Below are 50107 nucleotides of genomic sequence, written 5' to 3' on the forward strand. Positions count from 1 at the left end.
GTCATCCACACATGGTTGATCAAGGCTGTCCTCGGCATTCGCGATCCACGACCACATCGCCCGTGCTCGGCTGGTGATCAGCCCGGCCGGTCGTCCTCGCCGTCACGCGTCGCTAGGGGGCCCGGTCATCGGGATGCTCCGCGTGCCGGCTAGCCGCCTCACTGTCGGACGACCGGCCGGACCTGACACGGCCCTCGAACCCCCCAGGTCCGTGTCCTGGGTCACACTCTTCACCCGGGCTGTCAACGTCCGATCAACGCCGGATCAAAGCGGCCGGTCAGAGCAGGAAGTACCCCTCGGCTATCAGGGGGCGGACGGCGTCGGTGTCGGGCATCTCGCCCTGGCCGACCAGCTCGGCGATCACGTTGAGCAGCGGGCCGAGCGCCAGCTCGCCGTCGCACACGCCGGCCAGCGCGGCCTCCACCGTGCCGACCTCCCTGCTGCGCCGCAGGCCCTGCGTCTGGCGCAGCACGATGCGGATGGGGTCCTCGGCGCCGGGCAGGCCGACGCGCTCGTCGAGCAGGCCCTCGGCGGTGCGCAGCCGCGCCGCGTCGAGGCCGGAGGCCCGGTGGGCGGCGGCGATGGAGTCGAGGACCCCGTCGACGTAGTCGCCGACCGGAAGCGCCACCCGGTGGTCGAGGTGCTCGACGCGGACGACCGGGTCGAGGGTGCCGGAGGCGCGCAGGGTGATCCAGCCGAAGCCGATGCCCTCGACCTTGTGCTCGTCGAACCAGGCCAGCCAGCGGTCGTACAGCTCGGTGTAGCGGGCGGTGCCCTGCTGGGCGGCGTCCTTGAGCCACAGCTCGACGTACTCGGCCGGGTCCTGGACGTCGCGCTGCACCACCCAGCCGTCGCAGCCGGTCTCGCGCAGCCAGCCGCCCACCCGGTCGTGCCAGTCCTCGCCCTCGACGTGCAGCCAGTTGGCCAGGAAGTGGGCCTGGCCGCCGGGGTTGAGGTGATCGGGCGTACGGCGGACGAGGTCACGGCAGAAGGCGTCGCCGGCCTCGCCCGACTCGCGGTAGGTCAGCTTCCCCGCGCTGCCGGGGGCGATGACGAACGGCGGGTTGCTCACGACCAGGTCGAACCGCTCGCCGGCGACCGGCTCGTACATCGAGCCCGCCCGCGTCTCCACGCCCTCGATCCCCGACAGCGCCCAGCTCAGCCGGGCCAGCTCCAGGGCGCGCGGGTTGAGGTCGGTGGCGACGACGCGCTCGGCCCGGTCGTGCAGGTGCAGCACCTGGACGCCGCAGCCGGTGCCGAGGTCGAGCGCGCTGCCCACGGGGCGGCGGGTGACCAGCTGCGCCAGGTTGGCCGAGGCCCCGCCGGCCCCCACGACGTGGTCGGGCCGCAGCGGCGGGTCGCCGGGGCGCACCTTGCGGTCGGAGACCAGGTAGCCGCCGGTCTCCCAGGGCTGCAGGTGGACCGTCGCCCTGACCTCGCCGGCGCCGGCGTCCTCGACCAGGCCCGAGTCCAGGACCTCCGGCGCGAGGGCGGCGGCCGGGACGGGCACGCCGAGCCACCACAGCCTGATCAGCGAGCCCAGGGAGTCGCCGTCGGCGGTCGCCCGCAGGGCGGGGACCAGCTCCTCGCGGGCCAGGGCCGAGGCGGCCATGCTGCCGAGCCGCTCGCGTACGCCGTCGATCGTGTAGTCGGTCTCCAGGAGGTGATGGCGCAGTCGTTCCACCGGTCCATCTTTTCACCGCCGGCGCTCGCACATGATCTGATACCGACAGTGCCCATACTGTTACTTAAATCCCCAAGTGAACTGCAAGCGGGGGATAAGCGAGACACGGTATCTCTAGGTGTGCACGGTACGTCACCCTTGGAGTGGACCCATGCTGATTCCCTGCTTGGCCTGTGAGTCCCGCTTCGGGCCCGACGAGTACTTCAACGCCTGCTCCGACTACAACCGCGGCCTCGACCTGGTGTCCTGGACGTGCCCGCGCTGCGGCAACCGGGACGACCTGCGGGTGCTGCCCGGGGAGCTGGGCTTCGGCTACCCGCACGGGGGGCGTTTCGCCGTGCACGACCGGGTGCGCGTGCCCGGGTTGCGCCGGCATCGGGGTGATCTGCGGCTGGACATCTCCTTGGACCGCTCCAGTTGGCGCGTTCCCTCCAGGCTGCGCCAGCTCGCCTGACAGGCAGCCCGCCTGGCAGGCCCGCCGCTGCCGCCCGCCTCGCGGCTCAGGCCGGCTCGGCGAGCGGGGCGGCCGGCACGGCGCCGTCGTCGCCGCGCAGCACCCGCTCGATGCCGGTCACCAGCGCCTCGGCCAGCTCCTCGCGGGACTCGCCGGTGGCCTCGCCGAGCCGCGGCGTCAGCACCACGTTCGGCAGCCGGATCAGCGGATGGGACGGATCCAGCCACTCCCCCTCGAAGTGATCGAGCCCCGCGCCGCCCACCTGTCCCAGGCGCAACGCCTCCACCAGGGCCGTCAGGTCATGGAGCGCGCCACGCGAGGTGTTGAGATAGATCGCGCCGGGCCGCATCGCGCCGAACTCGGCGTAGCCGAACAGGCCGCGGGTCTCGGCGGTGAGCGGCACGTGCAGCGAGACCACGTCCGACTCGCCGAGCAGCGCGGCCAGGGTGTGGGTGGCCTCGGGCACCCGCGGGTCGCAGGCGATCACCCGCATGCCGAGGCCCTGGCAGCGCCAGCGCATGGCGCTGCCGGTGCGGCCGAGCCCGACGATGCCGAGCGTGCGGCCGGTGAGCCGGCGCCCGCGGTGGCGCTGGGCGGGCGGCACCCTGCCGTGGTAGGGGCGGCCGTTGCGCACCTCCCTGTCGGCGGTGACGATGTGCCTGCTGACCGCGAACATCAGCGCCAGCGTCAGCTCGGCCACCGCGTCCGGGTCGCGGCCGTGGGCGTGCAGGACGGGAACGCCGCGTTCGGCGGCCAGCGCCAGGTCGACGCTCGTGGGCTGGCCCATGACGGCCACGACGTCGAGGTCGAGGTCGAGGACCGAGGCGCGGACCTGGTCCCCGTCGGTGACGAGCACGGTGGCACCGGTCGCGACCACCAGGTCGGCCAGTTGCTCGTCGTTGAATCCGAGGCTCGGGCGTGCGGGAACCTCGGTGAGATCGGTCACCGCTGCCAGGCGGGCGAGCACGCTCTCCGGCAGGGCCGGCAGCACCAGAGCCCGAGGTCGCTTCACATTACGGACAATAACACCACAGACCGTACTCAGTTCATCGCTCCCCGCGCTGGCATCAGGAGCCTTCAGGCAACGCCCTTGTCGCTTCAGGGGGCTGGCGCCCGGGCGCCCGATCCGCTCGCGGGCCTCACTCGGCCGGCTGGCGGAGGCTGTGCCAGGCGGCCTGGCCGAGCCCCTTGATCTCGTCCTCGGTCGGCGTGTGGGCCCCCGCGAACCACAACCGGCACATCTCCTGCGCGGGCCCCAGCCACAACACGTAGCACATGGTGGGGTGGACCGGCTGGAGCAGGCCGTTCTTCATGTGCGGGCGCCACCAGTCGGAGACCTGGCGGAAGAACGCCCGCCGGGCCTCGGCCACCTCGGCGCCGCCCGGCTCGTGCTTGCGCGGCGGCCGCTCGCTGATCAGCAGCCTGGCCCGCTCCGGGTGCTCCCCCGCCCACCGCATGTGGAAGGCCACCACGGCCTCGATGCCGGCGCGCGCGTCCTGGTGGGGCGTCAGCTCGGCGAGGAAGGCCGCCTGGTAGGCGTCGAGGATCTCGGCGTACAGGACGCCGAAGACGTGTTCCTTGCTGGCGAAGTGGTGGTAGAAACTGCCGACGCTGACGCCGCTCTCCTCGCGGAGGCTGGCCAGCGTCGTGGCCGACACGCCGTCCTGGCTGAAACGGCGGAGGGCGCCCTCGATGATGCGGGTTCGGCCGTCGCGCCCGTTCTTGACACTCTTCACACTGTCAATGGTGTGGCAACAGAACCTTGTTCCGCAAATAGGTCGGCGTTATTGATCATAGCGGTCACTTCAACAGATCCGCGACAGACCCGCATCTCGGCGTCCGGCCACATCCTCCTGACGAGCCGCAGCACCCGCCGGTTCTCGCCCATGACGTCCATGCCGACGGTCCGCGCGCCCCGGACGGCGGCCCTGAGCAGCAGCACTCCGATCAGCCGCCGGCCCAGGCCGCGACCCTGCCACCGGTCGGTCACGACCACGGCGATCTCGACGTCCGTGCCGTCGCCCCGGTAGCTCATGGCGTGCCCGACGATCTCGCCGTCCGCCGTCGTGGCGACCAGCGCGTCACGCTGCTCGTCCACCACGAGCAGGGCCCTGACCAGGCTCGCCGCCGGGGTGGTGTAGCCGGTGAAGAAGCGCAGGGTCCGCGTGTGCAGGGTCAGCCCGCACAGGAAGTGCCGGACCCGCTCCTCGTCGGCGGGACGCGCGGGCCGGATCTGGGTTCCTTGCATGGACTCAGCATGCTCGCGGCACCTGAGTCTGTCAATCGAACTCAGGTATAATGCAAAGATGAACCTTCCCTTCCGGGTGGACAACTGCTCGATCGAGCGCACCCTGGACATCGTCGGGGAGAAGTGGACGTTCCTGGTGCTGCGCGAGGCGTTCAGCGGCGTACGGCGCTTCGCCGACATGCAGGCCGTCACCGGCGCCCCCCGCCAGGTGCTCAGCGCCCGCCTGGCCCGGCTGGTCGAGGAGGGGCTGCTGCGCAAGGAGCCCTACCGCGAGCCCGGCCAGCGGCAGCGCGACGAATACCGCCTCACCGACAAGGGCCGCGACCTCTATCCGCTGCTGGTCGCGCTCATGCACTGGGGCGACAAATACCTCGCGGACGAGGAGGGCCCGCCCGTACTGCTCACCCACCGCGACTGCGGCGCCCCCATCGAGCTGCGCTTCCGCTGCACGGAGGGCCACGAGGTGGCCGGCCCGCGCGAGGTGACCCCCCTGCCGGGCGGCGGCGCGCGGGCCAGGAGCGCCTGACCTGGCGAGGCGCGTGCGGGGGCACCGGTCCCGGTGCCTACCCTGGAGAGCGTGTACCGGTTCCTGCTGACGCCCCGATGGCTGGCGCTCCACCTGGTGGTGCTGCTCGTCATCCCCGCCTTCGTCTTCCTCGGGCGCTGGCAGTACGGGCGGTTCGAGGAGCGCTCGGCCAACAGCGAGCGGGTCACCGCCAACATCGAGGCCGCGCCGGTGCCGCTGGAGCGGCTGGCCGCGCCCGGCACGCGGGTCCGCGCCGACGACCGGTTCCGCCGGGTCACCGTGTCCGGCAGCTACGACCAGGCGCACGCCGTCGTCGTCCGGCGCCGGCCGCAGGAGGGCCGCCCCGGCTTCTACGTCCTGACCCCGCTCGTCACGGGAAGCGGCACGGCCGTGCTGGTCAACCGGGGCTGGGTCCCGGCCGGCGCGACCGCCGACACCCCGCCCGACGTCCCCGCGCCGCCCGCCGGGCAGGTAACTGTCACCGGACGGCTACGGCCCAACGAGACCGAGGAGTCCGCCGGCATCCGCGAGGTCTCCGGCCTGCCGCCCGGCCAGGTGCTGCTGATCAACGCCGACACGCTGGGCGGGCGGATGCCGTACCGGCTGGTGGGCGGGTACGTCGAGCTGATCTCCCAGCAGCCGGCCACCACCCCGGCGCCCGCGCCGGTCCCCGAGCCCGACGTCGGCGCCGGCGGCGGGCTCAACCTGGCCTACGCCTTCCAGTGGTGGCTGTTCATCGGCATCGCGATCGGCGGCTGGGTCCTGCTCGTCCGGCGCGAGGCGGCCGAGGGCCGGGCCGGGGAACGGCCCGGCGCGCCCGCCGGGGCCGAGGAGGCCCGCACCCCCGCGACGTAAGGTGATGGCGTGCTGCGCCACATCGAGTTCGCCAACCTCTGCAACTTCCGTGACGTGGGCGGGTACGCCACCACGGACGGCCGCGCCGTGCGGTGGCGGCGCGTCTACCGTGCCGACTCGCTCGGCCTGCTCGACGGCGACGACCTGCCCGCCTTCCGCGCGCTGCGCGTGCGTACCATCATCGACCTGCGCCACCCGTTCGAGATCGAGAGGTGGGGGCGGGTCCCGGAGAGCGAGGGGCAGCTCTACCACAACCTGCCGATCGAGGGCCGCCGCTGGAACGTGTCCGCCTTCAGCGAGGAGCTGGGCGTGGCCCGCTACCTCGCCGACCGCTACCTGGAGGTCAGCGAGGACGGCGTCGCCAACCTCAGGACCGCCCTGGAGACCATCGCCGACCCGCGCAACGCCCCGGTGGTGATCCACTGCGCGGCGGGCAAGGACCGCACCGGCGTGCTGATCGCGCTGGTGCTGTCGCTGGCGGGGGTGAGCGAGGACGACGTCGTGGCCGACTACGCCCTCACCGGCCTGGCCACCGAGCGCTTCATCGGCGACTGGCTGAAGCGCCATCCCGACGCGGACATGTGGCCGGGGTTCGGCCTGGCCCCGGCCGAGGCCATGCGCCTGTTCCTGACCGAGCTGGCGGCCCGGCACGGCTCGGTGGAGCGCTACGTCACGCGGGCCGTCGGCCTGCCCCCCGCCGCGATCGACGACCTGCGCCGTCACCTGCTGACCGACTGACCGGCCGACTGACCGGCCGAGGAGTCATGACTGAGGAGGGGCACGCGGGGTAGTAGCGCGCCGCGGGGCTCGCGTGAGCGGCACCCTCATCGCGGGCGAGCCCCGAATGCCCGGGATCGCCCGTCATCCCCCTCCCGGCGATCCCGGGTTCGCGCCGCGCGCGACGCCCCGTCGGATATCCAACGGATACGTCGCAGCTTGTTCGACGTTATCCGGCCGTCGTACGGTTACCTGCGTGACTACGCCGCTGCTCCCCGACCCCGAACCCCGGCGGCGCGACTACGTGATCATCTCAGCCGACGATCACCTGATCGAGCCCCCCGACCTCTTCGACGACAGGCTGCCGGAGAAGTACGCCGACGTCGCGCCCAAGGTCGTGGAGACGGAGGCGGGTCACCAGGTGTGGCGCTACGGCGGCGCCACCTACCCGTGCGCCGGCATCGACGTGGGGGCGGGCCTGCCGCGCGAGCAGTGGACGCTCGACCCGGTCCGCTTCGAGCACATGCGCCCCGGCTGCCACGACATCGAGGCCCGCGTCCAGGACATGGACGCGGCCGGCATCTGGGCCGCGCTGTGCTTCCCCGGCATGCTGGCCCAGCAGGCGGGCATGCCGTTCGCCCGCACCCGCGACCAGGAGCTGGGCCTGGCCCTGGTCCGGGCGTGGAACGACTGGCACATCGACGTGTGGGCGGGCACCTACCCCGAGCGCGTCATCGGCCTGCAGCTCCCCTGGCTGCCCGATCCCGACGTGGCCGCCAAGGAGATCCGGGCCAACGCCGCGCGCGGCTTCAAGGCCGTGGTCTTCCCCGAGTTCCCCAACCGGATGCGGCTGCCGTCCATCCACAGCGGCCACTGGGACCCGTTCTTCGCCGCCTGCGAGGAGACCGGCACCGTCGTGTGCCTGCACACCAGCGACTCCTCCTGGTCGCCCGTGCCCTCCCCCGACACCCCCATCGAGGCGATCACCACGCTGATGCCGGCCACGGCCATGTTCGCCTGCGCCGACTGGCTGTGGTCGGGGCTGCCGCTGCGCTTCCCCTCGCTGCGCATCCTCATCGTCGAGGGCGGCGTGGGCTGGCTGCCCATGCTGGCCGAGCGCGCCGACTACGCCCTCGACCACCCGGTGGCCGGCGAGGCGGCCTGGGACGGCGGGCTGAAGCCGAGCGAGGTGCTGCGCCGCAACTTCTTCTTCGGCACGCTCGACGACCACGCGCTGTCGGGCGTGCGGCTCGCGGTCGGCCTCGACCACGTGTTGCAGGAGAGCGGCTACCCGCACTCCGACTCGACCTGGCCCGACACCCAGAAGGCCGTGGCCCGCAACCTCGGCCCGCTGCCGCCCGCCGACATCGCCCGGGTGGCCTACGGCAACGCGGCCCGCCTGTTCGGGCACCCGCTGCCGTCGCGGGCCTGGCTGCGCATGGAGGAGATCTAGACGCCGTCCATGCGGCCCTGGATGACGCGGCGCTCGTGCTCGACGTAGCGGCCGCTCTCGCCGAGCAGCGAGGCGGCCAGCCAGAGGAGCACGCCGAAGTCGTCGGCCACGCCGATCAGGGTGAGGAAGTCGGGGACGAGGTCGATCGGGGAGACGATGTAGAGCACGCCGAGGGCGATGAGGCCGAGCCGGCCCTTGCCCATGCCCGCGTACTCGCCGCGCATCACCGCGCGGACCATCCGCGGGACGGCGCGTACCCTGGTCATCACACCCGGCGACCCAGGCTTGGTCACCTCGCGGTACGTGCGCCACGCCGCCGCTGCCCGTGCTGCCTTAGCCATCATGGAAAACCCCCTACCCCCGGTTTTTCACGATATAACGCGTCGCGGGGGTGAGAGGTTCCTGGCGATCAGCCCAGCGCGCCGTGCTCGAAGGGCCGCGCCCGCTCGACCTGGGCCGCCACCCGCACCAGCAGATCCTCCCGGCCGTAGGCCGCGACGAGCTGCACGCCGACCGGCAGCCCGGCGGCCGTGCGGTGCAGCGGCAGGGAGACGGCGGGCTGGCCGGTGGCGTTGACCGGCGAGGTGAAGGCCACCGCGTGCCCCGTCCGGTCGAGGGCGAGGCCGAGGTCGTCGGGCGGGATCCAGCCGAGCGGGAACGGCGCCACGCCCAGCGACGGCATCAGCAGCAGGTCGTGCCCCGCGCTCCACCAGGCGGCCATGCGGCGGCGGAAGGCGTCGATCCACTGCGCGGAGCGGAGGTGCTGGGCCGCGGTGCGCGTGCGCGCGGCGCTCACCATGACGGCGTTGCGCGGCTCCAGCTCGTCCAGCTCGACCGGCTTGCCGCGGCTCTCGCCCAGCTCGTCCACCAGGGCGGCCAGGTGCTCGGCCACGATCGCGCCGAAGTGGCCGGGGAAGGCGGGGTCGGCGAGCGCGCCGGGTCCGCCGGGCGACACCTCGTGGCCCAGCGACTCCAGCAGCTCCGCCGCGGCCGTGACGGCCCGCGCGAGCTCCGGGTCCGCCGGCACGTCACCCCTCGGATGGGCGGTGAGGAAGCCGACGCGTAACCGGCCCGGCTCCCGGCCGGTCTCGGCGGCCAGCGGGCCGGGCAGCGGGGGCGCGTCGTAGGGGTCGCCCGGGTGGTGCCCGGCGACCACGTCGAGCGCGGCGGCGGTGTCGCGGACGGTCCTGGTGACGAACCCCGCGCACGAGAAGCCGCTCCAGCCCTCTCCCAGGGCCGGGCCGAGGCTCACCCTGCCCCGCGACGGTTTGAGCCCCACGAGGCCGCACAGGGACGCAGGGACGCGGATGGAGCCGCCCCCGTCGCTCGCGGTGGCCAGCGCCACCATGCCCGCGGCCACGGCCGCCGCCGAGCCGCCGCTGGAGCCGCCCGCCGAGTACGCCGGGTCGTAGGGGTTGCGGGTCGGCCCGAACGCGGCCGGCTCGGTGGTGATCGTGCTGCCGAACTCGGGGGTGTTCGTCCGCCCGAGGATGACGAACCCGGCCTCGCGCAGCCGCCGCACGCCATAGCCGTCCTCGCGCACCGGGCCGCCCTCGCGCACCGCCGAGCCCGCCGCGTACGGCTCGCCCGCCTGCCGCCAGCCCAGGTCCTTGAGCAGGATCGGCACCCCGGCGAAAGGCGCCTGCCGCGGCAGGCCGTCCAGCTCGGCCAGCGCCCGCTCGAAGCGGGGGAAGACCACCGCGTTGAGCTCGCCGTCGCGGGCCTCTATGGCGGCGATCGCGGCCTCGGCCAGCTCGCGCGGCGAGACCTCGCCGTCGCGGACCGCCCGCGCCTGGCCGACCGCGTCCAGCCTCAGTAAGTCATGCACGGGCCGCCGCCTCCTCGGCCCTGGGCGACAGGTCGCGTACGGCCTGCTCGATGGGGACCTCGCCGCCCGGGATGGGGGCGAGGACGGGGGTGGTCAGGCCGTTGTCCACGTACTGGCGGATCCTGGCCCGGCAGGTCGCCGCGTCGCCGTGCACGATCAGGTCGTCGACCACCTCGTCGGGGATGGCCTTGAGCGCCGCCTGGCGGTCGCCGGCCGCCCACGCCTCGTGCATCGGGCGCAGCACCTCGCTGCGGCCCAGCCAGTCGTGGAAGGCGGCGTAAACGGGGACGGTCAGGTAGCCGGCGAGCATCCTGCGGGCCAGCTCGCGCACCTTGTCGGTGTCCTCGCTGACGCACACGAACAGGCGGGCGATCAGCTCGGTGTCCTGGCCGATCTCGGCCCGCACCCTGCGGACGTCCTCGGGCGAGAGCCAGTTGGTGATCGCGCCGTCGGCCTCCTCGGCGGCCAGGCGCAGCATGCGGGGGCGCAGCGCGGCCAGCACGACGCGCGGCGGGGTCTTCGGGGCGCGCTCCAGCCTGAATCCCTTGATCTCGAACGTCTCGTACGTCTCGGTGACCTTCTCCCCGGCCAGCGCCTTCTTGAGGAAGCGCAGGGTGTCGCGGGTGCGGGCGTAGGGCTTGGTGAACGAGCCGGCGTTCCAGCGCTCGACGATCGCCGGCGAGGAGGCGCCGATGCCCAGCACGAACCGGCCGGGCGCGAGGTCGGCGAGCGTGGCCGCGGACATGGCCAGCAGCCCGGGGCCGCGCGTGGAGACGGGCACGATGGCGCTGCCCAGCCTGACCTCGGGGGCCCACTCGGCGGCGAGGGCCAGCGGCGTGAACCCGTCCACCCCGTTGACCTCGGCCGACCAGGCGTCGGTGTAGCCGAGCGCGGGCAGCTCGGCGATCAGCTCCCGGGACCTCGCGAGCGAGCGGTCGTAGAAGGGGATGGTCATGCCCCAGTTCTGCGTCATCGGCCAGCCTCCAGAACTTTGTTCGCTGGGACGACCATACCAACCGGGCGGTATGTAGCCCTAGGCCCGTAGCTCGTGCACGGCCGCGATGAAGTCGCGCGTGATCCCCCGCAGCCCCGGCAGGTGCGACAGCCCGACCAGCCGGTCCACCAGCGGCACCGTCACCTCGATCAGCCGGTACGTACGCGCGCACCCCGGCGAGGTGTCGTGCACCCAGAACAGCACCATCCCCATGGACAGCAGCCACAGCAGCTCCGGCAGCTCCTCGCGCAGCTCGGCGTTCATCCGGTCGGCCGACCCCTCGACGACCTCCCGGTAGAGCGCGATGGACGCCTCGCGGGCGGGCGAGGACTGCTTGCTGAAGGGGCTCAGCGGATTGGTGGGCTCGGCCGCGTGCTTGAAGAACTTCACGGCGAACTCGTGGTACGGCTCGGAAACGCGGACCCATTCGCGCAGCACCCCGCTCAGCCTGGCCGCGAACGACGTCTCGCCGGCCAGGAACTCCCTGCAGGCCGCCTCGTGCTCGGCCTGGGCGCGGTCGTAATACGCCTGGATCAACGCCTCCTTGCTGTCGAAGTAGTAGTAGGCGTTGCCCACGGACACCCCGGCCTCGGCGGCGATGGCGCGCATCGTGGTCCTGTCGAAGCCGCGCTCCCTGAACAGTCGCAAGGCCGTCTCGACGATGACCTCTCGGGTGCTCTCCGCTCCTCGGTTTCGGGCTTCGGACACGTTCGTCACTTTACGTCGTGAAACACGGTTCAGTCATGAAGGCGCACGGTGATCACCGCCACAGGGCAAAGTTGCCTCTGCGATGCGAGTTATCTCCGGTGAATGGTGGGATTGTCGTTTGTGGCGGAAGGGCTATTTCCGCGAAAAAGGCATCGACATGTGGATACGTGGAACAGTGCGGCTCAGCGTGGTCGCGCTCCTCGGCATTGAGATCACCATAATCGCGCTGGCCCCAGCCGCCACAGCCACTTCCCGCCCCGATGGGAAGCCGGTCACGAGCGGCGGGATCGGGGCCGGACCCCGCCACGGGACGCCCCAGCGGGAGCACGCCGCCTTCCTGGTGGCGCCGGCGGAGGCGGAGGCGTCCCGCGCGCGCCGCCCGGCCCTGGACGGTCTCATGCTTCTCCAGGAGCCACTGGAGGCGCTGAGCGGCCTGCTGCCGTACGGGGGCCTCACAGGACCTGCGAGCCCGGTGAGCCTCGTCCAGGACGCCTCGGGGACGCCGGAGCGCCCCCGCGCGGAGAGCGACGACACCGTCGTCCACTCGGGCAACCGCGCCGTGATCGGCGGCCGCCCGCTGAGGGCCGGCACCGTGCTCGACGGCCGCCCGCTGAGGGGCGGCGCCACACTCGACGGCCGCCCGCTCAAGGGCGGCACCGCGCTCGACGGCCGCCCGCTCAAGGGCGGCACCGCGCTCGACGGCCGCCCGCTCAAGGGCGGCACCGTGCTCGACGGCCACGCACTGAGGAGCCGCGCCGCCGTCCAGGCGCTGCGCAGCCCCATCCGCACCGGTGTGGTGCGGATGCCCAGGTTCCGCCCGCCGATCGTGCACAGCCGCGCCCGCGTGCTCGGCGTCCACGCCCGGGTGGACCTCACCCGCGTGCTGCCCCGCCAGGCGGCCATGCGCGTGTCCCACGTCACCGCGGACGGCTGGCTGCGGAACGCGGGCCTGCGGACCAGATCGACCGGCCACTGCACCAGCAAGCGCCAGCACCACTGCACCTCGCTGGACAAGGTGCGCACCGGCACGGTCGCCAGGATCATCCAGCTCAAGCGGGACAGCCACTGCCCCATCATGGTCACCGGCGGCACCGAGGAGGGCCACGCGCCGGGCCGCTACAGCCACGGCAACGGCTACAAGCTGGACATCAGCCACAACACCTGCATCGACCGCTACATCACCCGCAACCACCGGAAGGCGGGCGTCCGCGGCGACGGGTCACGCCTCTACCGGTCGGCCTCCGGCACCACGTTCGCCGACGAGGTCGACCACTGGGACATCCTGTTCCGGTGACGGGCGCCTGAGGACGCGCGAGAACGCCGGAGCGGGCGCCGCACCCGTGCGACGCCCGCTCAGGACCGACGGCCGTCCTACAGCTCGGCGGCGACCAGTTCGGCGATCTCCGCCGCGTTGAGCGCAGCGCCCTTGCGCAGGTTGTCGCCGCACACGAACAGGTCGAGCGTGTTGGGGAAGTCGATCGCCTGGCGGATCCGGCCGACGTACGTCGGGTCGGTGCCCACCACGTCGAGCGGCGTCGGGTAGACGCCCTTCGCCGGGTCGTCCATGAGCACCACCGTCGGCGCCGCCTCCAGGACGCGGTGCGCGTCGGCGACCGTGATCTCGCGCTCGAAGCGCGCGTGCACGGCCAGCGAGTGCGTGGTGATCACCGGCACCCGGACGCAGGTCGCCGAGACCTTCAGGTCGGGGATGCCGAGGATCTTGCGGGACTCGTTGCGGAGCTTGAGCTCCTCGGAGGCCCAGCCGTCGTCCTTGAGCGAGCCGGCCCACGGCACCACGTTGAACGCGATCGGCGCCGGGAACGGTGACTCCTCGGGCAGCTTGTCGGCCAGGACCTTGCGCACGTCGCCGGCCGTCTGGCCGATCGCGCGGTCACCGGCCAGCGCCTCGACCTCGTCGTACAGGCGGGCCGTGCCGGCCACCCCCGCGCCGGAGACCGCCTGGTAGGAGGCGACGACCAGCTCGGTGAGGGTGTACTCGGCGTGCAGCGCGCCCATGGCCGCCATCATCGACAGCGTCGTGCAGTTGGGCGTGGAGATGATGTTGCGCGGCCGGTTGCGGGCGTCGGCCGGGTTGACCTCGGGCACCACCAGCGGCACGTCGGGGTCCATCCGGAACGTGCCGGACTTGTCGATGGCGATCGCGCCCCGCTCGGCCGCGACCGGCACCCACACGGCCGCCACGTCGTCGGGGACGTCGAAGATGGCGATGTCGATGCCGTCGAACACCTCGGGCGCGAGTGCCTGCACGACGACGTCCTCGCCGCGCACCCGCAGCGTCCGGCCGGCCGAGCGCGGGGAGGCGACGAGGCGGATCTCGCCCCAGATGTCCGCGCGGGTCGACACGATGTCACGCATGACGGTGCCCACGGCGCCGGTCGCGCCGATCAGGGCCAGGTTGGGCCTGCTCATCGTCCACTACCTCCATACACCACGGCTTCGACCTGGTCGGCGTCGAGATCGAAGGCGCGGTGGGCGGCCGCCACGGCCGCGTCCACGCCGTCCTGCCCGACCACCACTGAGATGCGGATCTCGGACGTCGAGATCATCTCGATGTTGACCCCCGCGTCGGCGAGGGCCGCGAAGAACGTCGCCGTGACGCCGGGGTGCGAGCGCATGCCCGCGCCGATCAGCGACACCTTCCCGATCTGGTCGTCGAAGAGCAGCGACTCGTAACCGATGCGGGCCTGGATCTTCTTCAGCGCCGCCAGGGCCGTCTGCGCGTCGGCCGTGGGCAGCGTGAAGGAGATGTCCGTGCGGCCGGTGGCCGCGGCCGAGACGTTCTGCACGATCATGTCGATGTTGATCTCGGCGTCGGCCAGCGTTTTGAAGATCGAGGCAGCCTCGCCGACCTTGTCGGGCACCCCGACAACAGTGATCTTGGCCTCGCTCCGGTCGTGCGCGACGCCGGAGATGATCGGCTGCTCCATCTCGGTTCCTTCGGTGTAAGGGTCGGAGACGACCCACGTGCCTTCCTTCGTGCTGAACGAGCTGCGGACGTGGATCGGCAGGTCGAAGCGGCGCGCGTACTCGACGCACCGCAGGTGCAGGATCTTCGCGCCGCAGGCGGCCATCTCCATCATCTCGTCGTAGGAGATCCTGGGGATCTTGCGCGCCGGGGGCACGATGCGCGGGTCGGCGGTGAAGACGCCGTCCACGTCGGTGTAGATCTCGCAGACGTCGGCCTCCAGGGCCGCCGCGAGCGCCACCGCCGTCGTGTCGGAGCCGCCCCGGCCCAGCGTGGTGATGTCCTTGGTGTCCTGCGACACGCCCTGGAAGCCGGCCACGATCGCGATGTTGCCCTGGGCGACCGCCTCCTGGATGCGGCCCGGCGTCACGTCGATGATGCGCGCCTTGCCGTGGGTGGAGTCGGTGATCACCCCGGCCTGCGAGCCGGTGAACGAGCGGGCCTGGTGGCCGAGGTTGGCGATCGCCATCGCCAGCAGGGCCATCGAGATGCGCTCGCCCGAGGTCAGCAGCATGTCGAGCTCGCGGCCCGGAGGCAGCGGCGACACCTGCTCGGCCAGGTCGAGCAGCTCGTCGGTCGTGTCGCCCATCGCGGAGACGATCACGACCACGTCGTTGCCGGCTTTTTTCGTCGCGACGATCCGCTGCGCGACCCGCTTGATGCAGGACGCGTCGGCGACGGACGAACCACCGTACTTTTGCACAACGAGCGCCACGAGAGTCTCCCGGTCTGGACTGTGAGCTGCCAGTCTACTTGGGTCGTCTCATGCGCCTGCTGGGCCATACCACTATGTGGGACCACGCAGGCCCCCACCGTGCGCGGCCCTCACACCACGGTGGCCTCCCCGGCGACGTCGAGGGTGGTCTCCTCGGCGACGTCGAGCCGCGAGTGCGCGGCCAGCGCCTGCAACGCCCGCATCGCGGCGCCCGCGTGGTTGCCCCAGGTGTTGAAGTACGAGTACTGCCACCACCACAGCGCCTCGCCCGGCCGGCCCGCGCGGTAGTGCCGCAGGCCGTGGATGAGGTCGGCGGCGACGGCGGTCAGGTCGTCGGACAGCCGGTAGGGGGTGACGGCCGTGTCCTTGTAGGGGTCGAACACCTCGGCGTAGTCGTCGACCGGGCCCAGCCGCTCGGCCAGCGCCGTGCGGACGCCGTCGATGTCGGGGTCCTCGCTCATCGGCGGCTCGTAGTTGCCGTCGAGGATGACGTCCCTGTTGGCGCCCAGCTTGGCGCCCGCGAGGCACACCTGGGCCACCTCGACCAGCAGCAGCGACCAGATGGCGTCGCCGCCCTCGCCGCCGGCGACCCTGGTCAGGCCGTCCACGTAGTCCTGCGCGTGCCTGGAGATCTCTTCGGCGAGCGCGCTCCACTCGTCAGACATCCAGCAGCCTCCGTCCTTCGAACGCCCGGCCCAGCGTCACCTCGTCGGCGTACTCCAGATCACCGCCGACGGGCAGGCCGCTGGCCAGCCGTGTCACTTTGATGCCCATCGGCTTGACCAGACGGGCGAGGTAGGTAGCCGTCGCCTCACCCTCGAGGTTGGGGTCGGTGGCGAGGATGAGCTCGGTGACCCGGCCGTCGGCCAGGCGGGTCATGAGCTCGCGGATGCGCAGGTCGTCGGGGCCGATGCCGTCGATCGGGCTGATCGCGCCGCCGAGCACGTGGTAGGTGCCGCGGAACTCGCGCGTCTTCTCGATCGCCACGACGTCCTTCGGCTCCTCGACCACGCAGATCACGTGCGTGTCCCGCCGCGCGTCGCGGCAGATGCGGCACTCCTCCTCGGAGGCCACGTTGCCGCACACCCGGCAGAAGCGGGTTTTCTCCTTGACCTCCAGCAGCGCGTGCGCCAGCCGCTTGACGTCGGCCGGATCGGCCGCCAGCAGGTGGAACGCGATCCGCTGCGCGCTCTTGGGACCGACCCCGGGCAGCATGCCCAGCTCGTCGATCAGGTTTTGGACGACCCCCTCGTACATGCCTAGAACCCTGGCAACTGTCCGAGGCCGCCGCCACCCAGCCCCTGAGCCAGCGGGCCGAGCTTCTCCTGCTGCAGGTCGGCCGCGGCGCGCACCGCGGCGCGGACCGCCGCGATCACCAAGTCGGCGATCGTGTCGGCGGTCTCCTGCGGATCGCCGGCGTCGATCACGCCGGGATCGATCTTCAGCTCCAGCAGCTCGCCCGAGCCGTTGACGACGGCCGTCACCAGGCCGCCGCCCGATGAGCCCTCGATCTGCGCGTCGTTGAGCTCCTGCTGGGCGCTCACGAGCTGCTGCTGCATGAGCTGGGCCTGCTCCAGCAGCTGCTGCAGGTTGACATCCCCTGGGTTCACCGTCGTGCGCTCCTCGTGGCTCCGCGTGCTTGACTGCCACGAGCCTACGGTGTTTGGGCGGCGACATGCACTGGGGGGACGCCCCATGTTTCGTCACCGGCCGTCCTCCGGCCTCGCGTGAGGCGCACAGGACCCGTGCGTCCCGCCCTCGCTGCCCTGTGGAACCGATGTCATACCTGCCGTGGGTGTGAATGGTGAGGCTCTGGCCGGGTCTCGGCCCCCCTCCAGTGTCCGAGACCCGGCCAACACGCCGGCGGAGCGGCCGCACCACGCCGACGTGTTGGACCAGAACACTAGGTGAACCAACGTTGCACACACGTTGCGCTCATTCAAACACCCTGCGCAATCCCCCGAACAGGTTGCGCAGATCGGCCGCAAGGCGGATGCTCTAGGTGACTACTTGGAGTGACCGATGAGTTACGCCCCTCACGACGCGTACTCCCGTCTGCTACGCGGAGCACACGAAGCCGCGGCCACCGGCCGGGTCTGGCCCGCCCACCCCCGCGGCGTCATCCGGGCCTCCTGGCAGCGCTCGCTGGACGCCGGGTTCGACCCCGAGGCGAGGAGCGCGCCCCTCGTCTACGACCTGTCCCGCCTCGACGACGTCCGCAGCGCCCACCCGCTGCACCCGCTGCTGCCCCTGCTCGCCGGCACCCTCTCCGGCCTGGCCGACCACCTCATGATCATCACGGACGGCCGGGGCCGGGTGCTGTGGCGCGAGGGCGGCAACACGATCCTGCGCCGCGCCGACCAGGTCGGCCTGGCCGACGGGCACGAATGGGACGAGCGTGTGGTCGGCACCAACGGCATCGGCACCGCCCTCGCCACCGGGCGTCCCGTGCACGTCTACTCGGAGGAGCACCTCATGCGGGTGCTGCACGTCTGGTCGTGCAGCGCGGCCCCCATCACCGACCCCGACACCGGGCGGGTCGTCGGATGCGTCGACGTCAGCGACACCGCCCGCACCCTCCATCCGGCCACCCTCGCCCTCGTCGGCGCGGCGGCCAAGCTCGCCGAGAGCCGGCTCGCGCTGCACATGCACGAGCGCGACGAGCGGCTGCGGCGGCGCTACGAGGCGCTGCGCGCGCGGCCCGGCGTCCTGCTCTCCCCCACCGGCCGGGTCATCAGCGGCGACCCCGGCGGGCGCCTCGGCGAGCGCGTCCCCCTCGGCGACCCCACCGCCCCGCACCACGACGTCACCACCGCCGAGCCCCTGGCCGAGCGGCGCGTGGTCCTGGGCGACGGCACCGTGGCCGTGCTGGAGCCCTTCTCCGAGGGCTATCTGCTCCGCGCCCTCCCGGCCGCCGCGCCGCCCGCCCTCACCCTGTCGTTCCTCGGCGAGGGCCTCCCGTCGATCTCCCTCGGCGACCACGAGCGCCCCGTGTCGCTGCGCCACGCCGAGATCCTGGCCCTGCTCGCGCTGCACCCGCACGGGCTGACGGCCGAGCAGCTCTCGTTCCACGTCTACGGCGACGACGGCAACCCCGTCACGATCCGGGCCGAGATCCACCGGCTGCGCGGCCAGCTCGGCAAGGCCATCTGCGCCAAGCCGTACCGGCTGGCCTGCCCGGTCGAGGCCGACTTCCTCGCCGTGCGCCGCTGCCTGGCCGCCAAGGACGCGGCGGCGCTGGCCGGCGCCTACAAGGGCCCGCTGCTGCCCCGCTCGGAGTCACCGGAGATCCGCCGCGAACGCGACGAGCTGGAAGCCCAGGTACGCGCCTGCCTGCTGCGCCACGGCTCCCCCGAGCACCTGTGGTCGTACGCGCAGACCTTCAGCGGCCGCGACGACTACGAGATCCTGGAACGCCTGGCCGCCCTCCACCCGACCGACACCCGCGCCGCCGCCGCCCGCACCCGCCTCCTCCTCTGACCTGCCCGGCTGACCCACCCGGCCGTCGGCGGCCCCGCGCGCCCTCGTGCGGCCGCGCGCGGTCTCGCGGGTCTCGGGTCAGGTGTGGTCGATCTCGTCGATGACGCGCGCGCCCAGCTCGCGTTCCAGCAGGGCCATGCCGGTGACCGCGTCCACGTCGGCGTCCGCGTCGTTGAGCGGATCGACCTCATCGTTCTCCGGCCCCTTGACGCGCCCGGGAACGGCGTCCGGCCAGGCGGCGGCACCGCCGCTCCGGGGGGATGGCGACCGGGGACCGGCCTGCGCGGCTGCCCGCGCCGCCGAACGGGCCGCGGCCAGACCCGCGCCGGGAAGGGAGCCGACGGCCACGGCCCTCGTCGGGTCGGGGGACGGCGGCAGGCCCGGCCCAGGGTCGTCGGGGGCGTCGGGCCAGGACTCGTCGGTGGTCGGGCGCGCCGCCGGCACCGACGGCGCCAGGGACGCCGTGGGGGCCGCCGGAGGCTGCCCAGGGTCCTGGGCCCCCTGTCCTTGGTCGTCGTGGGAGCCGCCGTGCGAGGACGTACGCCCCTGGGGCCCCGGCACGCCGCTCTGCCGCACCCCGGGGGCCGGGCTCTGGGTGCCCTGGACCGCGGCGGGAGCGGCGTACGACGGGGGCTGCGCGGCGGGCCGCCCCCGCCCGGACGGCGGCGGTGGCGGCGCGTTGCCGACGACGGCCTCCACCCGCCAGGTCCCGCCGAGCACGTCGCCCAGCGCGGCGGCCACGACGGCGTCCTTGCCGCCGCCCGTGAAGTTCTTCATCGCGCCGACCTGGCTGAACCCGAGCGTGACGATGTTGCCTTCCACGCCCACCACCTGGGCGTTGGTGCTCACGTTCGCCCAGACCACGATGCTGCGCTGCTTGAGCGCCGCCAGCACGGCTGGCCACTGCTGCTGCATGGCCGCGGCACCGGCCCCCGACTGCATCCCGCCGCCTGCGGGAGCCGCCGGAGCGGACGCGGGCACGGACGTGGGCGCGGACGTGGGCATGGACGCGGACGTAGGCGTGGGAGCGGGCGCGCCGGGCCTGGCCGGCTCGGGCCAGTCGTCCGCACCGGCGGACACGGCCGCGGCGACCTGCGCCCCGGAGCCGGAACCGGAACCGGAGCCGGTGGACGCGACGTCCTGTCCCTGTCCCTGTCCCTCGGCCCCGCCGCCGTCCGACGGCACCGCGGCGACGACGCTCTCCGACGCCTGCCCCTGCGCCCCGGCGTCACCCACAGAACCCGCGCCACCGACGGAACCCGGGCCACCGACGGGACCGGCACCACCGACAGGGCCGGCCCCACCCACGGAACCAGCGGCACCCACGGGACCGGCGGCACCCACGGGACCCGCGGCACCGGCAACGGCGGAGCCGGTGGCGAGGCGCGCGGAGGCGTCGCCCGGCCGCGGGATCACGACCCCACCGGCGACCCCGCCCCCGCCCGCACCGGCACTCGCCACAGCGGCACCCGGCACACCAGCACCCGGAGCACCGGCACCCGGCACACCGGCGCCCGGGGCGGCCGCGCGGGCGGCCATCGCGGCGACGGTGCCGCTGCGCTCCAGGCGCTCGACCCGGGCGAGCAGCGCCGCCTCGCCCTGCGCCGCCCCGGGCAGCAGCACCCGGGCGCACATCAGCTCCAGCAGCAGCCGCGGCGAGGTCGCCCCGCGCATCTCGGTCAGCCCGGCGTTGAACACCTCGGCCGCCCGCGTCAGCTCGGCGGGCCCCATCGACGTGGCCTGCTGCACCAGCCGCTCCAGCTCGTCGGCGGGCCGGTCGAGCAGGCCGCTGGTGGCCGCCTCGGGGACGTTCGCCAGGATCACCAGGTCGCGGAAGCGTTCGAGCAGGTCGGAGGCGAAGCGGCGCGGATCGTGGCCGCCCTCGACGACCCGGTTGACGGCCTGGAACACCCTGCCCCCGTCGCGCGCGGCGAAGGCGTTGACCATCTCGTCGAGCAGGTCGCCGTCGGTGTAGCCGAGCAGCGAGACGGCCTTGGCGTACGTGATGCCGTCCTCCTCGGCCCCGGCGAGGAGCTGGTCGAGGATGGACAGCGAGTCACGCGCGGAGCCGGCCCCGGCGCGCACGACCAGGGGCAGCGCGGCCGGTTCGAACGGGACGTTCTCGGAGGTGAGGATCTCCTCCATCAGCCCGCGGAGCGTCGTGGGCGGCATCAGCCGGAACGGGTAGTGGTGCGTACGCGACTTGATCGTGCCGATGACCTTCTCGGGCTCGGTCGTCGCGAAGATGAACTTCAGGTGCGGCGGCGGCTCCTCGACGAGCTTCAGCAGCGCGTTGAACCCTTCGCGGGTCACCATGTGCGCCTCGTCGATGATGTAGATCTTGTAGCGCGCCGAGACGGGGGCGAAGAACGCCCGCTCGCGAAGGTCGCGCGCGTCGTCCACACCGCCGTGGGACGCGGCGTCGATCTCGATGACGTCGAGGTGTCCTGGGCCGGTGGGCGCGAGGGCCACGCAGGACTCGCAGACGCCGCACGGGTCGGGGGTGGGGCCCTGCTCGCAGTTGAGCGAGCGCGCCAGGATGCGGGCGCTGGAGGTCTTGCCGCATCCGCGGGGGCCGCTGAAGAGGTAGGCGTGGTTGATGCGGTTCATCCGCAGCGCCTGCCGCAGCGGGTCGGTGACGTGTTCCTGACCCTTGACCTCGGCGAAGGTCCCGGGCCGGTACTTGCGGTAAAGCGCAAGGCTCATGCGACCTCCAACCCGCGAGGGGGCTCTCAACGAAGAGACCCCCCGCACACCCGCCAGAGCCCGTTTATCCTTGCTGCCTTCCGGCCCTGGGGAGGTTCACAGGATGACGCCGCGCGAGGGGTCCGAGAACAGTCTAGCGGGACCCAGCAGTGCTCGCTCCACGTCCGCCGCCCCGGCGAGCCGGAAAGTTCACGGGAAAAAGATGGTCTGGACACCGCCGGAAGTCCGGTAAGCTCGTCGGCGGAGGATTCGCCTAGTGGCCGAGGGCGCACGCTTGGAAAGCGTGTATAGGGCAACCTATCGGGGGTTCAAATCCCCCATCCTCCGCGCCTGGTTGAGGCAGTAAAAGCGAAGGGGCCGACCCTACCCAGTCGGCCCCTTCGTCGTGTCCGGGCCCGGCCGGCCCCCTCGGCTACGATGACGGGCCGTGGGTACGGACTGGGCGCCTGCCGCCGTACGCGGCGCCGCGCGGAGGGATCCCGGCGAGCTCGTACGGCTGACGCGTGCCCACGCGCGCCTGGCCCGCGCCCTCGGCCTCACGCTGGACACGGACCCTCCAGAAGAGACGGACCCTCCCGAAGAGACGCGCCCTCCCGAAGAGACGGGCCTGCCGGAGGAGACGGATCACGACGCCGTCCTCGCGCGGTGGCGGGACCTCGACGAGCGGCTGCGCTCGCTGCTGGTCATCGACCTGGACAACCCCCACCGGGCGGCGCCCCGGCAGCGGGAGCACCACGAGGCGGTGACACGGCACGGCGTGCTGCTGGACCAGGCCGCCCGCGCGTTCAGCCGTACGGTGCCGGGCGCCTTCACACGCAACCCGCCTCCGTCACCGGCCTCGGAGGAACCCCCGCGGGACACGTGGGTGGAGGAGTTCCTCGACTGGCTGGACCCGGTCGTACGCGCCGGTCAGGGCCTGTACCTCTGGACCTGAGGCCGCCCGCCCCTCCCCGCGGTTCCTAGGGAGGAGGGAAACGTTCCGGGTGGAAGTCCGCGAGCAGCTCGTCCCTCGTCCCGTTCACGATCTCCGAGGCGAGCAGCCGGCCGATCACCGCTCCGAGCGTGATGCCGCTGTGCGAGACGGCCTCGTAGTAGCCCGGCACGGACGGCACCGCCCCCACCGAGGGGAACCCGTCGGCCGGGACGGGCCGGTACGCCACCCGCGTCCGTACGACGTGCGAGGCGCCGAGCGCGGGGACGGCCCGCCGCGCCGAGGCGTGCAGCAGCCGGGCCAGCTCGGCCGGCTCCTCGCCGGTGTCGATGAGCGCGTCGATCTCGCGGCTGTGGAGGACCACCGAGGCGTCCCCGTCAGGACGGATCTCGACGTGCGGCGCGTGCATGGCCCGGTGGACCGGGGCCACCGGGGCGCAGCCGATCCGGGCGATGAAGCCGGGTTCCCTGCGCATCGGCAGGTGCCGGTCGACGAGCGCGGCGACGTGGGCGGCGTCGGGGCCCGCCGCGTTCACCACGGCGTCGGCGTCGAGCCGGCTCCCGTCGGACAGGGTGACCGTCCGGACGCTCCCGTCGGCACCGGTGCCGATGTCGCGGACCGCGGTGCCGAACCGGTGCCGGGCGCCGGTCGCGACCGCCTGGCCGACCAGGCGGGCGACGAGGTGGCGGCCGTGCACCCATGCCTCGTCGGGGTAGAACACGACCGGCGCGTCGCCGGGCACGGCGAGGGCGGGTTCGAGGCGGCGGCGCGCCTCGGCCCCCGTGTACGTCTCGACCCGGTAGCCCCAGTCGGCCAGCAGCCCGGCGGTCTCCAGGAGGCTCGCCTCCGCCGCGGGATCGCCCGCCCAGCGCAGGTGGCCGCTGGGATACCACCACGAGTCCGGCCCGATGGTCGCGGCCAGCTCCCGGTGGGCCGCCATGCCCGCGACGTTCAGCTCGAAGTAGGACCTGCGCGCGGTCTTGTTGCTGGCGTTGACCCACGAGAAGGACCAGTCGGTGACGCCTTCGCCCGGCCGGCCGGCGTCGACGAGGACCACCTCGACGCCGTGCCGGGTCAGGTGCCAGCCCACGCCGGCCCCGAGGATGCCCACTCCGACGACCACGACACGTCCTGGCCGCCTCACGGATCCGATCATCGCGAACGCCCCTTCCCGGAGCACGGACGAGCTGCCGTTCTCAGTATGCGAGCGTTCTCAGTATGCGAGCGGGCGGGCGCCGTTCACTGATCTGCGCCATATGATGCTGCGGATCACGTATGGGCCCTTTCTCTTCCTTAGTGGCCATCTGCAACGTCTGCGCTCGCGCGGAGGAGCGCCCGCGCCTGGCCGACCGGACCTCGTACCTCCACGGAGACCCCTGTTCATGGACCTCGCCACGCGTCGGCGCCGGCAGGCGCTGTTCCTGTTCTTCCTCCTGCCGGGCATCTCGCTGTCCTCGTGGGTGACCCGGACCCCGGACATCCGCGACCAGCTCGGGGCGTCCACCGCCCAGATGGGCGTGATCCTGTTCGGCCTGTCGCTCGGCTCCATGATCGGGGTACTGAGCTCCGGGCGGTTCGTCTCGCGCTTCGGCACCAGGCCCGTCATGGGCGTCGGTACCGGGCTGATCGTCACCAGCCTGGCCGTCATGAGCGCCGGCGCCCTCCTGTCGTCCGTGCCGCTGGTCATGGCGGGGCTGTTCACGTTCGGCGTGGGCATGGGCGGCGGCGAGGTGGCCATCAACGTCGACGCCGCCGACGTCGAGCGCCTCAGCGGCAGGACGACCATGCCCATCCTGCACGGCTGCTTCAGCCTGGGCACCGTCCTCGGCGCGTGCGCGGGCATCGCCGCCACCGCCGCCCGCCTCCCGGTGCACTGGCACCTGGCCGCGGTCACCGCGATCGCCGCCGCGCTCCTCCTGTACGCCATCCGCGCCATCCCGGCGAGCACCGGCGTCCACGCCCCCGCCCCGGCCGGAGCCGGTCACCGGCGGCCGAGGTTGTGGAAGGAGACCCAGCTCCTCCTGATCGGCGCCATCGTCCTGGCGATGGCCCTGGCGGAGGGCGCCGCCAACGACTGGCTGCCGCTGCTCATGGTGGACGGCCACGGCGTGGACGCCACCGCCGGGTCCCTCGTCTACACCGGCTTCGCCGCCGCCATGACCCTCGGCCGCTTCGGCGGCGCCTACTTCCTCGACCGCTTCGGCCGCACCGCGGTCATGCGCGCCAGCGCCCTCTCGGGGGCGGCCGGCCTGCTCATCGTGATCTTCTCGGACAACGTCGTGCTGGCCGGAGCGGCCGTCCTGCTCTGGGGGCTCGGCGCCTCGCTGGGCTTCCCCGTCGCGCTGTCGGCGGCGGGCGAGACCGGGCCGGACGAGACCGCGCGCGTCAGCATGGTGGCCACCATCGGCTACGTCGCCTTCCTGGTCGGCCCGCCCGGCCTCGGCTTCCTCGGCGACCATTGGGGGCTGCGCGCGGCCATGCTCGTGGTCCTCGCCTTCGTCGTCTGCGCCGTCTTCCTGGCCCCGGCCGTCGAGACCCGCCGCTCCGCCGCCCTCCGCGGCGAGGACGCGGAGGGCTCCCAGGCTTCCTGAGCGGCGCGGGTCAGGCGCTGATGAGGGCCTTGGAGCGGTCGGTGGCCATGCGGAGGGCGAAGACGCCGAGGACACCGCCGGTCACGTAACGCTGGATCCGCAGCCAGAGCGGGCGGGCGGCCAGGAACGCCGCCAGCGCGCTCGCCGAGATCGCGATCAGGCCGTTGACCGTGGTGGCCACGACGATCTGCACCGACCCGAGGGCCAGGCTCTGCAGCAGCACGTGTCCCATCGACGGGTCGATGAACTGCGGCAGCAGCGACAGGTACAGGATCGCGATCTTGGGATTGAGCAGGCAGGTGAGCAGGCCCATCCCGAAGAGCCTGGCGGGGCGCTCGGCCGGCAGCTCGCGGGGCTGGAAGGCCGACGTGCCGCCCGGCTTGACGGCGTTCCAGGCGAGCCAGAGCAGGTAGGCGGCGCCGGCCAGCTTGAGCACGGTGTAGGCGGCCGGCACGTACGCGAAGACGGCCGTCAGCCCGAGGCAGGTCGCGGTCAGGTAGACGGTGAAGCCCAGGAAGACCCCGGTGAGGGAGATCAGGCCGGCGCGGCGGCCCTGGGCGATCGAGCGGGATATCAGGTAGATCATGTTCGGGCCCGGGGTGAGGACCATGCCCAGGGACACCAGCGCGATTCCGATCAAGGCACCCGTCATGGCGGCAGAGTAACCGACATGTCCTGACAAAGAGTGTGGCACCCCTCCGTCATCACCCCGCGTATCCGGCCCGCTACAGGGGAGGAACGGCGAGGGGGGAACACATGCAGTTCGACGACGACGCGCGGCTCGACCCGTCCCAGATCGAGGACGTGCGGGCGAGCGGCCCCGCACGAGGGGGCGGCGGCCCGCTGCCCGGCGGCGGGCTGCCAGGGGGCTGCCTGCTGCCGGTCTCCGGCCGGGCCGGCGGCTGCGGCGGCTGCCTGCTGCTGGTCCTCGTCGCGGCGGGGGCGCTGCTGTTCGGTGTCGTGCCGACGCCGTTCAGCGGGGACGAGGGCGGGCGGCAGGGCGGCGGGAGACAGGGCGGCGAGAGACAGGGCGGCGAGAGGCAGGGCGGCGGGCGGGCACCGAGCGCCCCGCCGCCGTCCAGCCCGTCCGGGAGCCTGGCCGAGCGGTGCAGGACCGGAGCCGACGCCGACCGGTCCGAGGACTGCCGGATCGTGGGCACGGTCAACAGCATCCAGACCTACTGGCGCGCGGAGTTCGAGCGGAGCGGGCGCGCGGCGTACACCCCGGCCAGGACCGTGTTGTTCTCGCGGGCCGTACGCACCGGCTGCGGCACCGCCGACTCGGCCGTCGGCCCCTTCTACTGTCCCGCCGACCGCAAGGTCTACCTCGACCTGAGCTTCTTCGGCACGCTGCGGCGCGACTTCGGGGCCGAGGGCGGGCCGTTCGCGCAGGCGTACGTGATCGCCCACGAGTACGGCCACCACGCGCAGAACCTCCTCGGCACCACCGGCCGCGTCGGCCGCGACCACCGCCCCGGCGCGCGCAGCCCGTCCGTCCGCCTGGAGTTGCAGGCCGACTGCTACGCCGGCGTCTGGGCGCACAACGCCGTCAGGACCGGCTTCTACGACAAGCCCTTCACGGACGCCGACATCGCCCAGGCGCTCAGCGCCGCCGCCGCGGTCGGCGACGACAGCATCCAGCGCCGCTCCCAGGGACGCGTGACCCCCGACGCGTTCACGCACGGCACCTCCGCCCAGCGCACGAAATGGTTCGGCACCGGTTACGACAGCGGCGAGCCCGAGCGCTGCGACACTTTTTCCGGTGGCATCTAACGCGTTCTCCTGGGAAGTGTGTCCTGCGGGCACCCCCCGGAAGGAACGTCAGCTATGGACTTCAAGGACCAGGTGGACCTCGACGCCTCACAGGTGGAGGACGTGGGCGGGAGCCGCGGTGGCGGCTTCGGCGGCGGCGGCTTCCCGGGCGGGATGGTCCTCGGCGGCGGCGGCATCGTCGGTCTGATCGTGATGGTGCTGGTGTTCGTGCTCAACAACGTGGGCGGCGGAGGCGGCGGCGACCCGCAACCCACCCAGCGCCAGCCGGCCGCCGACCTCACCGAGCAGTGCAGGACGGGCAAGGACGCCGACCAGATCGAGCGGTGCCGGGTGGTCGGCATCGTGAACAGCATCCAGAAATACTGGAAGGGCGAGCTGGCGGGCGACTACACCACGTCCAAGACCATCTTGTTCACCGGCAGCGTCAACACCGGTTGCGGCAACGCCGACTCGGCCGTCGGCCCCTTCTACTGCCCCAACGACAAGCGCGTCTACCTCGACCTCGGCTTCTTCGACCAGCTCCAAAGCCAGTTCGGCGCCCAGGGCGGGCCGTTCGCGCAGGCGTACGTGATCGCCCACGAGTACGGCCACCACGTCCAGGACCTGCTCGGCCAGCTCGACAACGGCGGCAGCTCGGTCCCGGTCGAGCTGCAGGCCGACTGCTACGCCGGCGTCTGGGCGCACAACGCGGTCAGCACCGGCTTCTACGAGAAGCCCATCTCCGACGCCGACATCGCCCAGGCGCTCGACGCGGCGGCCGCGGTCGGCGACGACCGGATCCAGCAGCGCACGCAGGGCAGGGTCGATCCGGAAACGTTCACGCACGGCGCCTCCGAGCAGCGGGTGGCGGCCTTCCAGCGCGGTTACAAAAACGGCGCGCGTAGCGACTGCGCCCAGTCCGAGCTGGGCCGATGACGCCCGGCAACGCGAGGAATCCGATTCAGTCCTAAAATCAACAGGGTGATCTTCAAGCTAGTCGGCGACGGGCGCCCATATCCCGACCACGGCCTGACCAACCGCGAATGGGCGCAGATCCCGCCACGGCAGGTCCGGCTCGACTCGTTGATCACGACGAAGGCCATGCTGGACCTGCACTCGCTGCTCGCCGCCGACTCCACCTTCTACGGCGACCTCTTCCCGCACGTGGTCCAGTGGCGGGGCGAGCTTTACCTGGAGGACGGCCTGCACCGCGCGTTGCGCGCGGCCCTGCACCAGCGCTCGATCCTGCACGCCAGGGTTCTCGAACTACCTCACTGAGAAAAGAAATCCGGAGAGCCGCGAAACAACGCGGCTCTCTTTTCTTATGTCAACCATGAGGGAGCCTCGGGCGTCAGAGCAGAGCCTTTCAACATCATTTCGGGGGAGAACGCCGTGTCCTATTCGCCGCCACCGCCGCCGTACTGGCAGGGGTACGGCTACGGCTACGGTCCCGGTCACGGTCCGGAGCCGCCCGTGCCGCCGCCGCCCGACAGGGGCAATCTCGGGATGATCCTGCTGCTGGTCCTGGGGTTGCCGTTGCTGCTGCTCAGCGGCGCCGGGTCCGTCTACTTCGTGCTCACCGCCGACGAGGCGAGCGTGGCCGCGCGGCGGGCGGCGGCCGCGGAGGCCGACCAGGGCCCGCCGGACGTGCTGTTCGACCCGGGCGCCACCCCGTCACAACAGCCCTCCCCCTCCGCAGAGCCGAGCCGGCCGGATCAACCAGGCCAGCCGGATCAATCAGGCCAGACAGGGCAGGGCCAGACAGGGCAGGGCCAGACAGGGCAAGGGCAGACGGGACAGGGCCAGGCGGGGCAGGCGGTCGCCAGGCTCGGGCAGGCGGTCACGCTCACGGGCACCGACCCCGGCCTCAGGATCGCCGCGACCGCCGAGCGGCTCGTCTCCCCCGCCACCCCGGCGAACGACCTCCTCAAGCCGGCGGCGGGTATGCGCTTCGTGGCGGTCCAGCTGTCCCTGGCCAACCAGGGGCAGTCCCCCTACAACGACGCCCCCGCCGCCGGAGCCCTGCTGATCGACGCCGAGGGCCGGCAGTACCAGGCGAACCCGGGCGCGCAGGTGCGCGAGGCCCAGCCCTTCGGCGGCGGCGGGACGGTCACGATCGACGCGGGCGGCAGCGGGAAGGGCGCGGTCGTCTTCGAGATCCCGGAGACGGCCACGCCGGCGACGTTCCGGTTCGCGCTGAACGCCGGCCTCGCCGGCCTCGCCGGCCAGAAGGGCGAGTGGCAGCTCACCTGACGCCGCCGGGCAAGCGAAAGGGCCCCCGATCCTCGGAGGCCCTTTCGGCGTGACGCGGTGGTGGTGGGATTTGAACCCACGGATGAGTTGCCCCATCACACGCTTTCGAGGCGTGCGCCCTCGGCCACTAGGCGACACCACCGCGAACGAGCTTACCGGATCCGGCGAGTGGCAAAGAACCGCTTGAGGACGCCGGCGCACTCCTCGGCCAGGATCCCCATGACGACCTCGGGCCGGTGGTTGAGCCTGCGGTCGCGGACGACGTCCCAGAGCGAGCCGGCGGCCCCGCCCTTCTCGTCCACGGCCCCGTACACGATCCGCTCGACCCGGGCCAGCACGGCGGCTCCCGCGCACATCGTGCACGGCTCCAGCGTCACCACGAGCGTGCACCCGCCCAGCCGCCACTCCCCGCGCGCCGCGGCGGCCCGCCGCAGCGCCAGGACCTCGGCGTGCGCGGTGGGGTCGGCGGTGGACTCGCGGTCGTTGCCGGCCGCGGACAGGACCTCGCCGCGCTCGTCGAGCACGACCGCGCCCACGGGGATCTCGCCCCTGGCGGCCGCGGCGGCGGCCTCGGCCAGGGCCAGGCGCATGGCCTCCTCGTGGTTCACCGAACGCCCCGATCCAGCGAGTGCGGGTGCGGACGCGGGTCAGCGCAGCCGGTCGAGCTCGTCGGCGAACGACAGCCGCTCGGCGATCACCGACAGGATGTCGGCCGGCAGCAGGCCCTCCTCCATGCTGAGCTCCAGCAGCTCCTCGGAGCTCACGCCGAGGTCGCTGAGCAGTTCGAGGTCACCGGCCGGGCGCACGCCGAGCCCGTTGCCCTCCTTGTCGGGGGCCACCCCGGCGAACTCGGCGAACAGCTCGCCGAGCTGGTCGGACAGGACGGAGTGCACGTCGGAGAGGAACACCCGCGGCTCGTCGTCGCCCCGGTAGCGCACGAGGGCGAACCACTCGTCCTCGACCTCGACGCACAGCAGGGCCAGCTCGTCGCCGGCCAGCCCCAGGGCCTCCGTGACGGCGTCACCGAGGTCGTCGACGATCTCGGCGCCGCCCAGATCGACCTCGGCGCCGCTCCAACCGTCAGAGGTCCGCACAAAAGCCGCAGAGAAGGTGTTGGCCGCCATGTCCGCGCTCCAGGGGTCAGCCGAAGACCGATTCGATGGCACGCTCGAACGGCTCGGAGAAGCCGAGCCGCGCGGCGATGCTGGACAGCACGTCTTCGGGCAGCAGGTCGATGTCGCCGGAGAGGATGCCCAGCTCCATCTCGTCCAACCCGAGATCGGCGAAGATCGACAGGTCGCCGGCGGGGAGCACGGTCTCCTCGTCCTGGAGGATCTCGTCGAGCTCGTCCTCGTCGGGCACCGGCACGTCGAGGTATTCGAGCACCTGGCGGGCCAGCGGGAAGTCCCAGGAGGCGGCGATGTCGGACAGGAAGACGTCCACCCGGTCGCCGAAGACCCGCAGCCCCACGAAGAACTCGTCGCCCACGGCCACCAGCCCGATCGTGCCGCTCTCGCTCGGCTGCTGCCGCAGGGCCTGGATCAGGCCATGAAGGTCGGACGTGAGCGCGACGGGCAGCAGCTCGGCGTGCCAGCGTTCGTCTTCCAGATAGACCACGATGGCGAAATCGAGGGCATCTTCGTCCGTCATCGCCATCTCCACCCGATCTTCGACACCACAGATATCACCAGCACCCAATCGTTCCAGAACCGAGCAGCGGGCGCGCGCCTCTCCGACCAAATTGTGATCAAAACCAAAGCCGCGAGGTGCCCCGTGGCCTGCCAGCAGATACCGTTGTCCTCCATGGAAACCCTCGTCGTCGACCATCCGCTCGTGGCCCACAAGCTCACCGCGCTGCGCGACGCCGGCACCGACTCCCCGACCTTCCGCAGGCTGGCCGACGAGCTGGTGACCCTGCTCGCGTACGAGGCCACCCGCGACGTGCGGGTCACCGACGTCACCGTCCGCACGCCCGTGGCCACCGCCCGGGGCGTGCGCATGGCCAAGCCCTCCCCCTTGGTCGTGCCGATCCTGCGGGCGGGGCTCGGCATGCTCGACGGCATGACCCGGCTGCTGCCGACGGCCGAGGTCGGGTTCCTGGGGATGATCCGCAACGAGTCCACGCTCCAGGCGGAGACGTACGCCACGCGCCTGCCCGACGACCTGTCCGGGCGGCAGTGCTTCGTGGTCGACCCGATGCTGGCCACCGGCGGTACGCTGGCGGCGGCGGTGCAGTTCCTGTTCGAGCGGGGGGCCGTCGATGTCACGGCCATCTGCCTGCTGGCCGCCCCCGAGGGCCTGGCCCACATGGACAAGGTGTTCGCCGGCTCCGGCAAGCCGGTGCGGGTGGTGACCGCCGCGCTCGACGAGCGGCTCAACGAGAACGGCTACATCGTGCCGGGCCTCGGCGACGCGGGCGACCGCCTCTACGGCGTGGTCTGACCCTTTCTCCATTTTTGGACCGGTCCTGGAGCTTTTCGGGAGCCGGTTTCCGCCACGTGCGGTCGCCACTTCGTTACATACTGTGGTTGAGTGGGTACGAAGAGTCAGGAAGGCAACTTCCGCATGCGCGTGGGGGAGCACGATGAGCGACATGCCGGCAGCCGAGGTGTCCTCGTGAACGAGCACATCGAGGCCGATCCGACTCCGTACGCGGAGGTCGAGGCGGTGCTGTGCGAGGAGTTCGCCGGCGTGCACTCCGCGACCACGGTAACGCGTTGCGTCGAGGCGGCGCACTACGGCGCGCTGGAGGTCACCGGCTACGCGCATCCCAGTCTCGTCGAGCGCATCGCGCGTAAACACCTTCACGTGCTGGCCCTGGTGGCCAGCGAGCAGGGCTAAGCCAAGATCACAACTATCCCGTCGAGTCACCTTTACCCGGGCACCCGGGTGGGTAATGTATACGGCGGGTGGAGTGGGTAAGCGCACTCGGAGGCTACGGTGCAGGTCAAAAAAGTCCTCACGTACAGTGGTATCACCTTTGTGGCCTACTACTTGTTGGCCCGACCGGCTGACGCCGCTGACGCGGTGAAGGGGGCGTTCGACACGGTGTTCAACGCGGCCGACTCGCTGGCTCAATTCGTGAACAACCTCTCATGAGACTGGTGACCCACGGGGACTCCGCCCCGGCTTCGGTCAACCGTTACCTCCTCCCCCACGAACAACAAGTCCTCATGGTGCGGCGCCACCCCGCCATCCTGCTGCGTCCGGTCGCCGAGGTCTTCGGTGGTCTGATCGTGGCCGCGCTGCTCAGCAAGTTCTTCGGCGGCACCGCGGCGGGTGGCACGGCGCTCGTCGTCGTGTGGTGGCTCTGGCTCCTGCTGCTGATCCGTTTCGTATGGAAAGTCGCGGAGTGGTCGGTCGACTACTTTGTGGTGACCTCGAAACGCATGTTGCTGACCACGGGCCTGATCACGCGCAAGGTCGCGATGATGCCCCTGGGCAAGGTCACCGACATGAGCTTCCAGCGTTCGCTGCTGGGGCGCATGCTGGGTTACGGCGAGTTCATCCTTGAGTCCGCCGGCCAGGACCAGGCCCTGTCAACGGTCGAGTACATCCCGTATCCGGAGACCTTGTACCTTGAGGTCTGCCAGATGCTTTTCCCCAGCAAGGACGACAGCGACGATTAACCTCCGCGCGGCAAATTCTTCAGGCGGGGATACCAGATTCGGCTACTTCATGCAATCATTGCGTGTTGTTGACCCTTCCCCGCCCTGAGAGATGAGATGCCGAGTCAGGGAACCATCGGTGACCGCGTCCGTGGATTGCGGCTGAACAGGCGGATGTCGCAGGCCCAGTTGGCCGGACCCGACCTGTCTGACAGTTATGTCTCGCTCATTGAGTCGGGTAAGCGCACGCCGACTCCCGTCGTGGCCCGGCTGCTGGCCGAGCGGCTTGGATGCACCACCGAGTTCCTCCTTCACGGGATCGAGCCTCGGCAGCGCATCGACACCGAGCTCGGGCTGCGACACGCCGAGCTCGAACTCCAGCACGGCGACCCGGCCGTCGCTGCCGACCGCTTCACCGAGATCGTGAAGGCGGCCGACGAGGAGAACGCCATGCTCACGGCGCAGGCCCGCTTCGGCCGGGCTCGCGCGCTGGAGGCCCAGGGCCGCCTCGGCCAGGCGGTGGAGGCGTTCGAGCGCCTGCGCCGGGAGGCCGCGGCCCATCCGGAGCGGCTGGCCGACCTTCCGCTCACCATCGCGCTGAGCCGCTGCTACCAGCGGGCCGGCGACCGGTTGCGCGCCCGCGACCTGGCCGCCCACGCCCTGGAGCAGGCCGAGCGGCTCAACGTCAGCGAGGGCGAGATCGCCGTCGACCTGGCCACGGCGCTCGTCGAGGCCCGGGGCGAGAACGAGAGCGACTCCCCCGAGCTGGCCTACGTCAAGAAGGTCCTCGACACCGCTGGCGTTTCCCAGGTTATGGACCGTTCCGGAGAGATCCGGTCCCTGTGGGAGGCCAGCGTCGCGGCCGCCACGGGCGAGGACTCCGCGCTGGCCGTGCGGCTGGCCGACGACGCCATCATGGCCGGTCGCGAGTCGCGGCTCGCGCTGCAGCTCGCCCGCGCCGCGATGCACTGGGCCCGGATGCCGGCGGCGCCGATCGAGGAGGCCGAGCGGCTGGTGTCGGCCGCGACGGGCGTCTTCGCCGCCTTCCCGTCCGCGACCGGCGCGTACGGCGAGAGCCTGGTCGTGCACGCCCGGGTGCGGCTGCGGGCCGGCGACCTGACGCGCGCGGCCGAGCTGGCGGGCCAGGCGCTGGAGCCGGCCGACGAGCGCGCGAGCGGCACGACGGCCGCCGAGGCGCGGCTGGTGCTCGCCACCGTGGCGCTGGAGCTGGAGGGCAGCGCCGACAGCGAGCTGGCCACGGCGCAGCGGCTGCTCAGCTCTCTCGACCGGCCGGTGTACGGCACCGACCGGCAGGCCGCCCGTTGCTGGCGGGAGCTGGGTGACCTCTACGGCCGGGTCGGGTCCGTGGCACAGCAGACCGCCGCATATCGTAAGGCTCTCGAAGCCGCGGGAGTGCGCTCGGCGATGGCGGGGGTGACGGCTGACGCCACAGCGTCCCACTGACTTCCGGGGAGCTCCAGATTTGGCTTTTTCGATCTGGAATAATTAGGGTCTACCAGTCATTGACTCATGGGATGACTGGTTTCCCCGGAGGAGGCGGACTGTGAGTCTGCGTACGGCGCAGCGGGCTTCGCTCGTCGACCAGGTGATCGATCAGCTCAAGGAGCAGATCACTTCAGGGTCGTGGCCGATGAACGGCAAGATCCCGACCGAGACCGTGCTCGCCGAGCAGCTCGGAGTGGGGCGCAACACCGTTCGGGAGGCCGTACGCGCGCTCACGCACGCCGGGCTGCTGGAGTGCCGTCAGGGGGACGGCACTTACGTCCGGGCCACCAGCGAGCTGTCCGGCGCGATGTTGCGGCGGCTGAAGCAGGCCGAGCAGCTGGAGATCCTTGAGGTGCGCCGGGCGCTGGAGGTCGAGTCGGCCCGTCTGGCCGCCACCCGCCGTACCGACGAGGACATCATCCGCATCGAGGCCGCCCTGGCCGAGCGGGAGCGCGCCTGGGAGCTCGACGACCCCGACTCCTTCGTGGAGGCCGACCTCGCCTTCCACATGGCGGTCGCGCACGCCACGCACAACCTGGTGCTCATCGACCTCTACGAGGACTTCTCGGCGGCGCTGCGGGCCAGCATCACGGCGGCCGGAACGTCGCTGAACAAGAGCTACATCCCGCACGACGCGATCGCCCGCGCCATCGCGGCCGGGGACGCGACGGCGGCGGAGCGGGCCGGGCACGCCTGCATGGAGCACATCCTCATCGCGCTCACCGACTCCTGAGCGTCTCCTCCCGCCCCTCTTCCTGGGACCGCCCCTCTTCCTGGGACACGAGCTCGTCGATCAGGGCGAAGAAGGCCCGGATGCCGGGCAGGTCGGCACCCTTGGCGCGGGAGGCGGCGAAGTCCTCCGGCGTGCGCCACTCTACGATGTCGAGCCATTCGCCGTCGGACACGCGGACCAGCCGGGCGCCCAGGAAGCCGGACCGCCCGGCCCGGAAGTCGTCGATCATCGCCGGCCGCGCCGCCAGCAGCTCCGCGGCGCGCTCGGGCGAGACCCGGAATCGGGTGAGTTCCACTGTCGTCGTCATGCCTCCGACGATATAGTCATGATTAGTGACCGTCAAGATTGGTGACTAAATAGGAGGCGTGCCGTGCGCAGGAGCCAGCGCAAGCAGGAGCAGCCCGACCTCGGCGTCCTGTCCAGCCGGACGTTGTTCAGCCTGCAGCGCGAGCTGTTCGCCAGGATGGGCGAGCAGGGCCATCCGCGGGTCAGGCCGCGCCACGGGGCGGTCCTCGCCTACCTCGACGAGGAGGGCAGCCGGGCCACCGAGCTGGCCGCGCAGTCGGGCCAGCACAAGCAGGTGATCGGCACCCTGGTGGACGAGCTGGCCGAGCTGGGATACGTGGAGCGACGCCCGGACCCGGCCGACCGCCGCGCCAAGCTCATCGTGCCCACCGAGCGCGGGCGCGACTTCCTGGTCAGGTCGGACGCCGTGCTCGCCGAGCTGGAGGCCGAGCACGCGCGGGCGGTGGGCGAGCAGGACTACGCCGCGTTCAAGCGGGTCTTCAAGCTGGTGGCCGAGCGCCAGACCGCCGCCCGGCCCGGCGCCTGAGCGGCCTCAGCTCTGCCGCAGCGACATGACCAGGTAGCGGAAGCTGGGCTGCACGTCGCCCGGGACGTCCTGGATGAGGGCGGGCCGGGTGGGCGACTCCATGTTGATGCGGGCCAGCTCGCCCTCCATGCCCACCAGCCCGTCGAGCAGGAACTGGGACTGGAACGCGATCTGGATGTCGTCGCCGCGCAGCTCGCACGGGACCGACTCGGTGCCGCGCCCGATGTCGCCGCCGCCGGCCTGGATGAGCACCCGGCCCTGCGTGAACGACAGCCGGACCGCGGTGTTGCGCTCGGCCACCAGGGCCACCCGCTTGATCGCGCTGACGAACGGCGCCACCGCCACGTCGGCCCTGATCGACCAGTCGCTGGTGAGCCGGGACCGGTAGTCGATGAACTGCTCGTCCAGCAGCCGCACGGTCGTGCTGCGCCCGACGCTCTCGAACCCGGCCACCCCGTCGCCCATCGCCACCGACACCTCGCCGCCGCGCAGCGACTTGGCCACCTCGACCAGCACCCGCGCCGGCACCATCGCCGAGACGGAGGCGCCGGGCTCGACCGGGCGCCAGGTGAACTCGCGGGCGGCGATGCGGTAGCGGTCGGTGGCCGCCATCGCCACGGACTCGCCGTCGACGTCCATGCGGATGCCGGTGAGCATGGGCAGCGTGTCGTCGCGGCTGGCGGCCGGCGCGACCTGGCCGACGGCCGAGGCGAACACCCCGCCGCCGATGGCGCCGATGACCGGCGGCATCACCGGGAGGGTCGGGAAGTCCTCCACCGGCATCGTGACCAGCCCGAACTCGGCGCTGCCGCAGGTGAGCACCGCCTCAGGGCCCTCGGTGACGATCTCGACCTCGTCGGCCGGCAGGCTGCGGCTGATCTCGGCCAGCAGCCGGCCGGGGATCAGCACGCTGCCCTCCTCGGCCACGTCGGCGTCGATCGCGGCCCTGGCGGAGACGTCGTAGTCGAACGCCGACAAGGTCAGCTCCTCGCCGGCCTCCAGCAGCAGCCCGGACAGGACGGGCACCACCGGGCGGCTGGGCAGGACCCTGGCGGCCCATGCCACCGCTTCTGCCAGTACATCGCGGTTAACCCGGATCTTCACCTGTCAACACCCCTTCGTCGCCGTGCCCTCTATGAAAATAGCCGAGGGCACCGACAACCCCGGGCGCTCGTCCGGGGCCGCCGTCCACGGGACAGGCGCTGGATCAGGCGCGGCTGTTGAGGTAGGCGAGCACGGCCAGCACGCGGCGGTTGTCGTCGTCCGACGGGGCCAGGCCGAGCTTGGCGAAGATGTTCGCGGTGTGCTTGGCGACGGCGCTCTCGCTGAGGTAGAGCCGCTGGGAGATGGCGGCGTTGGAGCGGCCCTCCGCCATCGCCTCCAGCACCTCCCGCTCGCGCGGCGTGAGCGCGGCCAGCGGCTCGTGCCGGGCGTTGCTGGCCAGCAGCTTGGCGATGACCTCCGGGTCCATGGCGGTGCCGCCCGCGGCGACCCGGCGTACGGCGTCGATGAACTGCTCGGCGTTGAACACCCGGTCCTTGAGCAGGTAGCCGATGCCGCCGGAGCCGTCGGCCAGCAGCTCGCGCGCGTAGAGCTGCTCGACGTGCTGCGACAGCACGAGGACCGGCAGGCCGGGCACCGACGTGCGGGCGGCCAGCGCGGCCTGCAGCCCCTCGTCGGTGAACGTGGGCGGCAGCCGCACGTCCACGATCGACACGTCGGGCCGCAGCTCCAGCAGCCCCTTCAGCAGCTCGGGCCCGCTGTCCACCGCGCCCACGACGGTGAAGCCGTGCGCCTGCAGCAGGTGTACCAGGCCGTCCCTGAGCAGGTAGAGGTCTTCGGCGATGAGGACGTTCATGAGCACCAGGGTCTGGTCGGGGTGGCCTCGGCCATCCAGCGCTCCCGGCTGTGCGTGACCGGGATGCGGATGGCCATGACATGCATGGTGAGCCCGAGCATGATCATGCCGATGATGGTCGGCCACTGCCAGGCCGGGGGCAGGTGCAGGGCCAGGAACCAGGTCTTCTCCCGTACCCCGAAGATCTTGAAGATGGCCGCCACGAAGCCCTGCGGGAAGGTCGGGCACCAGGCGGTCGCCCACAGCAGGCTGACCAGGGCCAGCTTCCCGCGGGGCAGCCTGGACGGCCGGCCCGCGCCCTGCCCCGGCAGCACCCGGGGCAGCTCCATGGTGACGGTGGTGGGGCCGCCGGGCGGGCTGTTCAGCGCGAGCACCCCGTCGAAGGCGGCCAGCCGCCGCTCGATGCCGGCCAGGCCGCTGCCCTTGGCCGGGTCGGCGCCGCCCAGGCCGTCGTCGGTGACGGTGATGCGCAGGTCGGCGTTCTTGGCGCTGATGTCCACGCAGGCCGAGCGGGCGTCGCCGTGCCGGGCGGCGTTGGACAGCAGCTCGCTGACGGCGAAGTAGGCCGCGGCCTCCACCGGCGCCTCCAGGCGCTGCGGCAGGTCCACCTCCACGGTGACCTTCATGGGGCTGTCGATGGCCAGGGCCCGCACGGCGTCGCCGAGGCCGCGCTCGGCCAGCACCGGTGGGTGGATGCCGCGGATCACCCGGCGCAGCTCGGTCAGCGTCTCCGAGGACGCGTCCCTGGCCTTGGCCAGCAGCGCCTTGGCCGCCGCCGGATCCTGGTCGACCAGCTGCTCGACCGCGCCGAGCGTCATGCCGATGGCCACCAGCCGCGCCTGCGTGCCGTCGTGCAGGTCGCGCTCGATGCGGCGCATCTCGGCGGCCTGGGAGTCGGTCGCCAGGTTGCGGGTGCGCTGGAGGTGGATGACCTGGCCGGCCAGGCGGCTGTTGGCGGTCGCGCCGAGCAGCAGCTCGCTCCAGAGCGCGTACAGGCGCAGGCCCTGGGCCGGGAGCAGCAGGAACACCGGCGCCAGCAGCACCTTCACCAGCGGCTCCAGCAGCAGCCAGAGGTCGTCGCGCCAGGTGGCGGGGTCGGTGATCAGCCACTTCCAGCGGTCGCTCCAGGCCGGGACGCGCGGGGTCTTGTAGAGGGTGCGGTCGTAGCGGTACAGGCCGTCCGCCTGCGGCACCGGGGGCGGCGGCTTGGGCAGGTAGGGGGCCTCGATGGCCAGGCCCGTCCAGCGGCGCATGAGCCGCCGGTTGAGCTCGGCCAGCCGCCGTACCATGCGGACCTGCGGCGGGAAGAGGAACACCATCCCCAGCGCCACCGACAGCACCAGCATCACGACGGAGACCGCGACCAGCGGCACCTCGACGGCCAGCAGCGCGAGCAGCACCGCGACCCGGCCATACCTCCTCAGCATGCGTCCAGTCTGGTCCGTCACGACCTTCGGCGTCACTGCACCTAGGTACACCCTTGCCCGGCATCCAGCCGCATTCCCCGGCGGACCCGGCGTTCCTACCGTCGAAGTCATGAAAATCATCGAGGTCAGGAACCTGCGCAAGCGGTATCCGAACCACGTGGCGGTGGACGACGTGTCGTTCGAGGTCGCCGAGGGCGAGATCTTCGGCATCCTCGGGCCGAACGGCGCCGGCAAGACCACCACGGTGGAGTGCGTGGCGGGCCTGCGCGTCCCGGACGGCGGCCTCGTCCGGGTGGCCGGGCTCGACCCCCGGCGCGAGCGCGACGCGCTGCGCGGCGTGCTCGGCATGCAGCTCCAGAGCGCCAACCTGCCGGAGAAGATCAAGGTGTGGGAGGCCCTGGACCTGTACGCCTCCTTCTACCCCGAGCCGGCCGACTGGACCGAGCTGATGGAGCGGGTGGGGCTCGCCCACAAGCGCGACACGACGTTCAAGAAGCTCTCCGGCGGGCAGCGCCAGCGGCTGTCCGTGGCGCTGGCGCTGGTCGGCCGGCCCCGCGTGGCCGTGCTCGACGAGCTGACCACCGGCCTGGACCCGCAGGCCCGCCGGGACACCTGGGAGCTCATCGAGCAGATCCGCTCCTCCGGGGTGACGATCGTGCTGGTCACCCACTTCATGGAGGAGGCCGAGCGGCTCTGCGACCGGCTCGCGCTCATCGACGCCGGCAGGGTGGTCGCCACCGACACGCCCGCCGGGCTGGTCGCGCAGGTCAGCGGGGAGCAGCGGGTGCGCTTCCGCCCCTCGGCCCCGGTCACCGACGACCTGCTGCTGGCCCTGCCCGAGGTCCACGACGTCACCCGCAGCGGCGGGCAGATCGTGGTCAGCGGCACCGGCAACCTCGCCCCCGCCGTCACCCTCGCCCTGGCCCACCACCAGATCGTGCCCGGCGACCTGCGCATCGAGCAGGCCACGCTGGACGACGCGTTCCTCGCGCTGACCGGAAGGAAGCTGTCATGAAGAAGATGCTCCTGGTGGAGGCCAAGCTCTACCTGCGCGAGTGGCCGTTCCTGATGTTCCCCGTGGTGCTGCCGCTCGCCCTGCTGGTCGTCCTGGGGCTCAGCATCCCCGGCATGAACGAGGCCGGCGCGGACGGCCAGCGGTACGTGGACGCGCAGTGGCCGAGCCTCATGGCCCTGCTCGCGCTGCTCACGCTGGTCTGCAACGTGCTTCCCGCGGTGCTCACCACCTACCGCGAGCAGGGCGTGCTGCGCCGGATGTCCACCACGCCCGTGAGCCCCACGCGGCTGCTGGTGGTGCAGCTCGTCATCAACCTGGTCATCGCGGTCGCCGCCACGGCCATCCTCATCGGCGGGGCCATGCTCGCCTTCGGCGCCGCGGCGCCCCGGCAGTGGGTGACCTTCGTGCTGGTGTTCCTGCTGGGCACGGCGGCGCTGATGGCGATGGGGCTGGTCATCGCCGCGCTGGCGCCCAACGGCAAGGCGGCCTCCGGGATCGGGTCGGTGGTGATGTTCCCGCTGATGTTCGTCGCGGGCATGTGGCTGCCGCGCGACGCCATGCCGGACGCCCTGCGCACCGTGAGCGACTTCTCCGTGGCCGGGCCGTTCGCCCAGGCGCTCAAGGACGCCTGGGCGGGCCACGCGCCGCAGCCGCTGCACCTGATCGTGCTGGCCGCCGGGCTGGTGGTCTTCGGCGGGCTCGCGGCGCGGCTGTTCAGGTGGGAATGAGGTGCCCAGGTGGGAGCCAGGTCAGCGCCCGGCCCAGACCGGGCGCGCGCCGGTGACGTTGCCCATCAGCGAGTAGAGCGAGCCGGCCGCGGTGATGAACAACCGGTTGCGCTTGAGGCCGCCGAAGACCAGGTTGGCGGCGGGCTCGGGCAGCAGGAGGCGGGCGATCATGGTGCCGTCGGGGTCGTAGCAGTGCACGGCCCGGTCGGCCACGACCCAGATCCGGCCGGTGTCGTCCAGGCGCAGGCCGTCGAAGCCGTCCCGCTCGCCGCCCGCGGCGAACACCTTGCCGCCGCCCAGCGTCCCGTCCTCGCGCACCTCGAACACGCGCAGGTGCCGCTCCGGGGTGTCGGCGACGTACAGCAGGCTCTCGTCCAGCGAGAACGCCAGGCCGTTGGGGCGGTTGAAGTCGTCGGCCACGATCCGCACCTCGCCGGTGACCGGGTCGGCGCGGTAGACGTGGCAACCGTCGATCTCCTGCTCGGCGGCCACGCCCTCGTAGTTGCTGAGGATCCCGTACGGCGGGTCGGTGAACCAGATCGACCCGTCGGAGCGGACCACCACGTCGTTGGGGCTGTTGAAGCGCTTGCCCGCCCACCGGTCGGCGATCACGGTGACCGTGCCGTCGGGCTCGGTGCGGGTGACCCGGCGGCCGCCCTGCTCGCAGGAGACCAGCCGGCCCTCGCGGTCGAGGGTGTTGCCGTTGACGTAGCCGGACGGCACACGGAACGGCCCGACCGCGCCCGTCATCTCGTCCCAGCGCAGCATCCGGTCGTTCGGGATGTCGCTCCACACGAGGAACCGGCCGGCCGCGAAGTACACGGGACCCTCGCCCCAGCGAGTGCCGGTGTACAGCACCTCGACGCGGTGGTCGCCGCCGATGCCGGCCGCCCGCTCGTCGAGCACCTCGAACTGCGTGGGGATCGTGTCCGTCATGGCGCCCACCCTACGAACGCGGTGCCCCCCGCTGAAGGCCCCATTCCGGCCGCTAACCTCAAGTAATCTTTGGATATGACGAAGGTTGCCTGGAACGCCAAGGAGCTCACGGTCGGGCAGCTGGCCGAGCGCAGCGGCGTCGCCGTCTCGACCCTGCACTTCTACGAGGCCAAGGGCCTCGTCAAGAGCCGGCGCACGGCCGGCAACCAGCGCCGCTACAGCCGCGACAGCCTGCGCAGGATCGCCTTCATCCGGCTGGCGCAGCGCATAGGCATCCCGCTGAAGACCATTAAGGACGCCCTCGCCGAGCTGCCGGACGAGCGCACCCCCACCCGCGCCGACTGGGCCCGGCTGTCGGCCGCCTGGCGCGGCGAGCTGGACGACCGCATCCTGCAGCTCCAGCGGCTGCGCGACGACCTGACCGACTGCATCGGCTGCGGCTGCCTCTCGCTCGACCTGTGCCCGGTGGCCAACCCCTACGACCGGCTGGGCGAGGAGGGGCCGGGTGCCCGGCGCATCGACACCCGGCTGTGCCCGCCCCAGGGCCGCTGCGTGCCGTCCGGCGGTCAGGGGCTCACCGCGTAGCCCGCGCGGGCGGCGGGACGATGAGGGTGGGCCGGTGCGCGTGGTGCAGCACGTGGTTGGAGACGCTGCCCAGCAGCACCGAGCGCACCCCGGCCAGGCCGCGCGTGCCGGTGACGACCAGCGAGGCGTCGAGCTCGTCGGCCACGTCCACGATCGTCTTCCAGACGGACTCGTTGTCGGCCACGGCCCGGGGGGTGACGTCCGCGATCCCCGACGCGAGCGCCAGCTCGGCGCCCTCCCTGGCGCTCGCCTCCGCCTGGGCGCGCGCCTCGTCCTCCGCGTCGGGCGCGAGCACGCCCGCGGCCAGCGGGTGCTTGCGCAACTGCACCAGCAGCGGTTCCCACACGGTCAGGACGACGGTGGGCTCGGCCGCGAGGTGCTTGGCGGCGAACTCGATCGCGGTGCGCGCGTCGGCCGAGCCGTCGTAGGCGACAAGGATGGTCATGGCTGCTCTCCCCTTCGCTTCGGTCATCCGCTAGAGCACCGGGATGATCACCCCCATTCCGCCGGAGCCTGTCTCTTCCGTCACAGCGCCCTTCCGTCACAGCGCCCTTCCGTCACAGGGGATGCGGGGCGGTCACCTCCAGGGCGGCCACGCGCTCGGGGTCGGAGAAGATGTCCAGCTCCGCGATCAGCCCGTCGCGCACGATGAAGCTCAGGACCGACACCGGGCGGCCGTTCTCCGAGCTGACCAGCCCGGCGGCGCCGTTGACCAGCACCGGCCCCAGCCGCCGCGTCGTGGTGTACCGCTGGAAGACGGGCGCCTGACCCGCCACCGCCGCCGCGCCGCTGAGCGTCACCATGCCGCCCTCGGTGTCGATCCGCAGCACCACGTCGGGGTCGAGGATCGCCAGCAACGCCTCGAAGTCGCCCTTCCTGGCCGCCGCCAGGAAGGCGTCCACCAACTGCCGCTGCCGCTGCAGGTCCGGATCGGGCGGGGGCAGGGTGCCGCGTACCCGCCGGCGGGCCCGGCTGGCCAGCTTCCTCGCCGTGTCCGGCGATCGCTCCACGATCGGGGCGATCTGCTCGAACGGCACCCCGAACATGTCGTGCAGCACGAACGCCAGCCGCTCGGCCGGGCTCAGCGACTCCAGCACCACGAGCAGCGCCAGCCCGACCGCGTCGGCGACCAGCGCCTGCTGCTCGGGATCGCCGCCGTCCTCGCCGCTGATCACCGGGTCCGGCATCCGCTGCTGCTCCAGCGGCGCCTCGCCGCGCGCCGCGCGGGCCCGCAACATGTCCAGGCACACCCGGCCCACCACCGTGGTCAGCCATCCGGCCAGGTTGTCGATGTCGTCCGGGTCGGCCCGGCTGAGCTTCAGCCACGCCTCCTGGACGGCGTCCTCGGCCTCGGACAGCGAGCCCAGCATCCGATAGGCCACCGCCTTGAGCCGGTGCCGGTGCTCCTCGAACCGGCCGGCCAGAAAGTCGTCGGCGTTCACGATCACGTCCTCACTTCGGGGTTCCTGCCTTATGACGTCGGGACCCCGGCGAATGTGACCGCTCCGGAGCCGTCAACTCCGGGTGAACGCGAGCGGCACCCCGCAGGCTTCCTCGGCGGGGACGTAGAAGCCGTCAGGGGTGGCCCTGGTGGGGATCCCGTTGCCCTCGACGAGCGTACGGGCGGCGGCCAGGTCACGGACGGCGACCGTGTGGGCCGCCAGCAGGGGCACCGCCGGCGGGACGTGGCCGGGCAGCAGGTCGCCGAGCGCGGACAGCGGGGCGATCTCCACCCGGCCGCGCCGCAGCGCGAGCACCCGCCTGGGGCCCTCGATCCACACGTCGGCGTCCAGCAGGCGGGCGTAGCGCTCCTCGTGGTCGTCCAGCTCGTCGTCGGGGACCACCAGCAGCACGCTGTGCAGGCCGGTGGCGCCGTTGGGGTGGCCGAGATAGCGGGGCTGGTGGACGTGCTCCGGGGTGTGGTGCTGCGTGGCCTGCAACGCGCCCTCAGGGGTGTGGGCGGCGTCCACGCGGACGCTGTCGGCGCGCACGGTCCGCGGGCCGTCCGGCGTGGCGACCTCGCGCTCCAGCGCGCGGATCCCGGTGGAGGCCAGGCCGGCGGCGCGCAGCCGCTCGGCGGTGGCGCGCACGTCGCGGGAGCCGAGGGTCATCAGCAGGCCGCGGTAGGTCCGGCGCAGGTGGTGCACGCCCCAGGGGTCGGGCGCGGCCGGATCGACGATGCCGAGCAGCTCGATGAAGGACTTCCCGAAGGAGGCGCACCGGTTGGCGGTGCAGGTCGGCAGGAGCGGGCCGCCGGGCCGCTCGGCCAGGTGGTGGGGCGAGACGGGGCTGAGGGTGAAGCCGAGGTCCTCGTAGCGGGCGGCGGCCCCGTCGAGGTCCGTCGTGATGAGCACCGTGTGGTCGATGGAGTCGAGGTCGGCGGAGTGTCCGCTGGTCGTCATGCGCGCGTCCTTCGGTCGGGCGGCTTCGGGGGCCATCCGTCATCCCAATCTTGTCATTGGAAAGATTGGAGGAGGCGCGCTATCTTGTCAATGTCAAGTCACGGTGAGGCCGGTACGCGGAAGCACCCGGAACGCGGAGGTGAGGCAGATCAGCCGGCAGACCTACCACCACGGCAACCTGCGACGGGCCGTCCTCGACGCCGCGCTCCAGGCCATCGCCGAGGCCGGCCCGGCCGGCTGGAGCCTGCGCGAGCTGGCCCGCCGCGCGGGCGTCTCGCACGCCGCCCCCGCCCACCACTTCGGCGACAAGCAGGGCCTGCTGACCGCCGTGGCCGCCGAGGGCTTCACGATGTTCGCCGACGCCCTCGAACGGGTCGCCGCCGACGGCATCTGGGAGGTGGGCGTCGCCTACGTCCGCTTCGGCCTCGACCACCGGCCCTACTTCGAGGTGATGTTCCGGCCCGACCTGTACCGCACCGACGACCCCGCCGTCGTGGCCGCGCACGAGCGCGCCGCCGGCGCGCTGATCGCCGGCGCGGGCTCGCTGTCGCCCACCCCGGAGCACGAACGGCTCGCCGCGATCGCCATCTGGTCACTGGTCCACGGCTTCACCAGCCTGTGGCTGAGCGGCGCGCTGCCCGAGAGCACCACCGGCGACCCGGAGACCCTGGCCCGCTCGATGATCCGGCTCGTCCTGAGCACCCTGGGCTGACGCGCCCTGGCCCGACGTCCACGCTGGGACGTGCCAGGCTCCTCAGGGTGCCGGGCTCCTCAGTGCTGGGCCATGTCCACGAAGCGGCTGTAGTGGCCCTGGAACGCCACCGTCACCGTCGCCGTGGGGCCGTTACGGTGCTTGGCCACGATCAGGTCGGCCTCGCCCGCCCGCGGCGACTCCCGCTCGTAGGCGTCCTCGCGGTGCAGCAGGATGACCATGTCGGCGTCCTGTTCGATCGATCCGGATTCGCGGAGGTCGCTCACCTGGGGGCGCTTGTCGGTGCGCTGCTCGGGGCCGCGGTTGAGCTGGGAGATGGCGATGACCGGGACCTCCAGCTCCTTGGCCAGCAGCTTGATGGCACGCGAGATCTCCGAGACCTCGTTCTGGCGGCTCTCGGTCTTCTTCGGCGAGCTCATGAGCTGGAGGTAGTCGATGACCACGAACCTGAGGTCGTTGCGCTGCTTGAGGCGCCGGCACTTGGCCCGGATCTCCATCATCGACATGTTGGGCGAGTCGTCGATGAACAGCGGCGCCTCGGCCACCTCGCTCATGCGCCGCGCGAGGCGGGTCCAGTCTTCGTCGCTCATCGAGCCGGAGCGCATGGAGTGCAGCGCGACGCGCGCCTCGGCGGACAGCAGGCGCATGGTGATCTCGTTGCGCGACATCTCCAGGGAGAAGATGACGGTGGTCATGCCATGCTTGATCGCCGCGGAACGGGCGAAATCCAGGCCAAGGGTACTTTTGCCGATCGCGGGGCGGGCGGCGACGACGATCATCTGGCCGGGGTGCAGGCCGTTGGTGAGCTGGTCGAGGTCGGCGAAGCCGGTGGGGACGCCGACCATCTGGCCGCCGCGGCTGCCGATGGCCTCCAGCTCGTCGAGGGCGCCCGGCATGATGTCGGCCAGCGGCGCGTAGTCTTCGGAGGTGCGGCGCTCGGTGACCTTGTAGATCTCGGCCTGGGCGCGGTCGACGAGGTCGTCGACCTCTTCGTTCTGGCCGCCGTAGCCGTAGGAGACGATGCGGGTGCCGGCCTCGATGAGGCGGCGGAGGATGGCCTGCTCGCGGACGATCTTGGCGTAGTAGCCGGCGTTGGCGGCCGTGGGGACGACGGCCGTGAGCGTGTGGAGGTAGGCCGCGCCGCCCACCCTGGCCATCTCGCCGCGCTTCTGCAGCTCGTCGAAGACGGTGACGGCGTCGGCGGGCTCGCCGCGGCCGTAGAGGTCGGTGATGACCTCGTAGATCATCTGGTGGGCGGGCCGGTAGAAGTCGTCGGCGCGGATGATCTCCACCACGTCGGCGATGGCGTCCTTGGACAGCAGCATGCCGCCCAGGACCGACTGCTCGGCCTCCATGTTGTGCGGCGGCGTGCGTTCGAAACCGGGACCCGCCGGGGTCTCCTCGTCAATGCTCACCGCGCCCCCCTCGGACAGCCTTGCAGGCGGTCGCACCACCTCCACTTGTAGCCGACCGGTCTGACAGTTTCGCGGACGCGAGAGCCGGACGCCAACGTGGCCTGTGGACAACCCTGTGGACAAGCTGTGCATGACAGTCCCCAGGGTGTGAAATGCCTGTGGATGACGCCTGGGGATAACTTTCCGGGATATCCTCCAATATCCCGCTGACCAGGTCAAACGTTGTCCACCGGCTGTGGAGGAAAGAAAGTTGGCCCCGCACGCCCCGTAAGGGGCATAATAGGCTAATGCCCATTACGTCCAGAGATAGGGAGATTCTGCGGCTGGCGGTTCCGGCGTTCGGGGCGCTGGTGGCCGAGCCGCTCTTCCTGCTCGCCGACTACGCCATCGTCGGCCACGGCCTCGGCACCACGGCGGTGGGCGCGCTGGGCGTGGCGGGCACGGCCCTCGCGACGCTGGTGAACCTGTGCGTCTTCCTCGCCTACGGCACCACCGCCTCCGTGGCCAGGCAGACCGGCGCCGGCCGGCCCGAGCAGGCCATGCGCAGCGGCGTGGACGGCATCTGGCTGGCCCTCGCCATCGGCGCGGCGCTGATCGTGCTGTTCTGGCCGCTCGCCCCGGCCCTGGTCGAGTTGTTCGGGGCGCGGGCGGAGCAGGCGGCCCAGGCGGTGACGTACCTGCGGATCAGCCTGCTGGGCGCGCCCGGCATGCTGGTCGTGCTGGCCGGCACGGGCGTGTTGCGCGGGCTGCAGGACACGGTGACGCCGCTGGCCGTGGCCGTCGGCTCGTTCGCGCTCAACGCGGCGCTGAACGCCTGGTTCGTGCTGGGCCTGGGCTGGGGCATCGCCGGCTCGGCGTGGGGCACGGTGCTGGCCCAGACGCTCGGCGCGGCCGTCTACCTGGTCGTGGTGGCCAGGGGCGCGCTGCGGCTCGGCACGTCGCTCGTCCCGGACCCGGCGGGCGTCAGGCAGGCGGGCACGGCCGGGTTCGCGCTGCTCGTCCGTACGGTGTGCCTGCGGATCGTGCTGGTCGCCGCCACGATGATCGCCACCAGGATGGGCGAGGCCGAGCTGGCCGCCTACGCCATCGCCACCCAGGTGTGGACGCTGCTCGCCTTCGCCCTCGACGCCATCGCCATCGCGGGCCAGGCCATCACCGGCCGCTCGCTCGGCGCCGGGGACGTGGCCGCCACCAGGGCCGTCACCAGGCGCATGGTCCAGTGGGGCCTGTGGTCGGGCGCGGTGCTGGGCCTGCTGGTGCTGGCCGCGCGGCCGGTGCTGCCGGGGCTGTTCGACGCCGATCCGCGGGTCGCGGAGCTGCTGCTGGCGCTGATGTGGCCGGTGGCGCTGTTCCAGCCGGTGTGCGGGGTGGTGTTCGTCCTGGACGGCGTGCTCATCGGCGCGGGCGACCAGCGCTACCTGGCGTGGGCGGGGGTGTGGACGACGCTGGCGTACCTGCCGGCCGCCTTCCTCGCCTCCGGGCTGGGCGTGGTCGCCCTGTGGTGCGCGCTGGGCGTGTGGATGATCGCCCGGCTCGTCACCCTCACCAGACGCGCGGCGGGGACTGCCTGGCTGGTAACCGGGGCGTAATCGTCCTGTGCTTGCTGTTGTCCAAGTGGTGAGACAGAGTGGGCGCGTTCCCTGAGCGGGGTGTTCCTTGTCCACAATCTTGCGTCCCACTTCTTGGTCCAGCATTCTGCGCCGGCTGCCGCCGTCCGCGGCGACCGGGCTGCGTACCGGTGCCCGGCACAGCCTGGCCGAGCTCTACCGGCCGGCCGACCTGGTGGTGCTCGGGCTCGGCGTGATGATCGGCGCCGGGATCTTCTCCGTGGCCGGTCGCCAGGCCGCCACCACGGCCGGGCCCGGCGTGATCCTGTCCTTCATGATCGCGGGCATCGCCTGCCTGCTCGCCTGCCTGTGCTACGCCGAGCTGTCGTCCACGATCCCGGCCTCGGGCAGCGCCTACACCTTCACCTACGTCATCTTCGGCGAGGTCTGGGCCTGGGTCATCGGCCTGGCCCTGATCCTGGAGTTACAGCTCGCCGCCGCCGTCGTGGCCAGGGCGTGGGGCGAGATCGCGGTCGGCGCGCTGGCCAACGCCGGCGTCCGCGTCGGGGACCCCGAGCTGGTCGCCGACCTGCTCGTCCTGGCCATCCTGGTGATCCTCACGGGCGTGGTGGCGCTGAGCGCCCGGGTGGGGCTGCGCGCGCTGTGGATCATGGTGGCGGCCAAGCTGCTGGCGGTCGGCGCGGTCGTCGTCGTCGGCCTGCCGCACGTCGATCCGCGCAACTACGGCGACTTCCACGTGGCGCCGAGGCCGCTGAAGGCCGCTCCCGCGACCCTGCTGGAGGTCGTCGTGGGCGAGAGCCACGCCTTCGGCTGGTTCGGCATCTTCTCGGCGGCCTCAGCCATCGCGTTCGCCTACATCGGGTTCGACATCGTGGCCACCGCGGCCGAGGAGACCGTCAACGCGCCGCGCGCGGTGCCCAAGGGCATGATCCGCAGCCTGGTCGTGGCCACCGTCATCTACCTCGCGGTGGCGCTGGTCATGGTGGGCATGGTGCCGTACACGAAGATCTCCGTGGACGCGCCGCTGGCCGGCGCGTTCCGGGCGGCGGGCGTGGGATGGATGGCGCACGTCATCGACGCCGGCGCGCTGCTCGGGCTGACGACCGTGATTCTGGTGCTGATCGTGGGGCAGACGCGGGTGTTGTTCTCGATGGCCCGCGACGGGCTCATCCCGCGCGGGCTGGCCTCGGTCAGCCGCCGCTACCACACGCCCTCGCGGGTGACGCTGGTGATCGGGGCGGTCGCGATCGTGCTGGCGGAGTTCGTGCCGGTGCTCACGCTGCAGGAGCTCGTCGTGCTCGGGACGCTGTTCGCGTTCGCGTTCGTGGCGGCCGGGGTGATCGTGATGCGGCGGCGCATGCCGCACCTGGAGCGGGGCTTCCGGGTGCCGCTGTCGCCGCTGGTGCCGGCGCTGTCGCTGCTGGCCACGTTCTGGCTCATGGTCAACCTGCGGGTGCTGACGTGGCTGTGGTTCGCCCTGTGGATGGCGTTCGGGCTGGTGGTCTACCTCGTCTACGGACGCCGCCACAGCCTGCTCGCCCGCCCCGCCGAGACCGTCACCGCGCGCGGCGGCGGTGGCGGCGGGGGCCGGCACCGGCGCTAGGGAGTGTCTGACAAACGATCTACGTGCACGGTTGAATGTCGGTCGTGGTGCGACGAGGTGAGCTGACCGACAAGTCATGGGCACGAATCGAGCCGCTGCTGCCGGCGATGGATGGTCGAGGTCGTCCCTGGCGCGATCACCGGCAGGTGATCGACGGCATTCTGTGGCGGCTGCGGACCGGCGCGCCGTGGCGCGACATCCCCGAGCGGTACGGGCCCTGGCAGACCTGCTACGAACGGTTCAAACGCTGGGAAGAAAACGGCACCTGGGCCCGGCTGCTGGAGGAGATGCAGGTCAA

55 protein-coding genes, 2 tRNA genes and 1 other RNA gene are annotated in these 50107 nt (G+C 72.1%); 28 read left to right on the plus strand and 30 right to left on the minus strand.

Annotated features, from left to right (window positions below; all coding sequences use genetic code 11):
- Positions 1 to 277: 277 nt before the first annotated feature.
- Positions 278 to 1684 (minus strand): methyltransferase, encoded by a 1407-nt coding sequence (locus tag AB0H75_RS17180; RefSeq protein WP_367797011.1) that lies wholly within the window; start codon positions 1682 to 1684, stop codon positions 278 to 280.
- Positions 1685 to 1850: 166 nt separating this feature from the next.
- On the opposite strand from AB0H75_RS17180, the gene AB0H75_RS17185 reads away from it, so the two are divergent.
- Positions 1851 to 2138, plus strand: a complete 288-nt coding sequence (locus AB0H75_RS17185) for a hypothetical protein (RefSeq protein ID WP_367797013.1) — start codon at positions 1851 to 1853, stop codon at positions 2136 to 2138.
- A 46-nt stretch (positions 2139 to 2184) separates the two neighbouring features.
- Here the strand turns inward: AB0H75_RS17185 and AB0H75_RS17190 are convergent, their stop codons facing one another.
- From AB0H75_RS17190 to AB0H75_RS17200, 3 genes are all read right to left on the minus strand, one after another.
- Positions 2185 to 3150, minus strand: coding sequence for a 2-hydroxyacid dehydrogenase (locus AB0H75_RS17190; RefSeq protein ID WP_367797015.1), 966 nt, complete (start codon positions 3148 to 3150; stop codon positions 2185 to 2187).
- Positions 3151 to 3277: 127 nt separating this feature from the next.
- A complete protein-coding gene (locus tag AB0H75_RS17195) occupies positions 3278 to 3874 on the minus strand; it encodes a TetR/AcrR family transcriptional regulator (protein WP_367797017.1) in 597 nt (198 codons plus the stop codon).
- Complete coding sequence (locus tag AB0H75_RS17200) at positions 3871 to 4386, minus strand: N-acetyltransferase family protein (protein WP_367797019.1); 516 nt, start codon at positions 4384 to 4386, stop codon at positions 3871 to 3873. Before AB0H75_RS17200 ends, AB0H75_RS17195 begins: the two co-directional genes overlap by 4 nt.
- Positions 4387 to 4444: 58 nt before the next feature.
- On the opposite strand from AB0H75_RS17200, the gene AB0H75_RS17205 reads away from it, so the two are divergent.
- The 4 genes from AB0H75_RS17205 (at position 4445) to AB0H75_RS17220 (ending at position 7937) form a co-directional block, all read left to right on the plus strand.
- Entirely contained in the window at positions 4445 to 4912 is a 468-nt protein-coding gene (locus tag AB0H75_RS17205) for a winged helix-turn-helix transcriptional regulator (protein WP_367797020.1), read from the plus strand.
- A 51-nt stretch (positions 4913 to 4963) separates the two neighbouring features.
- Entirely contained in the window at positions 4964 to 5767 is an 804-nt protein-coding gene (locus tag AB0H75_RS17210; RefSeq protein ID WP_367797022.1) for an SURF1 family protein, read from the plus strand.
- Between the two features lie 9 nt (positions 5768 to 5776).
- A complete protein-coding gene (locus tag AB0H75_RS17215; RefSeq protein WP_367797024.1) occupies positions 5777 to 6505 on the plus strand; it encodes a tyrosine-protein phosphatase in 729 nt (242 codons plus the stop codon).
- Positions 6506 to 6740: 235 nt separating this feature from the next.
- Positions 6741 to 7937 carry an amidohydrolase family protein gene (locus AB0H75_RS17220; protein ID WP_367797026.1) on the plus strand — a complete coding sequence of 399 codons (1197 nt, stop codon included), beginning with the start codon at positions 6741 to 6743 and terminating at the stop codon, positions 7935 to 7937.
- Here the strand turns inward: AB0H75_RS17220 and AB0H75_RS17225 are convergent.
- The 4 genes from AB0H75_RS17225 to AB0H75_RS17240 form a co-directional block, all read right to left on the minus strand.
- Positions 7934 to 8203 carry a YkvA family protein gene (locus AB0H75_RS17225; protein WP_367797027.1) on the minus strand — a complete coding sequence of 90 codons (270 nt, stop codon included), beginning with the start codon at positions 8201 to 8203 and terminating at the stop codon, positions 7934 to 7936. The two genes, AB0H75_RS17220 and AB0H75_RS17225, sit on opposite strands and share 4 nt — an antisense overlap.
- 143 nt (positions 8204 to 8346) lie before the next feature.
- On the minus strand, positions 8347 to 9765 hold the full coding sequence (locus tag AB0H75_RS17230; RefSeq protein WP_367797029.1) for an amidase: 1419 nt from the start codon (positions 9763 to 9765) through the stop codon (positions 8347 to 8349).
- Positions 9758 to 10738 (minus strand): LLM class F420-dependent oxidoreductase, encoded by a 981-nt coding sequence (locus tag AB0H75_RS17235; RefSeq protein ID WP_367797031.1) that lies wholly within the window; start codon positions 10736 to 10738, stop codon positions 9758 to 9760. Before AB0H75_RS17235 ends, AB0H75_RS17230 begins: the two co-directional genes overlap by 8 nt.
- Positions 10739 to 10798: 60 nt before the next feature.
- Entirely contained in the window at positions 10799 to 11467 is a 669-nt protein-coding gene (locus AB0H75_RS17240; protein ID WP_367797033.1) for a TetR family transcriptional regulator, read from the minus strand.
- A 397-nt stretch (positions 11468 to 11864) separates the two neighbouring features.
- On the opposite strand from AB0H75_RS17240, the gene AB0H75_RS17245 reads away from it, so the two are divergent.
- Positions 11865 to 12761 (plus strand): hypothetical protein, encoded by an 897-nt coding sequence (locus AB0H75_RS17245; protein WP_367797035.1) that lies wholly within the window; start codon positions 11865 to 11867, stop codon positions 12759 to 12761.
- Between the two features lie 77 nt (positions 12762 to 12838).
- On the opposite strand, the gene AB0H75_RS17250 is transcribed toward AB0H75_RS17245, so the two are convergent.
- From AB0H75_RS17250 to AB0H75_RS17270, 5 genes are all read right to left on the minus strand, one after another.
- Positions 12839 to 13897 carry an aspartate-semialdehyde dehydrogenase gene (locus tag AB0H75_RS17250; RefSeq protein ID WP_367797037.1) on the minus strand — a complete coding sequence of 353 codons (1059 nt, stop codon included), beginning with the start codon at positions 13895 to 13897 and terminating at the stop codon, positions 12839 to 12841.
- A complete protein-coding gene (locus AB0H75_RS17255; RefSeq protein ID WP_367797038.1) occupies positions 13894 to 15168 on the minus strand; it encodes an aspartate kinase in 1275 nt (424 codons plus the stop codon). Before AB0H75_RS17255 ends, AB0H75_RS17250 begins: the two co-directional genes overlap by 4 nt.
- 110 nt (positions 15169 to 15278) lie before the next feature.
- Entirely contained in the window at positions 15279 to 15833 is a 555-nt protein-coding gene (locus AB0H75_RS17260; RefSeq protein ID WP_367797040.1) for a DUF5063 domain-containing protein, read from the minus strand.
- Positions 15826 to 16425: a recombination mediator RecR gene (gene recR / locus AB0H75_RS17265; protein WP_367797041.1), complete on the minus strand. Its 600-nt coding sequence runs from the start codon at positions 16423 to 16425 to the stop codon at positions 15826 to 15828. Before recR ends, AB0H75_RS17260 begins: the two co-directional genes overlap by 8 nt.
- Positions 16426 to 16427: 2 nt before the next feature.
- Positions 16428 to 16778 carry a YbaB/EbfC family nucleoid-associated protein gene (locus tag AB0H75_RS17270; RefSeq protein WP_367797043.1) on the minus strand — a complete coding sequence of 117 codons (351 nt, stop codon included), beginning with the start codon at positions 16776 to 16778 and terminating at the stop codon, positions 16428 to 16430.
- Positions 16779 to 17190: 412 nt separating this feature from the next.
- On the opposite strand from AB0H75_RS17270, the gene AB0H75_RS17275 reads away from it, so the two are divergent.
- Positions 17191 to 18648, plus strand: a complete 1458-nt coding sequence (locus tag AB0H75_RS17275) for a GAF domain-containing protein (protein WP_367797045.1) — start codon at positions 17191 to 17193, stop codon at positions 18646 to 18648.
- A gap of 78 nt (positions 18649 to 18726) precedes the next feature.
- Here AB0H75_RS17275 and AB0H75_RS17280 read toward each other — a convergent pair whose 3' ends face one another.
- Both AB0H75_RS17280 and ffs read right to left on the minus strand, forming a co-directional pair.
- Positions 18727 to 21354, minus strand: a complete 2628-nt coding sequence (locus tag AB0H75_RS17280; protein ID WP_367797047.1) for a DNA polymerase III subunit gamma and tau — start codon at positions 21352 to 21354, stop codon at positions 18727 to 18729.
- A gap of 30 nt (positions 21355 to 21384) precedes the next feature.
- Positions 21385 to 21480: signal recognition particle sRNA small type (gene ffs / locus AB0H75_RS17285), an RNA gene on the minus strand.
- A gap of 116 nt (positions 21481 to 21596) precedes the next feature.
- On the opposite strand from ffs, the gene AB0H75_RS17290 reads away from it, so the two are divergent.
- A tRNA-Ser gene (locus tag AB0H75_RS17290) sits at positions 21597 to 21681 on the plus strand.
- 100 nt (positions 21682 to 21781) lie between these two features.
- Positions 21782 to 22288 (plus strand): hypothetical protein, encoded by a 507-nt coding sequence (locus tag AB0H75_RS17295; RefSeq protein WP_367797049.1) that lies wholly within the window; start codon positions 21782 to 21784, stop codon positions 22286 to 22288.
- A 25-nt stretch (positions 22289 to 22313) separates the two neighbouring features.
- Here AB0H75_RS17295 and AB0H75_RS17300 read toward each other — a convergent pair whose 3' ends face one another.
- Positions 22314 to 23408, minus strand: a complete 1095-nt coding sequence (locus AB0H75_RS17300) for an NAD(P)/FAD-dependent oxidoreductase (RefSeq protein ID WP_367797051.1) — start codon at positions 23406 to 23408, stop codon at positions 22314 to 22316.
- Between the two features lie 259 nt (positions 23409 to 23667).
- Here AB0H75_RS17300 and AB0H75_RS17305 point away from each other — a divergent pair, with 259 nt between their 5' ends.
- Positions 23668 to 24876, plus strand: coding sequence for an MFS transporter (locus tag AB0H75_RS17305; RefSeq protein ID WP_367797053.1), 1209 nt, complete (start codon positions 23668 to 23670; stop codon positions 24874 to 24876).
- A gap of 10 nt (positions 24877 to 24886) precedes the next feature.
- Here the strand turns inward: AB0H75_RS17305 and AB0H75_RS17310 are convergent, their stop codons facing one another.
- A complete protein-coding gene (locus AB0H75_RS17310) occupies positions 24887 to 25528 on the minus strand; it encodes a LysE family translocator (RefSeq protein ID WP_367797054.1) in 642 nt (213 codons plus the stop codon).
- Positions 25529 to 25632: 104 nt separating this feature from the next.
- Here AB0H75_RS17310 and AB0H75_RS17315 point away from each other — a divergent pair, with 104 nt between their 5' ends.
- The 4 genes from AB0H75_RS17315 (at position 25633) to AB0H75_RS17330 (ending at position 28881) form a co-directional block, all read left to right on the plus strand.
- Positions 25633 to 26649: a neutral zinc metallopeptidase gene (locus AB0H75_RS17315; RefSeq protein WP_367797056.1), complete on the plus strand. Its 1017-nt coding sequence runs from the start codon at positions 25633 to 25635 to the stop codon at positions 26647 to 26649.
- A gap of 54 nt (positions 26650 to 26703) precedes the next feature.
- Entirely contained in the window at positions 26704 to 27564 is an 861-nt protein-coding gene (locus AB0H75_RS17320) for a neutral zinc metallopeptidase (RefSeq protein ID WP_367797058.1), read from the plus strand.
- Positions 27565 to 27609: 45 nt separating this feature from the next.
- Complete coding sequence (locus tag AB0H75_RS17325) at positions 27610 to 27906, plus strand: type II toxin-antitoxin system VapB family antitoxin (protein ID WP_367797059.1); 297 nt, start codon at positions 27610 to 27612, stop codon at positions 27904 to 27906.
- A gap of 114 nt (positions 27907 to 28020) precedes the next feature.
- Positions 28021 to 28881, plus strand: a complete 861-nt coding sequence (locus tag AB0H75_RS17330) for a DUF4352 domain-containing protein (protein ID WP_367797061.1) — start codon at positions 28021 to 28023, stop codon at positions 28879 to 28881.
- Between the two features lie 55 nt (positions 28882 to 28936).
- Here the strand turns inward: AB0H75_RS17330 and AB0H75_RS17335 are convergent.
- The 4 genes from AB0H75_RS17335 to AB0H75_RS17350 form a co-directional block, all read right to left on the minus strand.
- A tRNA-Ser gene (locus AB0H75_RS17335) sits at positions 28937 to 29023 on the minus strand.
- Between the two features lie 10 nt (positions 29024 to 29033).
- Entirely contained in the window at positions 29034 to 29489 is a 456-nt protein-coding gene (gene tadA, locus AB0H75_RS17340) for a tRNA adenosine(34) deaminase TadA (RefSeq protein ID WP_367797063.1), read from the minus strand.
- A 39-nt stretch (positions 29490 to 29528) separates the two neighbouring features.
- A complete protein-coding gene (locus AB0H75_RS17345) occupies positions 29529 to 30005 on the minus strand; it encodes a tRNA adenosine deaminase-associated protein (RefSeq protein WP_367797065.1) in 477 nt (158 codons plus the stop codon).
- Positions 30006 to 30021: 16 nt separating this feature from the next.
- Positions 30022 to 30531 carry a tRNA adenosine deaminase-associated protein gene (locus tag AB0H75_RS17350; RefSeq protein WP_367797067.1) on the minus strand — a complete coding sequence of 170 codons (510 nt, stop codon included), beginning with the start codon at positions 30529 to 30531 and terminating at the stop codon, positions 30022 to 30024.
- 153 nt (positions 30532 to 30684) lie between these two features.
- Here AB0H75_RS17350 and upp point away from each other — a divergent pair, with 153 nt between their 5' ends.
- The 6 genes from upp to AB0H75_RS17380 all read left to right on the plus strand — a co-directional run bounded on the left by upp (position 30685) and on the right by AB0H75_RS17380 (position 34728).
- Complete coding sequence (gene upp / locus AB0H75_RS17355) at positions 30685 to 31323, plus strand: uracil phosphoribosyltransferase (RefSeq protein WP_367797069.1); 639 nt, start codon at positions 30685 to 30687, stop codon at positions 31321 to 31323.
- A gap of 174 nt (positions 31324 to 31497) precedes the next feature.
- Positions 31498 to 31722 carry a hypothetical protein gene (locus tag AB0H75_RS17360; protein WP_367797071.1) on the plus strand — a complete coding sequence of 75 codons (225 nt, stop codon included), beginning with the start codon at positions 31498 to 31500 and terminating at the stop codon, positions 31720 to 31722.
- Positions 31723 to 31821: 99 nt separating this feature from the next.
- The gene (locus tag AB0H75_RS17365) at positions 31822 to 31980 is read left to right on the plus strand and encodes a hypothetical protein (protein ID WP_367797073.1); all 159 of its coding nucleotides are present in this window, start codon (positions 31822 to 31824) and stop codon (positions 31978 to 31980) included.
- Entirely contained in the window at positions 31977 to 32510 is a 534-nt protein-coding gene (locus tag AB0H75_RS17370; RefSeq protein WP_367797075.1) for a PH domain-containing protein, read from the plus strand. The genes AB0H75_RS17365 and AB0H75_RS17370 overlap by 4 nt, the downstream gene beginning before the upstream one ends.
- Positions 32511 to 32606: 96 nt before the next feature.
- Complete coding sequence (locus AB0H75_RS17375) at positions 32607 to 33953, plus strand: helix-turn-helix domain-containing protein (RefSeq protein ID WP_367797077.1); 1347 nt, start codon at positions 32607 to 32609, stop codon at positions 33951 to 33953.
- 100 nt (positions 33954 to 34053) lie between these two features.
- Positions 34054 to 34728, plus strand: a complete 675-nt coding sequence (locus tag AB0H75_RS17380) for a FadR/GntR family transcriptional regulator (protein ID WP_367797079.1) — start codon at positions 34054 to 34056, stop codon at positions 34726 to 34728.
- On the opposite strand, the gene AB0H75_RS17385 is transcribed toward AB0H75_RS17380, so the two are convergent.
- Positions 34715 to 35035: an antibiotic biosynthesis monooxygenase gene (locus tag AB0H75_RS17385; protein ID WP_367797081.1), complete on the minus strand. Its 321-nt coding sequence runs from the start codon at positions 35033 to 35035 to the stop codon at positions 34715 to 34717. The two genes, AB0H75_RS17380 and AB0H75_RS17385, sit on opposite strands and share 14 nt — an antisense overlap.
- Positions 35036 to 35098: 63 nt before the next feature.
- Here AB0H75_RS17385 and AB0H75_RS17390 point away from each other — a divergent pair, with 63 nt between their 5' ends.
- Positions 35099 to 35560, plus strand: coding sequence for a MarR family winged helix-turn-helix transcriptional regulator (locus tag AB0H75_RS17390; protein ID WP_367797082.1), 462 nt, complete (start codon positions 35099 to 35101; stop codon positions 35558 to 35560).
- A gap of 6 nt (positions 35561 to 35566) precedes the next feature.
- Here AB0H75_RS17390 and dnaN read toward each other — a convergent pair whose 3' ends face one another.
- The 3 genes from dnaN to AB0H75_RS17405 form a co-directional block, all read right to left on the minus strand.
- Complete coding sequence (gene dnaN, locus AB0H75_RS17395; protein ID WP_367797085.1) at positions 35567 to 36664, minus strand: DNA polymerase III subunit beta; 1098 nt, start codon at positions 36662 to 36664, stop codon at positions 35567 to 35569.
- Between the two features lie 103 nt (positions 36665 to 36767).
- The gene (locus AB0H75_RS17400) at positions 36768 to 37418 is read right to left on the minus strand and encodes a LuxR C-terminal-related transcriptional regulator (RefSeq protein ID WP_367797087.1); all 651 of its coding nucleotides are present in this window, start codon (positions 37416 to 37418) and stop codon (positions 36768 to 36770) included.
- A complete protein-coding gene (locus AB0H75_RS17405; protein ID WP_367797089.1) occupies positions 37415 to 38845 on the minus strand; it encodes a sensor histidine kinase in 1431 nt (476 codons plus the stop codon). The genes AB0H75_RS17400 and AB0H75_RS17405 overlap by 4 nt, the downstream gene beginning before the upstream one ends.
- Before the next feature lie 109 nt (positions 38846 to 38954).
- On the opposite strand from AB0H75_RS17405, the gene AB0H75_RS17410 reads away from it, so the two are divergent.
- Positions 38955 to 39860 carry an ABC transporter ATP-binding protein gene (locus AB0H75_RS17410; RefSeq protein WP_367797091.1) on the plus strand — a complete coding sequence of 302 codons (906 nt, stop codon included), beginning with the start codon at positions 38955 to 38957 and terminating at the stop codon, positions 39858 to 39860.
- A complete protein-coding gene (locus AB0H75_RS17415) occupies positions 39857 to 40588 on the plus strand; it encodes an ABC transporter permease (RefSeq protein WP_367797093.1) in 732 nt (243 codons plus the stop codon). Before AB0H75_RS17410 ends, AB0H75_RS17415 begins: the two co-directional genes overlap by 4 nt.
- Before the next feature lie 21 nt (positions 40589 to 40609).
- On the opposite strand, the gene AB0H75_RS17420 is transcribed toward AB0H75_RS17415, so the two are convergent.
- Positions 40610 to 41524: an SMP-30/gluconolactonase/LRE family protein gene (locus AB0H75_RS17420; RefSeq protein ID WP_367797095.1), complete on the minus strand. Its 915-nt coding sequence runs from the start codon at positions 41522 to 41524 to the stop codon at positions 40610 to 40612.
- Positions 41525 to 41599: 75 nt separating this feature from the next.
- On the opposite strand from AB0H75_RS17420, the gene soxR reads away from it, so the two are divergent.
- Positions 41600 to 42109, plus strand: coding sequence for a redox-sensitive transcriptional activator SoxR (soxR, locus tag AB0H75_RS17425; RefSeq protein WP_367797097.1), 510 nt, complete (start codon positions 41600 to 41602; stop codon positions 42107 to 42109).
- On the opposite strand, the gene AB0H75_RS17430 is transcribed toward soxR, so the two are convergent.
- From AB0H75_RS17430 to AB0H75_RS17440, 3 genes are all read right to left on the minus strand, one after another.
- Positions 42099 to 42554 carry a universal stress protein gene (locus tag AB0H75_RS17430; RefSeq protein ID WP_367797099.1) on the minus strand — a complete coding sequence of 152 codons (456 nt, stop codon included), beginning with the start codon at positions 42552 to 42554 and terminating at the stop codon, positions 42099 to 42101. The two genes, soxR and AB0H75_RS17430, sit on opposite strands and share 11 nt — an antisense overlap.
- 112 nt (positions 42555 to 42666) lie before the next feature.
- Positions 42667 to 43551, minus strand: a complete 885-nt coding sequence (locus AB0H75_RS17435) for a sigma-70 family RNA polymerase sigma factor (protein ID WP_367797101.1) — start codon at positions 43549 to 43551, stop codon at positions 42667 to 42669.
- 72 nt (positions 43552 to 43623) lie between these two features.
- Positions 43624 to 44511 carry a VOC family protein gene (locus tag AB0H75_RS17440; RefSeq protein WP_367797103.1) on the minus strand — a complete coding sequence of 296 codons (888 nt, stop codon included), beginning with the start codon at positions 44509 to 44511 and terminating at the stop codon, positions 43624 to 43626.
- A 139-nt stretch (positions 44512 to 44650) separates the two neighbouring features.
- Between AB0H75_RS17440 and AB0H75_RS17445 the strand changes: the two genes are divergently transcribed.
- Entirely contained in the window at positions 44651 to 45223 is a 573-nt protein-coding gene (locus AB0H75_RS17445; protein ID WP_367797105.1) for a TetR/AcrR family transcriptional regulator, read from the plus strand.
- 59 nt (positions 45224 to 45282) lie between these two features.
- Here AB0H75_RS17445 and dnaB read toward each other — a convergent pair whose 3' ends face one another.
- The gene (dnaB, locus tag AB0H75_RS17450) at positions 45283 to 46638 is read right to left on the minus strand and encodes a replicative DNA helicase (protein WP_367797107.1); all 1356 of its coding nucleotides are present in this window, start codon (positions 46636 to 46638) and stop codon (positions 45283 to 45285) included.
- A gap of 287 nt (positions 46639 to 46925) precedes the next feature.
- Here dnaB and AB0H75_RS17455 point away from each other — a divergent pair, with 287 nt between their 5' ends.
- From AB0H75_RS17455 to AB0H75_RS17465, 3 genes are all read left to right on the plus strand, one after another.
- A complete protein-coding gene (locus tag AB0H75_RS17455; protein WP_367797109.1) occupies positions 46926 to 48227 on the plus strand; it encodes an MATE family efflux transporter in 1302 nt (433 codons plus the stop codon).
- Between the two features lie 67 nt (positions 48228 to 48294).
- On the plus strand, positions 48295 to 49809 hold the full coding sequence (locus AB0H75_RS17460) for an APC family permease (protein ID WP_367797111.1): 1515 nt from the start codon (positions 48295 to 48297) through the stop codon (positions 49807 to 49809).
- A gap of 35 nt (positions 49810 to 49844) precedes the next feature.
- The coding region (locus AB0H75_RS17465) for an IS5 family transposase (protein WP_367797113.1) at positions 49845 to 50107 on the plus strand (263 nt) is incomplete at its 3' end.

This window comes from Nonomuraea sp. NPDC050783 (assembly GCF_040802095.1).
GTDB lineage: Bacteria > Actinomycetota > Actinomycetes > Streptosporangiales > Streptosporangiaceae > Nonomuraea.

What these genes read in the sequence shown, in the direction of transcription:
- AB0H75_RS17455 (WP_367797109.1), top strand. Translation starts at nt 46,926, where the DNA reads ATGCCCATTACGTCCAGAGATAGGGAGATTCTGCGGCTGGCGGTTCCG.
- AB0H75_RS17305 (WP_367797053.1), top strand. Translation starts at nt 23,668, where the DNA reads ATGGACCTCGCCACGCGTCGGCGCCGGCAGGCGCTGTTCCTGTTCTTC.
- AB0H75_RS17345 (WP_367797065.1), bottom strand. Translation starts at nt 30,005, where the DNA reads ATGGCGGCCAACACCTTCTCTGCGGCTTTTGTGCGGACCTCTGACGGT.
- AB0H75_RS17250 (WP_367797037.1), bottom strand. Translation starts at nt 13,897, where the DNA reads ATGAGCAGGCCCAACCTGGCCCTGATCGGCGCGACCGGCGCCGTGGGC.
- AB0H75_RS17235 (WP_367797031.1), bottom strand. Translation starts at nt 10,738, where the DNA reads ATGACGCAGAACTGGGGCATGACCATCCCCTTCTACGACCGCTCGCTC.
- soxR (WP_367797097.1), top strand. Translation starts at nt 41,600, where the DNA reads ATGACGAAGGTTGCCTGGAACGCCAAGGAGCTCACGGTCGGGCAGCTG.
- AB0H75_RS17405 (WP_367797089.1), bottom strand. Translation starts at nt 38,845, where the DNA reads ATGCTGAGGAGGTATGGCCGGGTCGCGGTGCTGCTCGCGCTGCTGGCC.
- AB0H75_RS17375 (WP_367797077.1), top strand. Translation starts at nt 32,607, where the DNA reads ATGCCGAGTCAGGGAACCATCGGTGACCGCGTCCGTGGATTGCGGCTG.
- AB0H75_RS17370 (WP_367797075.1), top strand. Translation starts at nt 31,977, where the DNA reads ATGAGACTGGTGACCCACGGGGACTCCGCCCCGGCTTCGGTCAACCGT.
- AB0H75_RS17225 (WP_367797027.1), bottom strand. Translation starts at nt 8,203, where the DNA reads ATGACCAGGGTACGCGCCGTCCCGCGGATGGTCCGCGCGGTGATGCGC.
- AB0H75_RS17275 (WP_367797045.1), top strand. Translation starts at nt 17,191, where the DNA reads ATGAGTTACGCCCCTCACGACGCGTACTCCCGTCTGCTACGCGGAGCA.
- AB0H75_RS17205 (WP_367797020.1), top strand. Translation starts at nt 4,445, where the DNA reads ATGAACCTTCCCTTCCGGGTGGACAACTGCTCGATCGAGCGCACCCTG.
- AB0H75_RS17420 (WP_367797095.1), bottom strand. Translation starts at nt 41,524, where the DNA reads ATGACGGACACGATCCCCACGCAGTTCGAGGTGCTCGACGAGCGGGCG.
- AB0H75_RS17415 (WP_367797093.1), top strand. Translation starts at nt 39,857, where the DNA reads ATGAAGAAGATGCTCCTGGTGGAGGCCAAGCTCTACCTGCGCGAGTGG.
- upp (WP_367797069.1), top strand. Translation starts at nt 30,685, where the DNA reads ATGGAAACCCTCGTCGTCGACCATCCGCTCGTGGCCCACAAGCTCACC.
- AB0H75_RS17200 (WP_367797019.1), bottom strand. Translation starts at nt 4,386, where the DNA reads ATGCAAGGAACCCAGATCCGGCCCGCGCGTCCCGCCGACGAGGAGCGG.
- AB0H75_RS17350 (WP_367797067.1), bottom strand. Translation starts at nt 30,531, where the DNA reads ATGACGGACGAAGATGCCCTCGATTTCGCCATCGTGGTCTATCTGGAA.
- AB0H75_RS17320 (WP_367797058.1), top strand. Translation starts at nt 26,704, where the DNA reads ATGGACTTCAAGGACCAGGTGGACCTCGACGCCTCACAGGTGGAGGAC.
- AB0H75_RS17310 (WP_367797054.1), bottom strand. Translation starts at nt 25,528, where the DNA reads ATGACGGGTGCCTTGATCGGAATCGCGCTGGTGTCCCTGGGCATGGTC.
- AB0H75_RS17260 (WP_367797040.1), bottom strand. Translation starts at nt 15,833, where the DNA reads ATGTCTGACGAGTGGAGCGCGCTCGCCGAAGAGATCTCCAGGCACGCG.
- AB0H75_RS17245 (WP_367797035.1), top strand. Translation starts at nt 11,865, where the DNA reads ATGCTTCTCCAGGAGCCACTGGAGGCGCTGAGCGGCCTGCTGCCGTAC.
- AB0H75_RS17280 (WP_367797047.1), bottom strand. Translation starts at nt 21,354, where the DNA reads ATGAGCCTTGCGCTTTACCGCAAGTACCGGCCCGGGACCTTCGCCGAG.
- AB0H75_RS17400 (WP_367797087.1), bottom strand. Translation starts at nt 37,418, where the DNA reads ATGAACGTCCTCATCGCCGAAGACCTCTACCTGCTCAGGGACGGCCTG.
- AB0H75_RS17315 (WP_367797056.1), top strand. Translation starts at nt 25,633, where the DNA reads ATGCAGTTCGACGACGACGCGCGGCTCGACCCGTCCCAGATCGAGGAC.
- AB0H75_RS17440 (WP_367797103.1), bottom strand. Translation starts at nt 44,511, where the DNA reads ATGACGACCAGCGGACACTCCGCCGACCTCGACTCCATCGACCACACG.
- AB0H75_RS17430 (WP_367797099.1), bottom strand. Translation starts at nt 42,554, where the DNA reads ATGACCATCCTTGTCGCCTACGACGGCTCGGCCGACGCGCGCACCGCG.
- AB0H75_RS17410 (WP_367797091.1), top strand. Translation starts at nt 38,955, where the DNA reads ATGAAAATCATCGAGGTCAGGAACCTGCGCAAGCGGTATCCGAACCAC.
- recR (WP_367797041.1), bottom strand. Translation starts at nt 16,425, where the DNA reads ATGTACGAGGGGGTCGTCCAAAACCTGATCGACGAGCTGGGCATGCTG.
- AB0H75_RS17385 (WP_367797081.1), bottom strand. Translation starts at nt 35,035, where the DNA reads ATGACGACGACAGTGGAACTCACCCGATTCCGGGTCTCGCCCGAGCGC.